Annotated in this window: 52 protein-coding genes (1 of these 52 running past the window's edge); 37 read left to right on the top strand and 15 right to left on the bottom strand. The window is 40.0% G+C overall.

Annotated features, from left to right (window positions below; genetic code table 11):
* On the top strand, positions 1-784 hold the 3' portion of the coding sequence (locus BFP71_RS03895) for a hypothetical protein (RefSeq protein WP_069834121.1). Its footprint begins 212 nt before the window's first position; only the last 784 of its 996 coding nucleotides appear in the window; the start codon falls outside the window, past its left edge; the stop codon is at positions 782-784.
* Here the strand turns inward: BFP71_RS03895 and rodA are convergent.
* The 15 genes from rodA to BFP71_RS03820 all read right to left on the bottom strand — a co-directional run bounded on the left by rodA (position 781) and on the right by BFP71_RS03820 (position 16,334).
* Positions 781-2,055 carry a rod shape-determining protein RodA gene (gene rodA / locus BFP71_RS03890; RefSeq protein WP_069834120.1) on the bottom strand — a complete coding sequence of 425 codons (1,275 nt, stop codon included), beginning with the start codon at positions 2,053-2,055 and terminating at the stop codon, positions 781-783. The genes BFP71_RS03895 and rodA overlap by 4 nt on opposite strands.
* Positions 2,056-2,063: 8 nt before the next feature.
* Positions 2,064-3,878 (bottom strand): penicillin-binding transpeptidase domain-containing protein, encoded by a 1,815-nt coding sequence (locus tag BFP71_RS03885; protein ID WP_069834119.1) that lies wholly within the window; start codon positions 3,876-3,878, stop codon positions 2,064-2,066.
* Positions 3,879-3,881: 3 nt separating this feature from the next.
* Positions 3,882-4,394 carry a hypothetical protein gene (locus BFP71_RS03880; RefSeq protein ID WP_069834118.1) on the bottom strand — a complete coding sequence of 171 codons (513 nt, stop codon included), beginning with the start codon at positions 4,392-4,394 and terminating at the stop codon, positions 3,882-3,884.
* Complete coding sequence (mreC, locus tag BFP71_RS03875) at positions 4,391-5,236, bottom strand: rod shape-determining protein MreC (RefSeq protein ID WP_069834117.1); 846 nt, start codon at positions 5,234-5,236, stop codon at positions 4,391-4,393. Before mreC ends, BFP71_RS03880 begins: the two co-directional genes overlap by 4 nt.
* A gap of 6 nt (positions 5,237-5,242) precedes the next feature.
* On the bottom strand, positions 5,243-6,271 hold the full coding sequence (locus BFP71_RS03870) for a rod shape-determining protein (protein WP_069834116.1): 1,029 nt from the start codon (positions 6,269-6,271) through the stop codon (positions 5,243-5,245).
* A 66-nt stretch (positions 6,272-6,337) separates the two neighbouring features.
* Positions 6,338-7,867 (bottom strand): bifunctional phosphoribosylaminoimidazolecarboxamide formyltransferase/IMP cyclohydrolase, encoded by a 1,530-nt coding sequence (purH, locus tag BFP71_RS03865; RefSeq protein ID WP_069834115.1) that lies wholly within the window; start codon positions 7,865-7,867, stop codon positions 6,338-6,340.
* A gap of 39 nt (positions 7,868-7,906) precedes the next feature.
* A complete protein-coding gene (purN, locus tag BFP71_RS03860; protein ID WP_069834114.1) occupies positions 7,907-8,485 on the bottom strand; it encodes a phosphoribosylglycinamide formyltransferase in 579 nt (192 codons plus the stop codon).
* Entirely contained in the window at positions 8,482-9,342 is an 861-nt protein-coding gene (locus tag BFP71_RS03855; RefSeq protein WP_088124863.1) for a geranylgeranylglycerol-phosphate geranylgeranyltransferase, read from the bottom strand. The genes purN and BFP71_RS03855 overlap by 4 nt, the downstream gene beginning before the upstream one ends.
* 88 nt (positions 9,343-9,430) lie before the next feature.
* A complete protein-coding gene (locus tag BFP71_RS03850; protein WP_069834112.1) occupies positions 9,431-10,213 on the bottom strand; it encodes a Rossmann-like and DUF2520 domain-containing protein in 783 nt (260 codons plus the stop codon).
* Positions 10,214-10,221: 8 nt separating this feature from the next.
* Complete coding sequence (locus tag BFP71_RS03845) at positions 10,222-11,511, bottom strand: aminotransferase class V-fold PLP-dependent enzyme (RefSeq protein ID WP_069834111.1); 1,290 nt, start codon at positions 11,509-11,511, stop codon at positions 10,222-10,224.
* A gap of 66 nt (positions 11,512-11,577) precedes the next feature.
* A complete protein-coding gene (gene ccsA, locus BFP71_RS03840; RefSeq protein ID WP_069834110.1) occupies positions 11,578-14,142 on the bottom strand; it encodes a cytochrome c biogenesis protein CcsA in 2,565 nt (854 codons plus the stop codon).
* A 61-nt stretch (positions 14,143-14,203) separates the two neighbouring features.
* Entirely contained in the window at positions 14,204-14,602 is a 399-nt protein-coding gene (locus tag BFP71_RS03835; RefSeq protein WP_069834109.1) for a cytochrome c maturation protein CcmE domain-containing protein, read from the bottom strand.
* A gap of 46 nt (positions 14,603-14,648) precedes the next feature.
* Positions 14,649-14,930: a CcmD family protein gene (locus tag BFP71_RS03830; RefSeq protein ID WP_141719666.1), complete on the bottom strand. Its 282-nt coding sequence runs from the start codon at positions 14,928-14,930 to the stop codon at positions 14,649-14,651.
* Between the two features lies 1 nt (position 14,931).
* Positions 14,932-15,597 (bottom strand): cytochrome c biogenesis protein CcsA, encoded by a 666-nt coding sequence (gene ccsA, locus BFP71_RS03825; protein ID WP_069834108.1) that lies wholly within the window; start codon positions 15,595-15,597, stop codon positions 14,932-14,934.
* A 68-nt stretch (positions 15,598-15,665) separates the two neighbouring features.
* Positions 15,666-16,334 carry a heme exporter protein CcmB gene (locus BFP71_RS03820; protein ID WP_069834107.1) on the bottom strand — a complete coding sequence of 223 codons (669 nt, stop codon included), beginning with the start codon at positions 16,332-16,334 and terminating at the stop codon, positions 15,666-15,668.
* A 53-nt stretch (positions 16,335-16,387) separates the two neighbouring features.
* Between BFP71_RS03820 and cysC the strand changes: the two genes are divergently transcribed.
* The 36 genes from cysC to BFP71_RS03640 all read left to right on the top strand — a co-directional run bounded on the left by cysC (position 16,388) and on the right by BFP71_RS03640 (position 57,669).
* The gene (gene cysC, locus BFP71_RS03815) at positions 16,388-17,242 is read left to right on the top strand and encodes an adenylyl-sulfate kinase (RefSeq protein ID WP_176723312.1); all 855 of its coding nucleotides are present in this window, start codon (positions 16,388-16,390) and stop codon (positions 17,240-17,242) included.
* Complete coding sequence (gene cysD / locus BFP71_RS03810; RefSeq protein ID WP_069834106.1) at positions 17,229-18,134, top strand: sulfate adenylyltransferase subunit CysD; 906 nt, start codon at positions 17,229-17,231, stop codon at positions 18,132-18,134. Before cysC ends, cysD begins: the two co-directional genes overlap by 14 nt.
* 20 nt (positions 18,135-18,154) lie before the next feature.
* A complete protein-coding gene (locus BFP71_RS03805; RefSeq protein WP_222843462.1) occupies positions 18,155-19,396 on the top strand; it encodes a sulfate adenylyltransferase subunit 1 in 1,242 nt (413 codons plus the stop codon).
* Between the two features lies 1 nt (position 19,397).
* Complete coding sequence (cysQ, locus tag BFP71_RS03800; RefSeq protein WP_069834104.1) at positions 19,398-20,165, top strand: 3'(2'),5'-bisphosphate nucleotidase CysQ; 768 nt, start codon at positions 19,398-19,400, stop codon at positions 20,163-20,165.
* A gap of 9 nt (positions 20,166-20,174) precedes the next feature.
* A complete protein-coding gene (locus BFP71_RS19340; RefSeq protein WP_069834103.1) occupies positions 20,175-21,455 on the top strand; it encodes a nucleotide sugar dehydrogenase in 1,281 nt (426 codons plus the stop codon).
* Positions 21,456-22,511 (top strand): NAD-dependent epimerase, encoded by a 1,056-nt coding sequence (locus BFP71_RS19335; protein WP_069834102.1) that lies wholly within the window; start codon positions 21,456-21,458, stop codon positions 22,509-22,511.
* A gap of 10 nt (positions 22,512-22,521) precedes the next feature.
* Complete coding sequence (locus BFP71_RS03785; RefSeq protein ID WP_245701811.1) at positions 22,522-23,658, top strand: DegT/DnrJ/EryC1/StrS family aminotransferase; 1,137 nt, start codon at positions 22,522-22,524, stop codon at positions 23,656-23,658.
* A gap of 142 nt (positions 23,659-23,800) precedes the next feature.
* Positions 23,801-24,328, top strand: a complete 528-nt coding sequence (locus BFP71_RS03780) for a winged helix-turn-helix domain-containing protein (protein ID WP_069834101.1) — start codon at positions 23,801-23,803, stop codon at positions 24,326-24,328.
* Positions 24,318-24,824 (top strand): UpxY family transcription antiterminator, encoded by a 507-nt coding sequence (locus tag BFP71_RS03775; protein WP_069834100.1) that lies wholly within the window; start codon positions 24,318-24,320, stop codon positions 24,822-24,824. The genes BFP71_RS03780 and BFP71_RS03775 overlap by 11 nt, the downstream gene beginning before the upstream one ends.
* A gap of 160 nt (positions 24,825-24,984) precedes the next feature.
* Positions 24,985-27,549 (top strand): SLBB domain-containing protein, encoded by a 2,565-nt coding sequence (locus BFP71_RS03770; protein ID WP_176723311.1) that lies wholly within the window; start codon positions 24,985-24,987, stop codon positions 27,547-27,549.
* Entirely contained in the window at positions 27,549-28,139 is a 591-nt protein-coding gene (locus BFP71_RS03765; protein WP_069834099.1) for an acyltransferase, read from the top strand. Before BFP71_RS03770 ends, BFP71_RS03765 begins: the two co-directional genes overlap by 1 nt.
* Positions 28,136-29,107: a Gfo/Idh/MocA family oxidoreductase gene (locus BFP71_RS03760; protein ID WP_069834098.1), complete on the top strand. Its 972-nt coding sequence runs from the start codon at positions 28,136-28,138 to the stop codon at positions 29,105-29,107. The genes BFP71_RS03765 and BFP71_RS03760 overlap by 4 nt, the downstream gene beginning before the upstream one ends.
* 76 nt (positions 29,108-29,183) lie before the next feature.
* On the top strand, positions 29,184-30,260 hold the full coding sequence (locus tag BFP71_RS03755; protein ID WP_069834097.1) for a Wzz/FepE/Etk N-terminal domain-containing protein: 1,077 nt from the start codon (positions 29,184-29,186) through the stop codon (positions 30,258-30,260).
* A gap of 7 nt (positions 30,261-30,267) precedes the next feature.
* Entirely contained in the window at positions 30,268-31,209 is a 942-nt protein-coding gene (locus BFP71_RS03750) for a GDP-L-fucose synthase family protein (RefSeq protein WP_069834096.1), read from the top strand.
* Positions 31,206-32,333: a GDP-mannose 4,6-dehydratase gene (gene gmd, locus BFP71_RS03745; RefSeq protein ID WP_069834095.1), complete on the top strand. Its 1,128-nt coding sequence runs from the start codon at positions 31,206-31,208 to the stop codon at positions 32,331-32,333. Before BFP71_RS03750 ends, gmd begins: the two co-directional genes overlap by 4 nt.
* A 13-nt stretch (positions 32,334-32,346) precedes the next feature.
* Positions 32,347-33,399: a dTDP-glucose 4,6-dehydratase gene (gene rfbB / locus BFP71_RS03740; protein WP_069834094.1), complete on the top strand. Its 1,053-nt coding sequence runs from the start codon at positions 32,347-32,349 to the stop codon at positions 33,397-33,399.
* A gap of 31 nt (positions 33,400-33,430) precedes the next feature.
* The gene (rfbA, locus tag BFP71_RS03735) at positions 33,431-34,306 is read left to right on the top strand and encodes a glucose-1-phosphate thymidylyltransferase RfbA (protein WP_069834093.1); all 876 of its coding nucleotides are present in this window, start codon (positions 33,431-33,433) and stop codon (positions 34,304-34,306) included.
* A 10-nt stretch (positions 34,307-34,316) separates the two neighbouring features.
* Complete coding sequence (locus BFP71_RS03730) at positions 34,317-35,681, top strand: lipopolysaccharide biosynthesis protein (protein WP_088124861.1); 1,365 nt, start codon at positions 34,317-34,319, stop codon at positions 35,679-35,681.
* Positions 35,678-36,961, top strand: coding sequence for a glycosyltransferase (locus tag BFP71_RS03725; RefSeq protein ID WP_069834092.1), 1,284 nt, complete (start codon positions 35,678-35,680; stop codon positions 36,959-36,961). The genes BFP71_RS03730 and BFP71_RS03725 overlap by 4 nt, the downstream gene beginning before the upstream one ends.
* A gap of 46 nt (positions 36,962-37,007) precedes the next feature.
* Positions 37,008-37,391 carry a GNAT family N-acetyltransferase gene (locus tag BFP71_RS03720; RefSeq protein ID WP_069834091.1) on the top strand — a complete coding sequence of 128 codons (384 nt, stop codon included), beginning with the start codon at positions 37,008-37,010 and terminating at the stop codon, positions 37,389-37,391.
* A 37-nt stretch (positions 37,392-37,428) separates the two neighbouring features.
* Positions 37,429-38,841 (top strand): NDP-hexose 2,3-dehydratase family protein, encoded by a 1,413-nt coding sequence (locus tag BFP71_RS03715; protein WP_069834090.1) that lies wholly within the window; start codon positions 37,429-37,431, stop codon positions 38,839-38,841.
* A gap of 1 nt (position 38,842) precedes the next feature.
* Positions 38,843-39,991, top strand: a complete 1,149-nt coding sequence (rffA, locus tag BFP71_RS03710; RefSeq protein ID WP_069834089.1) for a dTDP-4-amino-4,6-dideoxygalactose transaminase — start codon at positions 38,843-38,845, stop codon at positions 39,989-39,991.
* A gap of 5 nt (positions 39,992-39,996) precedes the next feature.
* Positions 39,997-40,983 (top strand): Gfo/Idh/MocA family protein, encoded by a 987-nt coding sequence (locus BFP71_RS03705; RefSeq protein ID WP_069834560.1) that lies wholly within the window; start codon positions 39,997-39,999, stop codon positions 40,981-40,983.
* Positions 40,984-40,992: 9 nt separating this feature from the next.
* Positions 40,993-41,706, top strand: a complete 714-nt coding sequence (locus BFP71_RS03700) for an FkbM family methyltransferase (RefSeq protein WP_141719665.1) — start codon at positions 40,993-40,995, stop codon at positions 41,704-41,706.
* 28 nt (positions 41,707-41,734) lie between these two features.
* Complete coding sequence (locus BFP71_RS03695) at positions 41,735-42,967, top strand: hypothetical protein (protein WP_141719664.1); 1,233 nt, start codon at positions 41,735-41,737, stop codon at positions 42,965-42,967.
* A gap of 15 nt (positions 42,968-42,982) precedes the next feature.
* Positions 42,983-43,861, top strand: coding sequence for a glycosyltransferase family 2 protein (locus tag BFP71_RS03690; RefSeq protein WP_069834086.1), 879 nt, complete (start codon positions 42,983-42,985; stop codon positions 43,859-43,861).
* Positions 43,854-44,753: a formyltransferase family protein gene (locus BFP71_RS03685; RefSeq protein WP_069834085.1), complete on the top strand. Its 900-nt coding sequence runs from the start codon at positions 43,854-43,856 to the stop codon at positions 44,751-44,753. Before BFP71_RS03690 ends, BFP71_RS03685 begins: the two co-directional genes overlap by 8 nt.
* A gap of 3 nt (positions 44,754-44,756) precedes the next feature.
* A complete protein-coding gene (locus BFP71_RS03680; RefSeq protein ID WP_069834084.1) occupies positions 44,757-45,668 on the top strand; it encodes a polysaccharide deacetylase family protein in 912 nt (303 codons plus the stop codon).
* The gene (locus tag BFP71_RS03675) at positions 45,665-46,522 is read left to right on the top strand and encodes a glycosyltransferase family 2 protein (protein WP_069834083.1); all 858 of its coding nucleotides are present in this window, start codon (positions 45,665-45,667) and stop codon (positions 46,520-46,522) included. The genes BFP71_RS03680 and BFP71_RS03675 overlap by 4 nt, the downstream gene beginning before the upstream one ends.
* A 5-nt stretch (positions 46,523-46,527) precedes the next feature.
* Complete coding sequence (locus BFP71_RS03670) at positions 46,528-47,637, top strand: hypothetical protein (RefSeq protein WP_069834082.1); 1,110 nt, start codon at positions 46,528-46,530, stop codon at positions 47,635-47,637.
* On the top strand, positions 47,634-49,058 hold the full coding sequence (locus BFP71_RS03665) for a sugar transferase (RefSeq protein WP_069834081.1): 1,425 nt from the start codon (positions 47,634-47,636) through the stop codon (positions 49,056-49,058). The genes BFP71_RS03670 and BFP71_RS03665 overlap by 4 nt, the downstream gene beginning before the upstream one ends.
* A 34-nt stretch (positions 49,059-49,092) precedes the next feature.
* Complete coding sequence (locus BFP71_RS03660) at positions 49,093-51,114, top strand: hypothetical protein (RefSeq protein WP_069834080.1); 2,022 nt, start codon at positions 49,093-49,095, stop codon at positions 51,112-51,114.
* 68 nt (positions 51,115-51,182) lie between these two features.
* Positions 51,183-52,649 carry a capsule assembly Wzi family protein gene (locus BFP71_RS03655; RefSeq protein WP_069834079.1) on the top strand — a complete coding sequence of 489 codons (1,467 nt, stop codon included), beginning with the start codon at positions 51,183-51,185 and terminating at the stop codon, positions 52,647-52,649.
* A gap of 194 nt (positions 52,650-52,843) precedes the next feature.
* Positions 52,844-53,914, top strand: a complete 1,071-nt coding sequence (locus BFP71_RS03650; RefSeq protein WP_069834078.1) for a sugar transferase — start codon at positions 52,844-52,846, stop codon at positions 53,912-53,914.
* 243 nt (positions 53,915-54,157) lie between these two features.
* On the top strand, positions 54,158-56,596 hold the full coding sequence (locus BFP71_RS03645) for an SLBB domain-containing protein (RefSeq protein ID WP_176723310.1): 2,439 nt from the start codon (positions 54,158-54,160) through the stop codon (positions 56,594-56,596).
* Positions 56,596-57,669 carry a GumC domain-containing protein gene (locus BFP71_RS03640; protein WP_069834076.1) on the top strand — a complete coding sequence of 358 codons (1,074 nt, stop codon included), beginning with the start codon at positions 56,596-56,598 and terminating at the stop codon, positions 57,667-57,669. The genes BFP71_RS03645 and BFP71_RS03640 overlap by 1 nt, the downstream gene beginning before the upstream one ends.
* Positions 57,670-57,671: the final 2 nt, after the last annotated feature.

Below are 57,671 nucleotides of genomic sequence, written 5' to 3'. Positions count from 1 at the left end.
TTTTAATCACGAACGTGTTAAAGAGGCGCTCAAAAGTTTTATGAACGTGCTCTCGAATCACATCAGCATAGATAAGGAGCATTTGGAGCCATTGCTCACTCAGGCGATTGAAGATGCCATTCTGATCTCTTTTGAACCAAAAGATTACTTAGAAAGCATTTTAAATAGAATTGAGCGACCGCAAGATTTTAAACTTCAGTTTAAATACATAAAAACCAATCGAGAACTGTTCAAAAGTCTTACGGATAGAATAGGCGATTTCGATACCAAGTCAAGCATACTGCAAGCCTATGAAACGATTGAAAATGGTGAAACGGAAGTGGTAGATGTACCTGAATTTCTGGATAAATTAAATGCCGCTAATAGAATAAGCGATCTATTCGATTCAATCGAAGAGGTTGTCGAAGTACCAATTGTGGAAGAACCAGCACCTCAGCCTCAACCCATTGAGGAAGAATTACCGAGTGAAAAAGTGGCTGATGGACCCGTGACAATTAATGATCAATTTGATCAACCTACAAAAGGGATGACATTGGCTGAGAAACTACAGCGAAAGGTTAATAAATCTATCGAGTCCTCGCTCACGCTGAATGAGAAGTTTATGTTCCAGAATAACCTTTTCGATGGAGATAATTCTAAAATGAAAGAAGCTTTTACCAGCATTGACCAAGCGATCGACTTACAGGATGCCTTGAATAGGGCTAATCAGTATAATACAGACTGGGATATGGATAGCGAAGAAGTGGAGGCTTTTATGAGTGTGCTCGAACGTCGATTTGCCTAACCTCTCATCAATACCTGCGTTCTGTGCATATCAATTTTCAAAAGCACGAACAGCATAATCGTAAATGACCAAAGTGAGGAACCCCCATAGCTGAAAAATGGCAGCGGAATTCCCACGACAGGGAATAATCCGATGGTCATGGCGATGTTGATGGTGAAGTGAAAAAATATTATTCCAGCAATACTGTACCCATAGACTCGCGCAAATTGCGATTTTTGCCGCTCTGCGATAAAGACTATTCTCATCATCAGCGCCACGAATAGTGCGATGATAAGCGCACAACCCAACCAACCGTGTTCTTCAGCCAATGTACTAAAGATAAAATCGGTACTTTGCGCTGGTACAAAGTCAAATTTAGTTTGGGTACCATCTAAAAAACCTTTCCCGGAAAAACCTCCCGAACCGATTGCAATTTTAGATTGGTTTAGATTATACCCCGCACCCTGCTCGTCTAAAGCGTTCGGGTAAAAGATGATCATTATTCTATCTCGCTGATATGTTGGTAGCACATTGTTAAAGGCATAATTGAAGCCCGAAGCAAAGCCTATGCTAGCACCGACAATTAATAAGGTCAGCAGAATGTTTTTGAGTGATTTTGAAGTAATTAAAATCCAAAGCAATCCGATGGAGCCGAGAATTATGGCAATAGTTTCAATACTTGTTACGATGGTCAGCGTACCGATAATCACGATAGAAAGCACAGTCGTTAGATATATTGATGGCAAGCCTTCCCTAAAGATTGGGATAAAGAATGAGAAGAAAATCAGTGCAGATCCCAAGTCTGGCTGTAGCATGATGAGTGCTACTGGAAATAACATGATGGTAAATGTGACCATCTGATTTTTGAAATTGGTCAGCTTTACGTTGTTCGTTGAGACGTATCGCGCTAATAAAAGTGCTGTAGCAAATTTGGCGAGTTCCGAGGGTTGAAATCTAAAGGCGCCAAATTGAAACCAGGCTTTAGCGCCATTGGTTTCCTTTCCCACAATAACCACGGCTATCAGAAGGAGTATAAATACACCATAAAGTAAGGGGGCAACTGATTCGTAGATTCTAAAATCTAGTAGCAGTACAAGAATAATTAAAATAGCAGAGGTACCGATCCAAATGAGCTGTTTTCCAGAATCGATGCTCATATCTAGGATACTTAAATCCTGCACGGGATCGTAAACAGAGGCATAGATATTGAACCAACCGAGGATCAGCAGGATCAAGTAAATAAAGACTGTTAACCAATCTAGGTTCGAAAAAAAACTGCCCTCTCTTCTCAACGATCCTCCTAGTCTATGAAATCACCCTTTAAGACATACTCTTCTCGTTTCCACCAATTCTTCTTAATGTATCCGCGAAGGTATTTTTCTATGATAAGACTTGCAGTCATACCTGCAGCACGGCCGCCCATTCCTGAATTTTCCACGTATACCGCAATAGCGATTTTAGGGTTTTCTCGTGGGGCGAATGCCATAAAAACGGAGTGATCTAACGTTTCATCTTTTTTACCATTTTCAGCCGTGCCCGTTTTTCCTATAATCTCAATGTCGTTGATGATTGCGCGAGGAGCAGTTTGCTTAGCCGCTTGAGCCATACCCTCTATAATTTCAGGGTAGTATTCTGTATGATCTCCTGTGTAGACTTTTTCGTACTCGAATTCTTCAATTTTGCCGTTCTCTTTGATGCCTTTTATTAAATGAGGCTTGATGTAGTGCCCTCTATTTGCGATGATGGCTCCAAGGTTAGCTACTTGAAGTGGTGTTACCAATAGTTCTCCCTGACCGATTGATAGTGATTTTACACCACTATAGGCCCACCTTCCTTTGCCGTGCATTTTGTCGTAAGTAGCTGTATTGGGTACGTTACCAGGTACTTCACCAGGAATATCAATTCCCAGAACATTACCAAAACCGAACTTTTTAACCGCTTCACTCCACTCGTCCATTCCTATGGCACTGTCGGTAAAAAGATTGGACCCTTTTCCACGAAGTACAACGCGTCTCATCACTTCATAGAAGTAATTGTTAGAGGAGTACCTAATACCTTTTTTAACATCATAAATGCCTGCCGGAGCATGGTCACCAATGTTAGTCAGGTTTACCTTTATTTTTTCGTCAACAGTCGTTACCCCTTTATCCAAAGCAATTAATGCTTGCACTGTCTTAAAAATAGATCCAGGAGGGTATCGGGCCATTATAGGTCGATTGAAAAGTGGAGCGGTGGTGTCGACTTTGATTTTATTGAAGTTGTCGCCTAGGTTCTTACCCGTTAGTAAATTCGGATCGTAGGTGGGTGCAGAGGCCATTACCAGAATTTCTCCTGAAGAAGGCTCTATCGCTACTACGCTCCCGCGTTTACCATCGAGCAGTTTTTCGGCATATTCTTGAAGCGGTAAATCAATTGTACTTATTAAGTTTTTGCCAGGTATGGATGCTGTATCATTTGATCCACCTTTATAGGCTCCTTTAACAATACCGCTGACGTTCACCAACTTATAACTGACTCCCCTTTTTCCTCTTAAAAGATCTTCATAAGATTCTTCTAGACCAGTTATTCCTAAGTAATCTCCGGGTTTATATGAATTCGTAGTGTCTTTATCTAAAAAGTCCTGATCTACTTCACCGATATAGCCCAACTCATTGGCAAGAAGAGGTTTCGAATATCTCCTGACTGTTCGTGGGTTCACATAAAAACCTCTGAACTTGTAGAGTTGGTCCTGAATCTGCGCATATTTTTCGTGAGAAATCTTCTTTAGAAAGGTGGAAGGCTTCACGTAGGAGTACTTCCGAGCATTTAATACATTCTTTTCAAAATCCTCTTTGGTAATTTCAAACAGGTTACAAAAAGATGTGGTATCGGTTACTTGAATATCTTTGGGTATCACCATCAGGTCATAGATGGGCTCATTATAAACGATCAGCTTATCGTTTCTATCATAAATCAACCCTCTGAACGGGTATTCGACGATTCGCTGTCTGGTGTTACTCTCTGCCTGTCTAGAATAAGTATCATTCACTATTTGTAGAGCAAAAAGCTTCACAAGAAAAACAAGTCCGATAAAAACGAAGAACCCTTGAATGATATACCTTCTATTTTCTAACATTTACTATTTCGATTTGGGGTAGAAAATATATTGTGTGACAATAACAAAAAGCAACGTAACTAATGTGGTTACCAGTGCTTTAGATAATATTAACCAAAACAGGCTAGAATTGCTAGCCTCAATAAAAAGAACGGATAATGTATAGATAAAGATTAGCGGTAAGGTGTAAACGATAAACCAGCTTAAACCGTATTCTCGAATCAATGGAAGTCGGCTGGCTTCGTAGCCACTCCTCGGTACATTCAGCTTCAACCAATAAGGCTTTAAAAACATCATTAACACCCCAGCAGCTGCGTGTATGCCTAAGGTTTGATAAAAGATATCTACTGTGAGTCCCGTAACAAGTGCCAGCAGCATACCCGTGATGATGCTTACCTCAAGTGGCAAACTCAATAGAAATAGCAGGTAAATAAAGCAAAAACCCAAGTTGAAGAATACAAAGTTTTGAAAGACAAGGATTTGTAGCGGAATCAAGACAATAAAGCTTGTGATCAATATGATGGTATTCCGATTCATTGAATGTCTTCTGGGTTTGCATTAATTAATGAATCCTGCTCCACTTTTTGGATGTTTTCAATCACTTGTACATACGATAGACGTCCGAAATCGACGCTCAAGGCCACTTTCACGTTGAGGTAAGTGCTATTTGCGTCTTTTTGGCTTGATTCTACTACCCCGATCATAAGGTCCTTCGGAAAGATTGAACTAAAGCCAGAGGTAACTATTGTATCGCCTTGTTGAACATCCACATCTGGCGTAATGTAGAGCAATTGAGCAAATTTGGGGTCAATACCGTCCCATTGGACAGTACCAATTCTATCCGATTTTTTATGCTTGACTGAAAATGAGTTACGGGTGTTTAGTAAAGAGATACCAACAGAGAAATTCTTTGAAACAGAGCGTATTTTTCCGATTACACCATATGGACTTGTCACGCCCATTTCTGGTTTGATACTGTCTCTATAACCCTTATCGATCATAAAGAAGTTACTCGTATTTCTAATATAGTTTTTGACTATTTCCGCTGAAATCAAACGGTAATTATAAGTGTTCGTCGAGTCGGTTTCAATGATAATTCTGTCTAAAGAGTCTATAGTTACACGTTTTGTGCTGAGGAGTTCCTCTCGAAGCCTGGCGTTTTCTTCGGCCAGTTCCTTATTCACTCTTTTTAAACTAAAATAATCACCTATGTTATCAGAAGTTGCCGTGATACCTCCTACAAAGTTAGAGGAGGAGTTAATATAGGCGCTTCTTTGGTAGTCGTTATTAGAAACAATGAGTGCTATGCACAGAAGTTCTAGGCATAGAAAAATGAAGAACGCTCGATATTTAAATAGAAATGCTAGAAGCTGACCCATCCATTATTAAGTCATTAGCACTGCTCGATACGAATCAATATTCTTTAAGGACTCTCCAGTTCCTCTAACTACAGCCCTTAATGGATCATCGGCAATGTGAATTGGAAGCTTTGTTTTAAGTGCCAAACGCTTGTCTAAACCTTTAAGCATGGCGCCACCGCCCGTTAAATAAATACCACGGTCGTAAATATCTGCCGAAAGTTCTGGTGGGGAAATCTCCAATGCCTTCAAAACAGCTTCTTCTATTTTAGAAACAGATTTATCCAGGGCGAAGGCAATCTCAGAGTATGAAATTTTAATAACCTTCGGAATTCCAGTCATTAAGTCTCTACCACGGATTTCATAATCCTCTGGGGCGTCTTCTAACTCAGTTAAAGCCGAACCGATGGCTATTTTTACTTTCTCTGCCGATCGCTCACCAATGAGTAGATTATGTTGCCTTCTCATGTAGTCTAGAATATCTTTCGTGAAAGTATCACCAGCCACTCTGATCGATTGATCGCAAACAATACCACTCAAAGCAATAACCGCAATTTCTGTAGTACCACCCCCAATATCGACAATCATAGAACCAACAGGTTCATCTATTTTAATTCCTGTACCAATAGCAGCAGCAATTGGCTCATAAATCATATAAACCTCTTTGGCGTTGGCATGCTCCGCAGAATCTCGAACCGCTCGTTTTTCTACTTCCGTAATACCAGATGGAATACAAATCACCATTCTGTGAGAAGAGGGGAGAAAGCTACGTTTCTTTAGATCGATCATTTTGATCATCCCCTTGATCATCATTTCGGCAGCCTCGAAATCTGCAATCACACCATCTTTAAGCGGCCTAATGGTTTTGATGTTGTCATGCGTTTTCTCATGCATGTTCATCGCTTCTCTACCAATGGCTAAAACCTTGTTGGTATTTTTATCTATCGCAATGATCGATGGTTCGTCTACAACGATTTTGTCTTTGTGGATGATTAATGTGTTTGCCGTTCCTAAGTCTATGGCAATGTCACTGGTTAAAAAGTCGAAAAAACCCATTTAAGTGGTCTCCTTGCGGTTTAAATTAGTTAACTAAGTTAATGAATTACTATTGTATTCTAGTGTTTAATGTTTGAAATGACGGGTACCGGTAAATACCATTGCCATATCATTGTTATCACAGAAATTAATCGACAATTCGTCTTTTATTGATCCTCCCGGTTGAATAACTGCGGTAATTCCTTCGCCACTTGCTATTTCAACACAGTCAGGGAACGGAAAAAACGCATCTGATGCCATAACAGCTCCTGTCAATTCAAATCCAAAGGATTTTGCCTTTTCAATTGCCTGTCTTAACGCATCTACTCTTGAAGTTTGTCCAACACCACTTGCCAAAAGCTGTCCTTCTTTTGCCAATATGATGGTATTTGATTTTGTATGCTTACAGATTTTCGAAGCAAATACGAGTGCACGTTTTTGTTCCTCAGTTACATCTTTTTTGGTAACAGTTTTAAAATCTTCTGCTTTATCAGTTACTAAATCTCTGTCCTGCACTATAACGCCATTCAAGAGATTTTTGTACTGTTTTTGAGTATTTAGTTTCTGCTTTTTCACTAAAAGTACTCTGTTCTTTTTAGCCTTGAGAATTTCTAAAGCATCCGCATCAAAACCAGGCGCTATTAGTACTTCAAAAAACAGTTTGTGTAATTCTTCAGCTGCAGCAGCATCTATGGTTTGGTTGCAGATAAGCACGCCACCAAATGCGCTAACGGTATCGGCTGCAAAAGCCTTGAGGTAAGCCTCTTTTACGTTTGCTCCTGTGGCCACTCCACAAGCATTAGTGTGTTTTAGTATTGCAAAAGCAGTTTCATCATCACCAAACTCTTCTAGCAATGAAACCGCCGCGTCAATGTCAACGAGATTATTGTAGGAAAGCTCTTTCCCATTCAGTTGATCGAAGAGCTCACCAAGCGGTCCATAGAAATGACCTTCTTGATGCGGGTTTTCACCATAGCGCAACTGCTTTCCTGTTCTTTCACTGACTTTAAATTTCTCTAAGCCCTCTTCTTCATTAAAGTAATTGAAAATGGCACTGTCATAATGTGATGAAATATCAAAAGCTTCGGCCGCAAATCTTCTTCTATCCGATAAGTCAGTACTTCCGTCTTTTTCTTTCAAGAGCGCCTCCAAGTTAGCGTATTGCTCTCGAGAAGATACGATTAGCACGTCTTTGTAATTTTTTGCTGCAGCCCTGATCAAGGAAATACCACCGATGTCGATTTTCTCTATAATATCCTGAGCTGGAGCGTCAGAAGCCACAGTTTCTTCGAAAGGGTATAGGTCAACAATCACAAGATCAATACTTGGGATTTCGAACTCTTCAGCTTGGCCTTGATCTCCTTCATGATCCCTTCGGTAAAGTATTCCTCCAAATATTTTCGGGTGGAGCGTTTTTACTCTACCACCGAAAATCGAAGGATAGCTTGTCAGGTCTTCTACTGGGATGACTTCGGCACCTTGATCTTCAATAAATTTTTGTGTTCCGCCTGTTGAATAAATGGTCACATTATTGGCTTTCAACAAGTCAATAATAGGCGCCAGATTATCCTTGTAAAACACTGATACTAAAGCGGATTTGATTCTAATTTGCGACATGTCGGAGGGGGTGATAATAAAAGCCCAAAACTAGGGATATTATATGGATTTCCGAACTACTTCTGCAATCACTTTTGGATAATTTTCATGTTCCACGCGTAGCACTTTCTGAGCAATTTCTTCTGGTGAATCTGATAGTGCGATCGGACATGATACTTGACTAATTATTTCGCCTTCATCGTAGTGTTCATTCACAAAATGAATCGTTATGCCTGATTCACTTTCTTTGGCTTCTTTCACTGCTCTATGCACATTCATGCCATACATACCTTTGCCCCCAAACTTGGGCAAAAGGGCAGGGTGTATGTTAAATATTCGGTTGCTGAAGGCTCTAATAAGTTCTGAGGGGATGAGTAGCATAAAACCCGCAAGTACAATGTAGTCTACCTTTTGGTCCTTTAAATGATCAATAATGACTTCACCCGTTTCCCAATAATTCCGATTATATACATTATGGGGGATTGAAAAACGTTCCGCTTTTTCTATGACACCAGCGGATTTATTATTCGTGAAAACTGAGACAATTTCTATGTCTTGGTCATTTTCAAAGTACTCGAAAAACTTTAATGCATTTGATCCTCCGCCCGATGCGAAGATTGAAATTCTCTTCTTTGTCATATCCAGATCATGCTGATCACCCCTAAAAGCATTATTAGCTTACACAAGTTGCTCAAGCGGTTATAGGCTTTGATGGTGTCTGCTTTAATAACCCCAAAGATCAGAAAAATAAGTGCAACGGACAGGGTGATGGGTAAAATCATGGAAATATGACTGATCATAAGAAAAACAGTCGTTAGGAAAATAGCAGCTATACCATAAATGATATTCTTTGTTTTTGATACTCCTAAGACTATTGGTAGTGTTTTACAACCATATCGTTCATCACCTTTCATGTCTTCCAAGTCTTTGATGATTTCTCGGATTAGGGTAATGAAGCCTGCAAAAATGGCATAGCACAAGATGAGATATTGTTTTTCACCATAGTATTCGCTCACCAGGAAAAGGGTAGTCCCCGTGAGTACAGCTACTACAAAATTGCCAATGAATGGATGCCGCTTCAATCGGTTTGAGTAAAGCCACAAGAGAAAGGCGGCCATGAAATTAATGATGCCAATGGTAATGGATAGGTAAAAACCGATCGCAATCGAGGCTAGGTTCAAAAAAGTATGCCCGACGATCACCCATCTTCTTTTTAGATTTTTACCAACGATCACACGACCCGGCTTATTAACTAGATCAATTTTAACATCGTAATAATCATTAATGAGATAGCCAGCCCCTGTGATCATAACGGTGCTTGATACAAGCAAAAAGAACCCCTTATTAGTTAATACTTGAAGCCACCCATCAGGATCTCCGATTAAGAAAATCGCTGTTAAATACTGCGTCAAAGCCACCATGAATAGGTTCAAACCCCTAACCAGTTTTAGGTAGTTGAAAATAAATGATCTTTTTTGGCGTGGCTGCGCTTGCATTGTCAGTGTGTACGATGCAAATCTACGCCTGTTTAGAATTATATTTAATTGGTTTGGACTATTGTTTGAATATTATTTGAAGACAACCTTAATCTGCGTAGGTATCCATAATATGCTGTGAGACCAATTTGTAGATTTCGGCAAGTTCTGCGTCGTTAGACAATGCGTTAAATTGCTGGTCTAGCGTTTCTAAGTCGCCTCGTTTAGCTGGTCCCGTTTGGGCATTTTCTGGTCCTATATCCAGCGATTTATTCAGCGTCTCTACTATTAGAGGTTGCAACAGTTCAAATGTCATTTGATTCGATTCCAATATCTTTTTGGAAATGCTAAACATGTGATTAGCGAAATTGCAGGCAAAAACTGCCGCCAAATGAATGACTTTTCTCTGATGACTGGACAAGGGGTAAACTGTTTCGCTCATACCACTGGCTATCTCCTCTAAGGTATTGAGCGTTTCCTGAGATTCTCCTTCTATACAAAGTGGGACTTTACTAAAATCAATTGGTTGACCTTTGCTCAAAGTTTGAACAGGATATAACACGCCGATATTCTGCGTTTGGGCATAGCCGAGGGCACTCAGTGGTATACTACCAGATGTGTGAATTAACATGCTTCCGTGGGGAAGTACCAATGTCTGAGCAATCTCTTCAATGGCATCGTCGCTAATGGCTAAAATGAAAAGTGAGGCATCCACTTGACTCATATCAGTGGAGTTGCCGGTGGATGCATTAAAAAAATCTAGGGCAAACTTTTCCGCTTTCTCTATTTCTCGGTTAAATACATGCGTAATCACATGACCCGCATTTTCTAAAACTCTGGCAAAATGCCAAGCGACATTTCCTGTTCCAAGAATGGCAATTTTATGTCCCATCAACTATTCTATTGCTTTGCAACTATATTAATGGCTTCCACCAACCTTTCCAAGTCATACTTTTTAGTATAGACATGTGGAGTAATTCTTGGGCCATTTACCTTTTCCCATTTTATAGGACTGGTATGTATTTTATGGGTTCTAAATAGTGAATTATGCACTGGGCTAGCATCCATGCCATCAATACCAAAGTTAAATAGTGCTCCGCTAAACTGGGGATTGGTACTGGTATAGAATTTAACTTTATCTACATCCTTAACCTGATCTACCCAGAATTGCTTTAGATACTTTAGTCGAGCCTCTTTTCTGGCTGGCCCAATAGCAAGATGGAAGTCTATAGCCGATCCAATTGCTTGTTCTATAGCAAACGATCGAGTACCGATATTTTCAAATTTTCTAATGTTTTCTTGCTGATCTTCTGGTGAAGCCAGTAGCGGCCATACCTCTTTGATCTTTTCCTTCCTTATATATAATAAGCCAGTACCAAAGGGAGCGCAGAGCCATTTGTGTAAACTGGTGCCAAAGAAGTCACAATTGAGGTCGGAAATTTTAAAATCTAAGTGACCAAAAGTATGAGCACCATCTACCACGGACAGAATTTCATTCTTCTTTGCTATGTCGCAGAGTTCCTTTACCGGCATAATGTGTCCAGTCCAATTGATCATGTGTGTGATATGAAATACTTTGGTCCTAGGACTTATGGCTGCGGTAAATTGTTGGATGACCTCTTCATCCGTATTAATAGGCATGTCAAAGTCCAACCATTTGAGTACAATACCGTCTCGTCGCTCCCGCTGCTTCCAAGCATTAATCATATTAGGATAATCGTATTTGGTTAGAACTACCTCATCACCAGCTTTTAAGTCCAAGCCGAAGATTACAGTATTAATAGCTTCAGTCGTATTTCTGTTGATGGCAATTTCATCTGGACTAACACCGCCTAGCGCAGCAAGTTTGGCGCGCAACGGTTCTCTACCTTGGTCTAGAATTCTCCACATATAATAGGACGGAGCTTCATTGGCATAGGTATAGTACCGATTAGCGGCATCTTGTACAACTTTAGGTTGAGGGCTCACACCGCCATTATTTAGGTTAATGATCGAAGTGGAAGTAGTGTAAGCTTGCTGTATTCTTGCCCATAAATCTTCGTCTTGTGCTGCGGCAGCAGGGTCTAGTTGTTGAAGACTTTGGAAGGCATCGGCAATATCCTCCGCAAGAGACTTTTTAAAAAGGGTGCTTAAAGAAAGCGTCCCTGCCGTCAGGAACGATTTACGAATAAAAGATCGTCGATTGTTCATTTGAGTCCATTTGAAGAATACTCAAATTAGGAAAAACAAAGGTCAGAATCTATTAAAAAGGATTTACTAGGCCATTCCTTTATCACGCATCTTTATAAACTCTACATAGCGTCGGCGAGTGGCGATGATAAAACCGATGATCATGATGATAGTACCTATCCACAATATATTGATATGTGGTTTTTCTACAATTTGAACGATAACCCAATCTTTCTGGGTGGTCTGAACAGCAATTTCAATGGTATCGTCATCTGGATTGATGTTTTCGAAGCGGACACGTGCTGCAATTTCTTGATTGAGCTCAAAAGGTCTACCTGGATCAATGTCGTAGTTTACAATAGCAAATATGGGCTGAATTAGGTGCTGGATTCCATTTTCGGCAAATACCACAATATTGGCTCTAACCGCAATATCGTTAGGCCCAAGGTCGGCAAACCTTATTCTTGGGATTCTTTCGAAACCTTGGTACTCTGCTACATAATCATTGATAAAAAAGCGCTGACCGATAGAGTCTAAACGAATAATTTCTTTTTCACTCCATTCTGTATATTCTTCTTCGAAATCATTTTGAAGTTGAACGAAAGTATATAAATCTCTATTCCATTGCTTTTCGATGGAAGGAGATTGCACTGGCCTTCCCATAGTCTCATTTTTTTGAATTCTCGGAAAACGCGTGAATTTCTTGCCAGATTCTAATGAAGTAAATTCTATTTCATGATAAGTGTTTTCTGGCGTTCTGAAGTATAAAGTGTCTTCAGGTTGAGCGTAAGTCTTTCCATCCACTACAATTGGCTTGACGGCTACTTTATAGTGTGGATCTTGAGTATCTCTAAGAAGAGATTTGTTGATATAACCTGGGACATCTTCTGAACGCATCCCTTCGTTCTTGTAGAGCAATTGATAACCAGCCCTCACTTTAGGATCGTTTAGAAAAAGGATGATGTTTTCGCTATTGTCTTTTTCCGTTAGGTCATCTGAAATCTGAGTGGTGTTTTGAGAAATAATTCTCGAATAACCTTCAGAAAACATAATGCCGATGAGCATCATTGCTATACCAATGTGTGCTACAGAACCCCCAGTTAGCTTATAGCTTTTACTTTTAAGTAGGCCAAGTAATATTTTACCGTTGGAAACAACCGAATAGGTACTTGCCACTAATAGTAAAATGTAAGTCGGTTCGAATATTTTTTGGATTGTAAAAATTGCCGCTGAAAGTATTAGTGATATCAGTATTGGCGCAGCCATAGCCGCTTTTAGCTTTTCTCGATCCATCTTCCTCCAATAGAAAAATTGACCCGTACCCGAAAGGATCGCTATACCCACTGCAAACCAAAGTTGCCATTGAGAATAAAACTCGATTTGATTGGCTGGTGGTGCTAATGAGGATATTCCCCCAAGGCCTTCAACGATTTTATTGATCACTGGGAACGACGTTGGTACAATAACCTGAAAAGACATCAAACAGAGTGTGAGTGCACCAATGAAAATCCAAAACTCTCTTGAGTAAGTGGTTGCTTCTTTTTCCGAAGTCGGAATCTCTTTCCATCTAATAATCGATAATGCTATACTCCCGATGATGAAGAAGAACATATAAATGAGTAACTGTCCAGACAAACCGAGATCGGTGAAGGAGTGAACTGAAGTATTGCCTAAGATACCACTTCGGGTGAGGAAGGTAGCATATAGAATCAACAAGAAAGTCGAAATTACCAGCACTATAGATGTCTTTAGTGCTGTTTCACTTTTCTTGTACACGATCATAGTGTGCATACTCGCAATTAAGACGAGCCATGGCACATAAACGGCATTTTCCACAGGGTCCCAGTTCCAATAACCGCCAAAATTTAGCGTTTCATAAGCCCAATAAGCACCCATGATTATTGCCGTACCGAGCACCACACCACCAAGGATTGTCCAAGGTAAAGCAGGCCTGATCCAATCAGTGAAATCCCTTCGCCAAAGGCCAGCCAAACAAAACGAGAATGGTACTAAGGTAAGCGCAAAGCCAAGGAATGTGAGTGGTGGATGGATAACCATCCAATAGTTCTGTAAAAGTGGATTTAGACCTGTGCCGTCTTCTGGTACGAAATTCGGGTTAATGAGAAACTCAATATCCGGCATTACATCTCTCATTAATATGAAAGGCGAACTACCCAGTTTAAAATCTCCAAAGACAACGCCTAAAATCATAGACGTTAGAAAGGCCTGAACTAACGAGAAAATCGTCATCACTGGTGCCTCCCATTTTTTATTCGTTCCGATTAGAACAAAGCCTAAAAGTGCATTCCAGAGTGTCCAAATCAAGAAACTTCCTTCCTGTCCTTCCCAAAAACACGCTATCATGTAATGAACCGCTAGGTTTACGGAAGAGTGACTCCAAGCGTAGTGGTACTCGAAATAGTGATTGTATATAATCAGAAACAGCACAACTACCGTAGCGATTACGGCCAACCCATGCGCTATAAATACTTTTCTACCGAAACTGACCCAAGGTGCTTTGCCGATTTCATTATTTACAGCGGCCTTGCCGTAGGCAAATGAGGCTAGGATTGAAGAGATAAAGGAAATAATCACAAAGAGGTGACCTGCGTTTCCTATTCCAAGATGTAAGGTTTGAGGTTCCGGATTCAATAGTTCTTTGTTTTATTTCAAGTAAAGAGCAATAGACTATCTGAAAATTTACTTCAGCGTTCTAGAGTGATGTTTCTTCGTATTTGGACGGGCATTTAAGCAATACCTTATCCGCCATGAATTGGTTGTTTCTATAAGCACCAATCACAACTACTTTATCAGATTCCAACAAGTCCGAAGGCATTGGGCTATTCAGGAATACGGATTGTTCTTTTTGATTGTCATCTACAAGAATAAACTCCACCGACAATCGGTCCTGGCTAGGTCTTACGCCAATAATTTCTCCCGCACTATTCTTTTTAAGTTCACCTACCACATGAATTGAGCTTGACTTTCCATTTTCAGAGAGTGCATAGGCCTCGTCGAAGGTCACATATGAACTTGCACTACTAGAGGTTGAGATGATTACCGCTATAGCAATGGCTATGACAACGATACCAATTAGACTAGACTTTTTCATGATCTTTCTCCTTTAGTTTACATGGGCAAAAGTAAGACACAAACGCCTAAGAATTAACCTTTTCCTTGAAAACCTCCTTCTCAATTTTGGATAGTTTTCGGTCTATTGAAATGGCATAAGCAGTAATGCCAATAAAGATGATCGTAATGACACCAACCACGACATAGATTTTTCCATTTTCGCGCATTTTGTCAGCCATATCTACATCCTTGTTCGTGTAGTCGTCATCCTTAATTTCATACTTCTCGCCTGTTTTCAGTTCACTGATGTCTTGAGCAAAAGCAGGCATGCTAAATGCCAAAAACAGCGCTAATATTACTTTCTTCATCTTAATCTTCTTCTGTTGCCTTTTCAATTCTTTTGTATCGTACTCTCAATTCAGCCAACCAAACGCCTATTAAAGTCCAACCGATTACGGCAGGGTACAAGACCATTTTTAACTTATCGTCTGAGTCGAAGAAATTTAGTGCGGGGTTACCACCATTACCAGGGTGTAGGGAGCTATCGGCCATTCTAGGTAGTATAAATAGTAGAGGGATCATGGCCGCAAAAGCAAAAATGCCCCAGATACTACTTATTCTAGCTCGCTGCTGTTCATCTTGAAGTGAGTTGCGAAGCACCAAATATGCCAGGTAAATCAATAAGCAGATAGCAGCACCATTTTGCTTAGGGTCACCGCTCCACCATTCAGACCAAGTAAATTTTGCCCACAACATGCCAGTTAACAGCCCTAGAATACAAAATAGTATACCTGCCTTGGCTAATTCTACTGATTTCATATCGAAGTCTATCTTGCCAGTACGGAGATATTTAACAGCGTAAACTACAGACCCGGTAAGCATTATGATCATGCCGAACCACATAGGTACGTGGAAATGTAGGTTACGAATGGTCTCATTCAAAATCGACAATCTTGGAACATCTAATAATAGCCCACTAATGATTGTGTACAAGACTAAGGCTACCGCTAATACTTTCCACCAGACTTTTTTCATAACAGACTTTTATGGCCCCTTTGATATGTAAAACGGGTTTCGCTGGACTATACCCAACCTGCCGTCATTTAGCTGCGCCAAAGATAAGGGAATAGCATATAAGATACAGCAATGATAATGGCATTTATGGCGACTAGTACCAACACTTGATTCATATATACCGATCTATCTATGCCATCCATAGCGCTTTTTGAGGTTTTTATAATCACCAAGAGCATGGGGATAATGGCTGGGAAACTCATAATAGCCATGAGCGATGTGCTATTAGGAGCCTTCGATGCAATACCCGATACCATGGTGAGTGCTGAGGCAAGCCCGATCGATCCAAGAACCATAATTAAGAGGTACATAGGCCAATCTTGAATAGGGTTGCCCATAACAATACTGTAAAAAAACAGGCCAATTATTGCCATTACGATCAATAGCAACGAATAATAGATCGTTTTAGAGATAATTATAGACTCTGCCTTGGCGATCGAATAGAAATACAATAGCCTTCCAGTTGATTCTTGAATGAAGCTCTTTGCTACAGCATTTGTTGCCGTAAACAAGAGGACTATCCAGAGCAAAGCGTTCCAAGTTGGTCCGTTTAAAGTCCCAGTTTTGAGACCAAAGCTCATGTAGCAAACAAAAATTGTTGAAGCTAAATAAAGGACAATGCCATTCAGCGCATACCGCTGCCTCCATTCCGATAAGAATTCTTTTTTAATGAGCGTGATTATTGCCGAGTCCTTCATTTTGGATGGTAAATATATTAGGTTTGATGATAACTTGATACCTAAATGATCGAATGGCAAATAGTAGATTAAGACACCTCGCTAAAGCAGTTACTTGGCGAATTGTCGGCACAATCGACACTATGCTCTTGGCATGGCTGATATCAGGTGACCCTGCAACCGGTTTGAAAATCGGCGCAGCAGAGATTGTTACCAAAATGATATTATACTATTTCCACGAAAGGATTTGGTATAAGGTCAACTTTGGAATTGATCGAATTCAAGAAAGAAGAAATAGACAGAGAGTTAAGCTCACGCCCTCTGAAAACATAGTCGAGCAGCACTTTAAAATTGATCAAACCCAAAGAGAGTCGTTAATGAAACAAAAACCTCTTTTGGTATGGTTTACAGGTCTTTCAGGTTCGGGTAAATCGACCATGGCTAATTTGCTTGAGGCGAAATTGTACTCAGAGAAAGTTAAAACTTACATTTTAGATGGCGACAACGTTAGAGGAGGTCTTTGTAAAGATTTGACTTTTACCGAAGAGGACCGTGTAGAAAATATCAGACGAATCGGGGAAGTGGCTAACTTATTTCTCGATGCTGGTGTAGTTGTACTATGTGCTTTTGTTTCTCCCTTTGCAAAGGATAGGGCATTGGTGAAGGAATTGGTAGGAGAAGATCGATTTGTTGAAGTTTTTGTGGATTGTCCGCTTGAAGTATGCGAACAACGTGACGTGAAAGGTTTGTATGAAAAGGCAAGGCAGGGCAAGATTAAAAACTTCACGGGAATAGATTCACCTTTTGAAAAGCCAACGAAACCTGATATTGTGTTAAAGACAAATGAAGTAGAAAGTGGTGAGCTCCTGAAAGAACTATTTGACTATGTTGAACCTAAAATTGTGTTAAAGGCGAATGTCGAGATATAATTTAACTCATTTAAAAGAGCTTGAATCAGAAGCAATTTATGTGATAAGAGAAGTCTTTGCACAGTTTGAGAAACCTGGTATTCTCTTTTCTGGTGGCAAAGATTCAATCGTAGTTACGCACCTTGCTAGAAAAGCTTTTTGGCCAGCTAGAGTGCCTTTTCCACTCGTACATATTGATACTGGGCATAATTTTCCAGAAACAATTGAGTTTAGAGATAATCTTGTCAATGAATTAAAAGTTGACCTTGTCGTCGCCTCAGTTCAGAAATCAATAGATCAAGGAAGAGTTCGAGAAGAATCAGGGAAAGATGCCTCTAGAAACTGGTTGCAGATTACCACCTTACTAGATGCGATAGAAGAAAATGGTTTTGATGCGTTGATGGGGGGTGCGCGTAGAGATGAAGAAAAGGCTCGTGCTAAAGAAAGGTTCTTTTCTCATCGCGATGATTTCGGTCAATGGGATCCCAAAAACCAACGACCTGAACTCTGGAACATATTCAATGGGAAGAAGAACTTCGGTGAGCATTTTCGAGTATTTCCAATCAGTAATTGGACTGAAATGGATGTTTGGCAGTATATTTTATCAGAGGGTATTGCCATACCGTCTCTCTATATTGCTCACCAGCGTGATGTTATCAGAAGAGGAGGTACTTGGCTACCAAATTCTGAGTTTATAACACTCAGAGAAGGTGAAGAAGTTGTAAATAAGAAGATCAGATTTAGAACTCTGGGTGACATAACCATTACAGGAGGCGATGAGTCGGATGCGGATACACTAGAGAAAATTGTAGCTGAAGTTGCTGCTGCCAGACAAACTGAAAGAGGAAACAGAGCGGACGATAAACGTTCAGAAACATCAATGGAAGACCGTAAAAAGGAGGGTTATTTTTAATGGATAATACTTATTTGAACATGGAACTTCTACGGTTTACAACTGCTGGAAGTGTAGATGACGGAAAAAGTACTTTGATTGGAAGGTTGCTTTATGATAGTAAGTCTATTTTCGAGGATCAATTAAGCCAAGTTGAGAACTCAAGTAAAAAACGGGGTTTAGATCATACGGATCTCGCATTATTGACTGATGGTCTACGCGATGAGCGAGAGCAAGGAATAACCATAGATGTAGCATATAGGTATTTTGCCACTCCTAAACGCAAGTTTATAATTGCCGATACACCAGGTCATATTCAGTATACCAGAAATATGGTTACTGGTGCATCTACTGCCAACCTAGCATTAATACTGATTGATGCACGCCGTGGAATTGTAGAACAGACTTGTCGACATAGTTTTATTGCTTCCCTACTTCAGATACCACATTTGATAGTCTGTATTAATAAGATGGACTTGGTTGATTATAGTGAGGAAGTATTTGAAAAAATAAAATCTGATTATGAATCATTTGCTTCAAAGCTCAATGTGCAAGACATTAAGTTTGTGCCTTTGAGCGCACTTCACGGTGATAATGTTGTCAATAAGTCCGAAAATATGGACTGGTATGAAGGAGCCACTTTACTCTTTAATTTAGAGAATACACATATTGCAAGTGATAGAAACCACATTGATTGTAGGTTCCCGATACAAACCGTAATCAGGCCAAAACAAGATGAATACCATGATTTTAGAGGATATGCAGGGCGTGTAGCTGGTGGTGTCTTGAAAAAAGGAGATGAAGTTGTGGCATTGCCCTCTGGCTTTTCCTCCAAAATTAAGGGTATCCATACGATGGACGGAGAGATAGATGAAGCCTTTTCACCAATGTCAGTAACGGTTACTTTAGAAGACGATATTGATTTGGGAAGGGGAGATATGATTGTTAGAAATAATAACAGGCCCGACACAAGTCAGGAAATTGATATTATGCTATGTTGGTTTAGCCAAGATAGCCCATTGCCAAGAACAAAGTTCACACTATTGCACGCCAACAATGAAGTGAAAGCAATGATTACTAAAATAGCTTATAAGCTTGATATCAATACTTTACATCGTAAAGTTGACGACCTTGAAATTGGAATGAATGATATCATGAGAGTGACTTTAAGAACAACAAAACCATTGTTAAAGGACGCTTATACAAAGAATAGGTTGACGGGTTCAGCTATTTTAGTCGATAATTCGACTAATGACACAGTTGGCGCTGGAATGATCATTTAATATGACAAAGGAGAAGTTAGATGAGTTATTGGAGACTGCTAAAGAAGCAAGTCTAATAGCAGGCAAAAAGATTCTAGAAATATATAATTCAGATGATTTTGAGGTTGAGCTCAAAGGGGATAATTCTCCTTTAACAAAAGCTGATATAGCGGCTCACGATATTATAGTTTCATTTTTAGAACCTACTAATCTGCCAATTTTAAGTGAAGAAGGTAGAGATATTCCTTACAATGAACGCAAGAACTGGAAGTACATTTGGATCGTCGATCCACTCGATGGTACCAAAGAGTTCATCAAGCGCAACGGCGAGTTTACTGTGAATATTGCTTTGATTCGTAATCAAGAGCCAATTTTAGGAGTGGTCTATGCACCCGTGCTTGATAAGTTGTATGCCGCTGCTGAAGGATTAGGTGGTACCTTAAAGACTAAGAAAGATATTAGCAGATTGAATCCAATCGATCAACTAGACTTAACGAAGCCCAAATTAAGGGTAGTAGCCTCCCGCTCACATTTGAATGAAGAAACACAAGCTTTTCTAGATAAATTGAATGAGCCTGAGATTGTAAGTATGGGTAGTTCATTAAAATTTATGGTAATTGCAGAAGGAAATGCGGATGTTTATCCGAGATTTGCCCCTACAATGGAATGGGATACTGCAGCAGCTCATGCTGTTTTAAATGAGCTAAATGGTAAAGTATTTGCTCAAGATGGAAAATCTTTAGAATACAATAAAAAAAACCTACTTAATCCTTATTTTCGCGCTGGATAATTTTTGAAAATGAATCAAGACAAAATTGCCATTATCGGCCTCGGCTATGTTGGACTACCTTTGGCGGTAGCTTTTGCTGAAAAATATGAAGTAATAGGGTTTGATATTAACAAGTCTAGAGTAGATGAGTTAAATGGCGGCCATGACCATACACTGGAGGTTGAAGATACTTTACTAAAAGCGGTTTTGGAGTCGAAAGGCACTGGATCCGGTTTAAAGAATAGCTCTGACGTAAGTGAAATTGAGAATTGCAATATCTTTATTGTTACAGTTCCGACTCCTGTTGATAAAGACAATAAACCCGATTTGACTCCGCTTATTGGTGCTAGCAAGATGATCGGCAAAATCCTGAAAAAGGATGATTTGGTTATTTACGAATCTACGGTTTACCCTGGTTGTACAGAGGAGGATTGTGTTCCCGAATTAGAATTGTCCTCAGGACTAAAATTTAACGAGGACTTCTATTGTGGATATTCTCCAGAAAGAATTAATCCTGGTGATAAGATTAATACCTTGGCTACAATCAAGAAGGTGACTTCTGGATCTACTCCAGAGATTGGCGAGCGGGTGGATGCACTTTACAGGACTATCATTACTGCGGGAACTCACCTTGCACCTTCCATGAAGGTTGCTGAAGCATCGAAAGCTATAGAAAACGCACAGAGAGACATCAATATATCTTTTGTCAATGAGTTAGCGTTGATGTTTGATAGAATGGGAATAGACACAACGGATGTTATTGAGGCTGCTGGGACCAAATGGAATTTTTTAAAATATAAGCCAGGACTCGTGGGTGGTCATTGTATTGGTGTTGATCCATATTACTTAAAGCAAAAATCTGAATCACTTGGTTACTTTCCGGCAGTTATTTCATCGGGAAGAAGAGTGAATGATGGTATGGGAGAATTCATTGGTACAAAAGTAATCAAACTGCTTATAGCTAAAGGCAAAAAAGTCAGTGGGAGCAAATGTCTAATGTTAGGTATTACGTTCAAGGAAAACTGTCCAGATATAAGAAATACCAGGGCGATTGATATTTATGGAGAATTAGTGCAATATGGTATTTCCGTTGACGTCTTTGACCCTTGGGCTAATGCTAAGGAAGTCGAGCACGAATTAGGAGTTTCTTTGACCAAAGAAATAGCGCTGTCTGATTATGATGCTATAATTCTTGCAGTAAGCCATAATGAATTTAGTGACTTGGATTATTCTTCTGTTCAAGGGAATGGTGGTGTCATATATGATGTCAAGGCGTTCTTGCCTAGAGAAATAGTTGACGGAAGACTTTAAATGAAAAAAATTCTTGTTACTGGAGCTGCGGGTTTTATTGGTTATCACCTCGTAAAAAATCTTTTGTCAAATGGCGAGACCGTGATTGGTCTAGATAGCCTCAATGACTATTATGATCCACACTTAAAATATGGAAGGCTTAGTGAATCTGGTATTCAAAAAGAGAATATAGTTTATAATGCATTAGTAAATAGCTCGAAACATACAAAATATTACTTTATTAAGCTGAAGTTAGAGGACCATGAGGGACTTAATAACTTGTTCAAGACACAATGTTTTACTCATGTTATCAATCTCGCAGCTCAAGCAGGAGTAAGGTATAGTATAGAAAACCCGAAGGCATATATAGACAGTAATATCGTTGGTTTTCTCAATGTTCTTGAGGCTTGTAGACAATTTAGTATAACACATCTTACTTATGCTAGTAGCTCCTCCGTTTATGGTTTAAACGAGCAGGTGCCTTTTCAGGTACAGCACAATGTCGATCACCCAATAAGTTTATACGCTGCGAGTAAAAAAAGTAATGAACTAATGGCTCACACCTATAGCCATTTGTTCAATCTTCCAACAACTGGTCTTAGGTTTTTCACTGTTTATGGTCCATGGGGGCGCCCTGATATGGCCTATTACTTGTTTACTGACGCGATTCTAAACGATAAGGCAATTAAGGTTTTCAACGATGGGCTTATGTCCAGGGATTTCACTTATATCGATGATATAGTTCATGGTATTGTAAGAGTTAATGATAATGCTCCGTTAGGCAACGAAAGTTGGACTGGAATGGCACCAAGCCCGGATAATTCTAAAGCGCCTTATCGCATTTATAATATCGGCAATAGTTCTCCAGTTAAACTGATGGATTTTATTGAAACGATAGAAACCCATCTTGGTAAAAAAGCAAAGAAGGATTTCATGCCAATGCAGCCAGGAGATGTTGTTTCAACTTATGCTGATACAAAAGAACTTGTAAATGACTTTGATTATAAACCCAATACGCCTTTGACTGATGGTATCAGAGAATTTGTCAATTGGTATAAAAAGTTTAATAATATCTAATTAGCAAGAAATGAAAGAAAAACTTCAAATGGTTGATTTAATCAGCCAATATGCTAAAATAAAGGATGAAATCCGAGTGGAGTTTGACAGGGTTCTGGATTCGGCCGCCTTTATCAATGGGCCATTAGTATATGAATTTCAATCAGCTTTAGAAGCTTATTTAGGTGTAAACCATGTGATTCCGTGCGCTAATGGCACGGATGCACTTCAGGTGATCATGATGGCTCATGATTTTCCAATAGGTTCTGAAGTAATAGTCCCATCTTATACTTATGTAGCTACGGTCGAAGTAATCGCACTTTTAGGGTTAAAACCAGTGTTTGTTGAGGTTTATCCCGATACTTTCAATATTGATATTGAGGATTTATCGTCAAAAATCTCCAATAAGACTGTTGCTATCGTTCCCGTACATCTTTATGGACAGTGTGCTAACATGGAGCCATTAATGGAATTGGCTAAGTTGAATAATCTCAAAGTGTTTGAGGATACAGCACAAGCCATAGGTGCAGACTATACTTTTAGAGATGGAAGAATTGCTAAGGCTGGAACAATTGGAGATGCAGGAGCTACTTCGTTCTTTCCTGCCAAAAACTTGGGCTGCTATGGTGACGGTGGTGCTATTTTCACAAATGATGATGTGCTAGCTGCTAGTATCAGAATGATTGTAAATCATGGCCAAAGTAAAAGATATTACCATGATTCGATTGGGGTAAATTCAAGGCTTGATTCATTACAGGCCGCTGTCCTTAAAGTAAAGCTTAAGTATTTAGACCAGTATAGTGATGCCAGGAGAGATGTGGCGAATAATTATGATAAAGCATTTGGTGAGTCAAATTTAATAGAAGTACCATTTCGGTCTGAATTTTCTACACATGTTTTTCACCAATATACTGTGAAACTTTCTAATAGTGTGGATAGAAAGGGCCTCAATACTTATTTAGCTCAGAACGGAATTCCTTCAATGATCTACTATCCAGTGCCAAATCATTTACAAAAGGCATATGGTTATTTTGGTTACAAAAAAGGAGATTTTCCAACAACTGAAGATCTCTGTTCTAAAGTGATTTCTTTCCCAATTCATACAGAAATGAGTAATGAACAGCAAGGCGTTATTATTAACGGAGTTCTTGAATACTTTAATAGATAGTTTAATTAAATAGTTGGCTACACATTCAGTCTTTATTTCAGTCAGATTTTTCCTTTATTAATTTGTAGTTAATAAATATCGAGTAATTTTGTTACTCGTTTGTAAGTCGCGTAGTATGTGACTGACCAGGCGAAGCTCCATCATGCTGGAAACGCTTATATCTTCCAAAACTCGAATTAAACTTTTATTAAGGTTGTTTTTGAACCCAGGTTCAAAAGCATATTTGAGAGGGCTTGCCGACGAATTCGGTGAAAGCACGAACGCAGTACGTTTAGAATTGAATCGTTTTGAAGAGGCAGGTATGCTTTCTTCAGAAAATATCGGAAATAAGAAATTCTTCAAGGCCAACGGTGAGTACCCACTTTTCGGAGAGATAAGAAAAATTTTACTGAAATATACAGGACTTCAAGATGTAATAGATGAAGTCATTGAAGAATTGGGGGATTTGAAAAAAGTTTATCTGACAGGCGACCTTGCAATGGGGAGAAATTCTGATGTTGTAAGTTTAATTTTGGTTGGTAATCCTGATAAAACCTATCTCTTACAGTTGATTAATAAAGTAGAGGAGCTAATACCTAAGAAGATACAATATTTGATTTATTCTAAGGATGAAGCTAAATCTTTGGATCTTGAAAATGAACGAACTCTAGTGTTGTGGAATGAACAATAACGCTCGATTATATTGGACTGCTTTCTACACGAAGCCAAGAAGCGAGAAAAAGACCACTGACCGTCTAGTTCAAGAAGGGTATGAAGTATACTGCCCTACTCGGACGGTTGTAAAGCAGTGGTCGGATAGGAAAAAAAAGATATCGGAACCAATTTTCACATCTTACATTTTCGCCAAGGTTAATGAGCAATTGAGGAATGAAATATTAGCTGACCAAGGAGTTATTTCGAGCGTTTTTTGGCTTGGAAAACCTGCTGTTATAAGAGATCAAGAGATTCTTGCTATCCAATCTTTTCTCAATGATTATCCATTGGCTAAAGTTAATTACGGAGATTTTGAATCTGGTAATAAGGTCGAAATTTCCTCTGGTCCTTTATCTGGCCAAAATGGTTTAGTACGTCGAATTAAAGGAGCCAAGGCGTATTTGACAATTGTAAGTCTTGGTATTGAAGTACAGGCCGAAATTAGTTTGGGGCATTTAAAAAAGGTTGGCTGACCAGCAATCAGATAAATACCGTAAACTCCTATATTTGTAAGTCACAAAAAAACGCTTTGCAATCAAGTTTAATATGAGAGTACCCCAACAACTTAATAGTCTTAACGGTCTCGTGAGAATTCTTTTGCTAACGACGTTTTTTTTAGTATCAACAGAAACTTTGTCAGCTCAAGGTCTTGGCGGAATAGATTTGAAATCAATACGTGTTGATGATTTGAGTGATGAGCAAATTCTTGGTTATATAAGACAAGCAGAAGAAAAAGGTTTAACTCAGTCTCAATTAGAAGACTTGGCTAGGCAGCGTGGAGTTTCTGAATCCGAAATTTCTAAATTGAGAAGAAGAATTGAGCGCCTCCGAGGAGGTTTGTCAATTGATCCTAGTACTTCGAGCAATAGTCGTAATCTAAGTAGAACGACTCAATTGGTTACTCAGGAAGATGTCTTTGGAGCACTTTCAGGGCAAGAATTGCCTGACCTAACTGAGAATCAAAAGAGAATTTTTGGGTTTGACTTGTTTCAGACTGAGAGCTTGACATTTGCACCAAATTTAAATTTGCCTACACCTGAAAATTATGTTCTAGGACCGCAAGATGTATTAATTGTTGATATGTGGGGAGCCACTCAACAATATTTAGAACTCGAATTGTCTTCAGAGGGAACCGTGAGACCTGAAAATTTGAGCCCGATTTATGTAAATGGCCTCACTATTGAGAAAGCATCAGAGAAAATAATTGCTAGGCTGAGTGAAGTCAATAGTGGATTGAAATCAGTAAATGGAGCACCTCCAAGTATTTTTTATCAAGTAAGTTTAGGAAATATTCGTACCATTAATGTAAACGTAGTTGGGGAGGTGGCTCGGCCAAGTCTTTATGCGCTTCCATCACTTGCTACTGTATATACGGCGCTTCATGCTGCTGGAGGACCCACTGAAAATGGTACTTTCCGTGATATTCGTTTAATCAGGGACAACAAGTTGGTGTCGAGTATAGATATCTATTCCTTTCTTACCGATGGTATCAGGTCGGGAGATCAGCATTTGAAAAATGGCGATGTAATCATCGTGAAGCCCTATAAAAGTAGAGTTGAAATGGAAGGTAAGATAAAACGGCCAGGACTATATGAGCTGAAGCAAGATGAACGGTTTGAAGATTTAATGAAATATACTGGAGGTTTTACCAGCGAGGCGTTCAAGGCCACTGTTACAGTAAAAAGAAACGGAGATAAAGAAAGGGAAATCATAGATGTAGATACCGAAGAATTTGAATCGTTTATGCCAAGAGATGGTGACTTGATTGAGGTTAGTGGGATCTTAGATCGTTTCTCAAATCGTGTTATTATTGACGGGGCTGTATTTAGGGAAGGTGAGTATCAGTTGACAGATGGTTTAACACTTAAACAATTGATTGATAAGGCTGGTGGTTTACGAGGTGATGCTTATTTACAAAGAGCTACTGTTTACAGAACAGGAGAGGATTTTTCTCAATCTACCTTGCCCTTCGATTTAGGCGCCCTTAATGATGGTAGTATACCTGATGTTCCACTGCTTCGAGAAGATGTAGTAAGGATAACCTCCATTTATGATCTCAGAGAGGAGTACTTAGTGCAAATTTCTGGAGAGGTTCAAGAGGAAGGAGTTTGGCCTTTCTTTAATCAAATGACGGTAAAGGATCTGATAGTTTTGGCTCAGGGTCTCAAGGAGTCAGCGTCTGGTGCATTAGTAGAAATATCAAGAAGAAATAAAAATAGTAGTTCTAATAGTACGGCAGAGATCATTCGCTTGTCAATTGACGAAGAGCTTTCAATTAAGGGAGAAGATGACGAAATGATTCTTGAACCTTTTGATCAAGTATATATAAGAAAATCTCCAGGATACACTGTTCAGCAGCAAGTAATGGTTGAGGGTGAGGTTGTGGCTCCTGGGTTATATACGATTAGTCGAAAGGATGAACGAATTTCGGATATTCTTGAACGAGCAGAAGGCCTAACGCAATACGGTGATGCCAAAGGAGCTATTTTGATAAGAAAAACTGAGTTTTCTGATGCTAAGTCAAACGACGAAATAAGCCAAGAATACCTTCAACAACTTAGACAAAAGGTACTTAATGACGAGACCGAATTAAAGAATATTAGTCAGGTACGACTAATCGAAAGACTTGACAAAATTGGTAATAAGGCAAGTGCAAATACAGACGATGATAGGGTAGGTAGCAAGTTTAAAAAGGAGTTAATTGAGGACATTACAGAACAAGACTCCTTAATTAAAAATATTGTTATTCAAGATAACGAGCCTGTTGCCATTGATTTGGATAGAATCCTACAGCAGCCAGGATCAAAGTTTGATCTAATTGTAAGGCCTGGTGATGTTATTTCAATCCCTGGAAAGCTAGAGACAGTCAGAGTGGCTGGCGAAGTTACCTCACCTCTTAATGTAAGGTTCGATAGCGAATACTCATTTAAAGATTACATTTTTCAGTCAGGTGGCTTTTTACAGACAGCTAAGAGAGGACGAAGTTATGTGCAATATCCTAATGGGGAACGCAAGGGTGTCAGAAGGTTCTTATTCTTCAAAAAATATCCTAAGATAGAGCCAGGATCCACAATCTTTGTCAGCAGAAAACCGGAGCGAAATGGAATGAGTGCACAAGCTTGGATTGGAATAGGTTCGGGCCTGGCAACAATTGGTTTAGTAGTAGTACAAGCAATTAGATTAACTAATAATAATTAATGGATCAAGGTAAGACAACCTCCTTCTTTGCGCATGAAACTACCGTAATTGATGACAATTGCAAGATTGGGTCTGGAACAAAAGTGTGGCATTTCTCTCACATCATGTCTGATTGTATTATTGGAGAGGCCTGTAATATAGGTCAGAACGTAGTAGTGAGTCCAAAGGTGACTCTAGGTCGGAATGTAAAAGTTCAGAACAATGTGAGCATTTACACGGGAGTCATTTGTGAAGATGATGTCTTTTTGGGCCCGTCTATGGTTTTTACCAATGTTGTGAATCCAAGGAGCGGAGTGAATCGGAGGGGTCAATATTCTAAGACTGTGGTAAAAAAGGGAGCAACTATTGGTGCAAATGCAACAATAGTATGCGGACACGACATAGGAGAATACGCATTTATAGGAGCAGGTACGGTAGTGACTAAGGAAGTACTTGCTTATGCCTTGATCGTGGGCAATCCAGGAAGACAAATTGGCTGGATGAGTGAATTTGGTCACCGCTTAGAGTTTGACGAAAATAACGTTGCCAAATGCCCGGAATCAGGTACAGAATACTTTTTAAAGGATAATCAAGTCACCAAAATTCAATGAAGAACTTTGCCCTTATAGGAGCCGCAGGTTATATAGCTCCTCGACATCTCAAGGCCATAAAAGACACAGGCAATAACCTGATAGCTGCCCTTGACAAGTTTGATAGTGTGGGAATTATGGACTCCTATTTTCCCAATGCTGATTTCTTTGTCGAATTTGAAAGATTTGATAGACACATAGAAAAGCTTCGGTACGAAAAGGGAATTGATCTGGATTACACCAGTATTTGTACACCCAATTATCTGCATGACGCACACATAAGACAGGCCCTTCGAGTAGGGTCAGATGCCATTTGTGAAAAACCTCTGGTTTTAAACCCCTGGAACATTGATGCACTGAGTAAAATAGAGGAAAATACAGGTAGAAGAATTTGGAATATCTTGCAGCTCAGGGTACACCCGAGTATTGTAGCCCTTAAGAAGAAAATTGATGAGGGCCCGAAGGACAAAATATATGATATTGACCTGACTTACCTTACTTCAAGAGGGCACTGGTATTACACCTCGTGGAAAGGTGATATAGAGAAGTCTGGAGGAATTGCGACTAACATAGGAGTGCATTTTTATGATATGCTTACCTGGATTTTTGGAGACGTGAAGTCAAATCAGGTCCATATCCATTCTCATGACAGAGCGGCCGGATTTTTACAATTGGAGAAAGCAAATGTCAGGTGGTTTTTATCGATCAACGAGAATATGCTCCCGGCAAAGATCGCAGAAAAAGGGCAAAGAACTTACAGGTCCATTGCTATTGAAGGAGAGGAGCTTGAATTTAGTGGAGGTTTTACAGATTTGCACTGTGTCTCCTATGAGAATATTCTCGCAGGAAATGGCTTTGGTATTGAAGAAACTCACAATGCGATTAGCATTGTACATGATATACGCCACATAAAACCAATTGGAATAAAGGGAGATTATCACCCTATGGCCAAGGAAATGTTGTCAAAACACCCTTTTTCAACGCGATAAGTCGCTCTAAAAATGAGTGTACTTATTAGCTCTGAAAACGGGTATTATTAAAATTTTAGGACGTAGGTAACAAAAAATGGCTAATCAAACAGAAAGTAAAGATAACGGCATCTTGTTCAAGGATGTCTTTACGCTAATATGGTCTGGCAGAATGCTTATAATCAAAGTATTAAGTGTATTTCTTGTCTTAGGAGTTGTTTTTGCACTGACGAATCCGAATGAGTGGAAGGCAAAGTCAGTAATTCTTCCAGAGGCCCAATCCCAATCGCTGTTTTCTGGATCTTTGGGAGGCCTAGCCGGCCTGACGGGCGTAAGTCTTCCAGATGGTCAGAGCCCTGGTGATGTACCTACGCAGATTTATCCAAACATAGCAACCAATACACCATTCTTATTGGAGTTGATGGAGAACGAGTACTTCTTTAAGCGACTGGGCGAGAAAGTGACACTAGCCGCATATATTACCGAACACTCCAAATCATCTTTATTGGGTAAAGCAGCCAACTTACCCTCTCAAATAATAAAACTAATTGCAGGAGAAAATGACTCTCCAACACTAGTTGAGGAAGAGAAAGAAGAGGTAAAAATTTACACACTGAATTCAAAACAATACACCGCCCTAAAAGAACTGAGAAAACGTATCTCCGTTGGTGTGGATAAGAAAAACAAGATTGTTACCGTCTCTTTCCAAATGCAAGATCCTGTGGTAGCCAGTATGGTTACACAGGATGTGATTGACTTTCTGGCAGAGTATCTCACCGATTACAAAACGGCCAAAGATCAAAGAAGGCTTGTCTTTATTGGAGGTCAGGTGGCCGAAAAAAAGGAAGAGTTACTGAAAGCCCAGGCAGCTCTGGCTTCATTTAAAGATCAAAATCAAGGAATTATTACCAATCAGGCAAGATCTGAACTAGACAATCTGGAGACTGAATTTGACCTTGTGTTCAATGTCTATTCAAACCTGCAACAGCAGTATGAGGATGCCCGAATTGAGGTCAATGCCAAAACACCACCCTTCGCCATTATCGAGCCAGTTGTAATTCCAAACTCTAAAAGCTCTTTAAGAAAGAGTGTTGTGATGATTCTATTCGGATTTCTGGGCTTCATTGGAAGCGTAGGCTTCATTTTACTAAAAAATTACGGACCTTTTTCCTGATTTAACCTTGGAGAAGCAAGCAAAAATATTTGTTGCCGGCCATCGCGGAATGGTGGGCGGTGCTATTGTTAATCGATTGTCTGAACTTGGCTACGAAAATCTGATTGTCAGAACACGCCAGGAACTTAACCTGTTAGATCAGCACAGTGTTGAGCAGTTCTTTCTCAAAGAGAAGCCTGATTATGTGTTTATGGCAGCAGCTAAAGTTGGGGGCATTATGGCCAATAACACCTTCAGGGCTGATTTTCTGTATGAAAATGTAACACTTACTACCAACGTCATTCACTCAGCCTATGAGGCGGGCTGCAAAAAGCTATTATTTCTGGGCTCATCATGCATCTACCCTAAGTTTGCAGCGCAACCCATTCAGGAAGACTCGCTGCTGACAGGGGAGTTGGAACCCACTAATGAACCATATGCACTGGCAAAAATCATGGGAATCAAGCTATGTGAGACCTATCGTGATCAGTATGGTTGTGATTTCATCTCTGTAATGCCAACAAATCTTTATGGTAAAGGAGACAACTACAACTTGAAGACCTCGCACGTATTACCGGCCCTGATTCGTAAATTTCATGAAGCCAGAGCTGAAGGAAAGCCTCAGGTGGAGTTATGGGGCAGTGGATCACCTAAAAGAGAGTTTTTAAATGCGCAAGACCTAGCCGACGCCTGTATTTATATTATGAATAATTACAGTGACAGGGCCCGAGTAAATGTCGGAGTAGGAGAAGACCTTAGCATTAAAGAGCTGGCGGAAATGGTCAGGGATATTGTTGGTTACGAAGGCAATATTGTTTGGGACATAAGCAAGCCGGACGGTACGCCACGCAAGGTTTTGGATGTGAAAAGACTACATGCCATGGGTTGGAAAAATAAAATCGGATTGAGGGAAGGTATTCAGATGACATATGAGGACTTCCTTGAAAATATTGATAGTTACAGCATATGAAAAAAGCCTTAATTACAGGCATTACCGGTCAGGACGGTGCTTATTTGGCAGAATTCCTCCTTGAAAAAGGGTATGAAGTTCATGGTATAAAACGAAGATCTTCACTCTTCAATACCGACAGGATAGATCATCTTTATCAAGATCCGCATGACGAAGATCAGCGACTTTTTCTCCATTATGGTGATCTGACAGATTCAATGAATCTCACCAGAATCATTCAGGAGGTTCAGCCAGATGAGATATACAACCTTGCCGCTATGAGTCATGTCAAAGTAAGCTTTGATACTCCAGAATATACTGCCAATGCGGATGGCCTCGGTACTTTACGTATTCTCGAGGCGGTAAGACTGTTAGGCTTGGTAGAAAAAACCAAGATATATCAGGCATCTACTTCAGAATTATACGGCTTGGTTCAGGAGGTACCTCAGAGTGAAACCACGCCTTTTTACCCCAGGTCTCCATATGCAGTGGCTAAACTTTACGCCTACTGGATCACAGTAAACTATAGAGAAGCCTATCATATTCATGCTAGCAATGGTATTCTGTTCAACCACGAATCACCACTAAGAGGGGAGACCTTTGTGACCCGTAAAATTACTCGGGCTGTGGCCAAGATTGCATTAGGGCTTCAAAATCAGTTTTTCATAGGCAATCTTGATGCTCAAAGAGACTGGGGGCACGCAAAAGACTATGTTGAGGCTATGTGGCTCATTCTACAACAGGATACTCCTGACGACTACGTCATTGCTACGGGCATTACTACAAGAGTGCGTGACTTCATCATCAAGGCATTCGCCAGAGTGGGAATCCAACTGACCTTCGAGGGAACGGGTGTGGAAGAAAAAGCATATGTGGCAGCCATCGACACTGACGTATTTCCTGGTGATCCTAAAACGGTATCAGTTGGACAACTAGTGGTTTCTGTCGATCCCAAGTATTTCCGCCCTACAGAAGTGGAGTTGTTGATAGGAGATCCTTCAAAATCCAAAAAGGTATTGGGTTGGGAACCTAAATATGATCTTGAGGCGCTGATAAATGAAATGGTAGAGGCAGATCTTATGCTTTTCAGAAAAAACCTTGACCTTATCAAAGCAGGTCATGAGGTGCTGAATCAGGCCGAGTAAACAAGAAGAATCTATGAAAGTCTTGGTAACCGGAGGAGCCGGCTTTATAGGCTCTGCGCTGGTCAGATATCTAATTCAACATTCGGAACATACAGTGGTGAATGTAGATGCTTTGACCTATGCCGGTCACCTTGAATCACTGTCAGAAGTCAGTGATTCTGAAAGATATATTTTTGAAAAAGTAGATATCCGTGATGAAGTGGCGGTCAATGCAGTTTTCAACACGCATCGGCCTGATGCAGTGATGCACCTGGCGGCCGAATCTCACGTAGACCGTTCTATTGACAACTCTTCCGATTTTATCACCACCAATGTGGTAGGTACACATTGCTTACTTAAAGTGGCACAGGTCTACTTTAGCAACTTGTCAGGTGTTGCGAAAGAGAATTTTAGATTTCTTCATGTTTCTACTGACGAGGTTTTTGGCTCCCTAGGTACCACAGGCTTTTTTACAGAAGAAACACCTTACCACCCAAGATCTCCCTATTCATCTTCTAAAGCTTCTTCTGACCATCTGGCAAGAGCATGGTACTATACCTATGGATTACCTGTTGTCGTCTCCAATTGCTCCAATAACTATGGTCCGTATCAGTTTCCGGAAAAGCTAATACCAGTAGTGATTCTGAAGTCTTTGGGAGAAGAGTCTATTCCCGTATATGGGCAGGGTGATAACATAAGAGATTGGCTTTTTGTGAATGATCACGTCAAAGCTCTTTGGAAAATACTCTGTGAGGGAAGGCCTGGTGAAACCTATAACATCGGAGGTAATAACGAGAAAACCAATCTGGAGGTAGTGCTTAGTATCTGCGCTATCCTGGATGAGTTAAGACCTAAGCCAGAAGGTATCTTTTCTGATCAGATCTCCTTTGTGAAAGACCGACCGGGGCATGATTTTAGATATGCCATTGATTCAGCCAAGCTACAAAATGAATTAAACTGGAATCCTGATGAGACCTTTGAGTCAGGTATTAGGAAGACAGTGGAGTGGTATCTCTCAAATGAGGATTGGTGCCAGGCCGTAAGTCAGGGTAGTTATGACTTACAAAGACTAGGTCAGAAAGTATGATAGAGACTCTTCGACTAAAGACAGATATTCAATGAAAGGAATTATTCTTGCGGGAGGATCAGGCACCCGATTATATCCAGCTACAAAAGTGATATCAAAGCAGTTGTTGCCGATTTATGATAAACCCATGATTTATTATCCACTATCGGTTTTAATGCTTGCTGGCATCCGCGATATCCTGCTTATTTCTACACCGCATGACCTACCTCATTTTGAAAGAATGCTTGGAGACGGGAGTGGCCTGGGCATTTCTTTATCTTATGCTGAACAACCCAGTCCTGATGGTCTGGCCCAGGCATTTTTGATAGGAGAAGAGTTTATTGGCGATGATGACGTGTGTCTTGTGCTAGGAGACAATATTTTTTACGGAGCTGGTTTTCAGGAACTCCTTGCTTCTTCAGTCCAGCGAGTGGCTGAGCGGAAAGAGGCCGTTATTTTTGGTTATATAGTGGAAGATCCGGAAAGGTATGGTATCGCAGAAATTGATAGTAATGGAAGGGTCCTAAGCATAGAGGAAAAGCCCGAGAAGCCTAAATCCAACTATGGAGTTGTGGGACTTTATTTTTACCCAAATAGTGTGGTTCAGATTGCCAAAGGAGTAAAACCTTCGGATAGAGGAGAACTTGAAATTACTTCTGTCAATCAGGAGTACCTCAAGATGAATGCATTGACTATCCAAAAGATGAGCCGGGGAAATGCCTGGTTAGATACCGGTACACACGAATCTATGTCTGAAGCAATAGAATTTGTTAAAACTATTGAAAAAAGAACAAGTTTGAAGATAGCATGTATTGAAGAGGTAGCCTACCGCATGAAATACATTGATCTGGAACAGTTGAAAGAACTGGCCAATGAGCATGGTAAGAGCAGCTATGCGGTTTATCTCAATCGACTGATCAGCTCCTGATTTTGTTCATATGTCTTTTTTAAGACGCATCCCCATTCTTAATACACTCTTCTTTAACGCTGATCAGAGATCAGCCAAAGCGAGAATCAATATAGTTGGGTTGTTTGGCCTTCAGGGTCTCAATTCTCTCATTTCCTTCATACAAGTTCCGCTTGTACTAAACTATCTGGACGATGAGCGCTATGGAATTTGGATTACCTTATCAGTGATTCTCGGATGGTTCTCACTGTTCAATGTTGGTTTGGGCAATGGCCTAAGAAACCGATTAACTGAAGCCATTGCCAGAAACGATATTCAAAAAGCACGGATTTATGTGAGCACAACATATGTCACTTTGGGGCTTATATTTGCTGGTGTATTCCTGCTTTTTCTTGGGGCTAATTTTTTTCTGGACTGGGCCTCGATTTTGAATGCCTCAAGCTTTTTGAGCGAAGAATTGGGCAAACTGGCACTGACAGTTTTTTTCTTTCTGTGCGCCAAGTTTGTAGTTGGCCTTATTGAATCCATAGCTTACGCCAAACAAGAACCAGCCTTGGCCCAAGGCTTGAGTGTTACAGGTAGACTGTTGGCACTTTTGGGGATTTATTTACTACTCAATTTTGCAGAAAGTCGCTTGCTTTATCTGGGGGCAATTCTAGCGGGAGTTCCCGTTTTTATAAGCCTGACACTTTCTATCATAATATTCCGGACAAGGTATAAGCAACTTAGGCCTACGTTCATGCTTGTTCGTTTTTCGGAACTTGGGTTCTTAATGAATCTGGGGATCAAATTTTTTGTTGTTCAGATTGCTGCAATTGTTTTCTATCAGACCAATAACTTCATACTCACCCGTCTTTTTGGGCCAACTGAAGTAACCCCGTACAGTGTTGCTTTCCAGTATTTCAGCATTGCCACCTTGGGCTTTGCTATTATACTCTCACCTTATTGGAGCGCCATTACTGAGGCCTTTGTTAAAAATGAACTGGGATGGATTAAGAAGACCATCTCCAAGCTTAAGCTTACCTGGCTTTTGCTACTTCTGCTGATTGCCGGACTCTTTGTGTTCTCTGATCGGCTTATCCCACTATGGGTAGGAAAAGAACTGTTTATAGAAAAAGGACTGATCATCTCATTGGCGGTCTATGTTTCGCTAAACACTTTCAATAATATTTTCAATGCGTTCTTAAATGGTGTCGGCAAATTGGTGGTGCAGATGTATCGACTGACAATTATGACCATCCTATACATACCCTTGACATTGTTTTTCTGCGATAGATTTGGAATCTCAGGTATTATGTACTCCATGGTTATTTTTGAAATTGTGGGTGTGGTTGTCTATCAGATCCAGTACCAAAAAATCATGAATAGTACCGCCAAAGGTATTTGGAACAGATGAGAAATGTTCTAATCCTTAGTTCGCCTAATCCAACCAGGTCTGCCGGAATTGTTGCGCTAGACATAAAAAAGGCACTTGAGTCTAAGAATGATTTCAAAGTTGAGGTTATTGTTAAAGATACATATGACTCTGAAACACCAGGGGTAAAATCTTTCTACTCAAAGCTTTACGGACTAAATAAGAGAGTACAGAATAAGATCAAGAGAGAATTGGGCGTGGCGAATTCAATCAAAACGGATCCAGATTATTACGTATTGACTCCAGATGCCTCTAAACTCTCGTTAAAGACGAAGAAGATTCTCAAGTTAGGCAGCTTTCAGCCAGATATTATTGTAGCGACTTTCATTTACAATTTCATCTCTTTCAGGCATTTGTATGAGCTTCAGCAGAAGACTGGTGCATTGGTTATCCTATACATGATGGACATGGCAGCAGTCACCGGAGGTTGTCATTTTGCCTGGAATTGTGATGGTTACCTGAAGGCTTGCGGTAAATGCCCAGCTTATTACTCAGATACCGGCAATGATCTGTCAAGGGTAAACTGGGAATTCAAGAAGAAATATATCGACCAGATGAACATAGCGCTGGTGGCTGGTTCTGATGGCCTTGATCAGCAGACTCATCAGAGCAGTCTTTTCAAAGCAGTACCCAAATCGAAACTTCTATTGCCAATCGATGATGATGTGTTTAGGAAGAAGGATCATGGAGTTGCCAGAAAAGCATTAGGGCTTCCTGAAGAGAAGAAGCTGATACTTTTTGGAGCAGTTTCTACCTGGGAAAAACGAAAAGGACTCAAGGAGCTTGTTGATTGTCTTCATAAGCTCAAGGCAATGTTGACAAAGGATTCTCCTGAAGTCGAACTTTTGGTGGCAGGTAAGTCGCAGGAGGACTTCCTTAATAGTCTTCCCTTTAAATGCCATGCATTAGGTTTTATGAATCATCAAGGTCTGTCTCAGGCTTACAATGCCGCTGACGTATTGGTGAGTCCATCTATTGAAGATTCCGGTCCTATGATGATCAATCAGTCATTGATGACAGGAACACCTGTAGTTTCTTTTAATATAGGAGTAGGTCCGGATCTTATTGAAAACGGATCCACTGGATATATGGCGGATCTGCCAAACACCGATCAGATGGCCGAGGGAATCTTCAGAATTTTGCATAAAAGCGAAGCTGAATATGCTCAAATGTCTGAAGCCTGTAACAAGATGGCCTCTGAAAAAACCAATATGAATATTTTCCTAAAGAATTTTAAGGAGCTACTTTCAGCTCTTGAGTGACACTGGCAACCGCTTAAGACCAAGAAAACTATTTGCGATAATGAGTATGGAATTGGTTAAATGTACCGAGCAGTACTGGGAGTTTGTAAGGATTCTTAGGCAGGATCAGCGTGTTAAAGAAGGTTTTCTAGATGATATTACCATTACACCTGATATGCAAAAGGCTTATATGGCTGATCATTCCAAATTTTACAGAATTCTGCTTTTCGAGGGCCAGCCGGCCGGATATGTTGGTGTGATTGATAATGATATCAGGGTATGCACACATCCTGATTTTCAGGGAAAAGGTTGTGGAAAATTTATGATAGATGAAATCATGAAGATATTTCCCAAAGCCTATGCCAGAGTGAAAATTAGCAACGAGGCCAGTATAAGACTCTTTAAATCTGTGGGCTTTACAGAAAAGCTTATCGTGCTTGAAAGAAATTGATCCCATTCCGGGATTGCGCTAAAGGTTAATATTCCTAATGGACCGTACAGTTCTTAACACAGACCTACTTCTTGGCTCAGCCATTACTGAAGAGAATCCTTTCATTAGTACTGAAGAGACCCTTCATTGGTTACGAAAGCGGAATGCAGCCACTAAGGTCAATGTAAATAAAATCCCTTTCAGGGAAATGAAAGATTGGCATTTAGACGAGAAACAAGGTGCGCTGAGGCATTCCAGCGGCAGGTTCTTTTCAATAAGCGGTATTAATGTCAAGACCAATTGGGGTAAAGTAGAGGAATGGGAACAACCCGTAATTGATCAGCCCGAAGTAGGGTACTTGGGCATCATAACCAAAGAGATCAATGGAATACTTTATTTTCTTTTACAAGCTAAGATAGAGCCCGGCAATGTAAATAATGTTCAACTCTCTCCTACGCTACAGGCCACGAGAAGTAATTATTCTCAAGTGCATAAGGGTAGAAAGCCATTATACCTTGAATATTTTCAGCAGGTCAAGCGAGATCAGGTTATCCTTGATCAGCTTCAATCGGAACAAGGTGCCAGATTTTACAAAAAGAGAAATAGGAATATGATCATCAAGGCAGATGAGGATATCCCTGTAGAGGAAGATTTTATCTGGCTTACTTTAGGGCAAATCAAACGACTGCTGTGTTATGATAACGTGGTGAACATGGATACCCGTACCGTGATTTCAGCCATTTCATTTAGTGGTCATTTAAAGCCCGTATCAGAAATGAGAGTAGCTGCGGCTGGACAGATCGACTATGCTATGCTGGAAAGCCAGATCAATGGAGATGTAGCTCTCTATAAGGTCGATGAAATTATTACATGGTTGACTCAACTCAAATGCAATTTTGACCTCAATGTAAGGCCAATTTCACTTTTTGATATTAAGGGCTGGATTATAGAAGAGGATGTCATCCGGCAAGAGAACAATCTTTATTTCAATGTAATAGCCGCTCAGGTAGAAATCTCAAACCGGGAGGTCAGGTCTTGGCACCAGCCTTTGGTGGGGCCTATAGAACCAGGCATCATTGCATTTATTCATAAGCGAATCAACGGAGTATCACACTTTTTGGTGCAGGCCAAACTGGAGTGTGGAAACTTTGATATACTGGAAATGGCACCGACCGTTCAGTGTATTACAGGCAGTTATGCCAATTCAAAAGATGTGCCCTTTCTGGATTATATTCTCAATGCAGATAGTAGTCAGATACGTTATGATACGCTACAATCTGAAGAGGGGGGTCGATTTTACAGGGAACAGAATCGCAACCTGATCATAGAGGCCGATGATAATATGTCAGAAGAAGTCCCGGACAATTATATCTGGATGACTCTTCACCAAATGAGTATCTTCTTAAAATTTAACAATTATCTCAATATTCAGGCGAGGAGCCTGATTTCAACAATTCAATTTCTAAAGTGAGATGAGAATTCCATTCAATAAAGTATACGCAGCTAACAAAGAAGAGCAGTACGTATTAGAGGCACTTCGATCCGGAGCGCATTGTGGTAACCACTCTTTCTGTAATAGGGTCATTGACCTCATAAAAAATAAATATCAAGACCTGGGAGAGATTTACCTCACTCCTTCTTGTACTGCGGCACTTGAAATGGGAGCCGTGCTGGCCGATATTAGTCCAGGAGATGAGGTAATTTTACCCTCCTACACTTTCAGCTCTACTGTAAATGCGGTAATTCTATTTGGTGCAAAACCAGTGTTTTGTGAGGTAGATCCTGAGACAATGAACATTGATCCCAATAGGATTGAGGAGCTGATCACTGAAAAAACAAAGATGATCTTGCCAATCGATTATGCAGGGCTTTCTTGTGAGATTGACAAAATTATGGACATAGCCAATCGACATAACTTGATTGTTATGCAGGATTGTGCCCAGTCTTTTGGCTCTACCTACAAAGGTAAATCTTGTGGAAGTCAGGCTCATTTGGCAGCCTATAGTTTTCATGAAACCAAGAATTATAATGCCGGAGAAGGTGGTGGGCTTGTGGTCAATGTGAAAGAATGGGAAGAGCGGGCCTATTTTCTTCAAGAAAAAGGAACTGACCGCAGGTTAGTGTTGAATGGAGTGAAGAATAAGTACAGCTGGGTGGACAAAGGATCAAGCTATCTCTTATCAGATATTTTGGCAGCCGTACTCCTCGCACAATTGGAAAGTGAGGACGAGATCAGGGCTAAGCGGAGCAAATTAACAGAAGCCTATTTCAAGCTCTTTGATCAATACGTAAAAAGAGGAAAGGTCAGAGTCTTTCAACCAACAGCTGACCATGAACTTAATCATCACGCCTTCTGGGCAGTTTTTGATTCTGTGGAGAATAAGAATCATTTCATGCTCACCCTCAAAGAGAAAGGTATTTCTGCCTACATTGGCTATTTGCCACTTCACTCTTCACCCATGGGTATGAAGCTGGGCTACAGACCTGAGGATCTCCCCTTAACCGAAGAACTTGGAGACTTGATTTTAAGAATGCCATTTTATACTGATCTGGCTGAAAGCGGACTAGAGCAGTGTATGGCAGAAATGGAGAAGGTATTAACAGAGATGTATCCAAATTAAGAGATATGGGTTCTAGAATAAACTTTGGGATAATTGGAGGTTCTAGTTTTGCACAACGCTCAATGATTCCCGCAATTCAGGGTTTGAAGAACCACTTCAATCTCATCGGAATTGCGAGTAGGAGTGGACAGAAGGCAGAAGAGCTGAGCGAGAAGTTCAATGTTCCAGGCTTTGCTTCTTATGAGACCCTCTTGGAAACAGAAGGTCTCCAGGCCGTATATATTCCCCTTCCCAACTCACTGCATTTTGAATGGATTGAAAAGTGTCTGTTGAAAGGGTTACATGTTTTGGTTGAAAAATCACTTGCATGTTCGCCACAGGAAGTTGAAAGCTTAATAACCATCGCTGGTGAAAGGGGCTTGGCCCTAATGGAAAATTTCCAATTCAGGTTTCACAGTCAACTGGCCTATATCAAGAGTCTGGTGGCAGATGGCACCATTGGAGAGCTAAGATGTTTAAGAAGTTCTTTTGGTTTTCCACCCTTTAAAGATAAAGACAATATCAGATACAATGCCAGCCTTGGTGGAGGTGCATTGTTAGATGCAGGAGCCTACCCAATCAGAATTACTCAAGAGTTTTTGGGAACAGACTTGTTAGTAGAGGCTTCAAATATGAGTTTCGATGACGAACTCAAGGTAGATATCTGGGGAGGTGGCTATCTGAAACAGCGTTCGGGATCCCTATTCTCTGAAATAGCTTTTGGTTTTGATAATTACTACCAATGTAACATTGAGTTATGGGGAAGCAAAGGAAAGGTTTCTACGAATAGAATATTTACAGCCCCTATCGATTTTAAGCCGACAATCGTGCTTGAAACCAGTGATGGAACCAAAAGCATTATTTGGGAATCAGATAATGCCTATCAAAACATGTTGCAGTATTTTTACACGCTTGTAGCCGAAGAAGAGAAGAGGGAACGGGAAAATCTATCTAATAAAGTGCAGGCAAACCTAATTCAACAGCTTAGAGAAAAGGCTACATTAACAACTTAACGTAAGATATTGAGAGATTTTGTAAAAAAGTGGTCCAGAAAGTTAGGGTTTGAGATAGTACGCTATCCAAACGATCATTTATTAAGAAGGGTAAAGCTCTATAATCATTTCATGGTGGATTGCCTTATTGATATAGGTGCAAATCAAGGCCAGTTTGCTTCTTTGTCCCGTAAATTGGGTTTTAATGGACGTATTATTTCATTTGAACCAACCTCTTTTGCTTATCAGAGATTGAAAGCCAATAGTCAAAATGATCCCTCATGGGAATGTCTTAACCTGGGCGTTGGGGATAAAAATGAGAAGGCCTTCATCAATGTTTCGCAGAACTCAGTGAGTAGCTCCCTTCTTGATTTAGAAGACAGCCACAAAGAAGCAGCTCCTGCATCGACCTTTGAGTCAAGAGAGGAGATCGAGGTAAAGACTATTGACAGCCTTTTTCCTGAACTTGGACTGCAACAGCATAGGTCAATCATGTTGAAGCTTGATGTTCAGGGATTTGAAATGATGGTGCTAAAAGGTGCTGAGAACTCCTTGAAAGACATTGTGGGAATACAGCTTGAAATGTCATTGACAGAACTATACAAGGGTGAAAGCCTTTTTGATGATATGAATGCCTATATTGTTTCCAAAGGCTTTGACCTTTACTCTCTTGAACCAGGCTTTTATGACCCGGAGAGTGGAAGACTACTTCAGGTAGATGGTGTTTATTTCAAGAATCGGTGAGTATTCTAAAACCGATAATCTCGATTGAGTGAAGCTACGCGATGTCATATCGTCCATTTTGATCTTAGGCCTATTGGCCGTTACGGGATTTCCATTTTTCTATAGGTCATTAGAGTGGGTTATAGCTCTTTTTGCCATTTCTCTATTCTTCTTCATCTTGTTTAACGGAAAGGTCTATTGGAGTTTCCTCATCTTCTGTGTTTTAATGCTAGTGGTGGAGTTCCTTCAGGTTTTCCTGCATGGCGGAGGTGGAATTACCCTATTGGCAGGTACTCAACTGAGACTCTTTACAGCCTACTTTTGCATTTTCATTATTGGCGATCGTTTTGTCAAACAGTACGTCCGTTTGATGGCTTTTTTCACTTATGTGAGCTTCTTCTTTCTGATACTTTGGTTTTTTCCAGGAATACTAGAGGCAATCAGAGATGTAGCCTCAACTTACCTGCTTGATCCTTTCGATCCGGGGACTGGTTTTTATGCTGAAATCCCTTCTGTTTTCGTATTTGCCTTAGAAAAAACATTGTTCACTGATTTTCGGAACCCAGGACCATTTTGGGAACCTGGTGCCTTCTCGTTCTTTCTGAATATTGCCATTGCCCTTAATACACTTTGGAAAGGGAAATTTTTCTCAAGGCTCAATTGGGTCTTTATGATAGCCATCGTTACTACTCAGTCGACTGCAGGTCTGATAGCACTCTTTGTGCTCATACTTATTTATTACACCAGGAGCTTTCAACTATCCAATGCTTTTTTCCTGATACTCTTTGCCATAGCTGGTTTTTATGCGTATATGAACGTCAGTTTCATCGGTGAAAAGCTGGTAGAAGATATTGTTTTAGCTGAGGAAACCACTACCTCAAGATTTGGAAGTGCTTTGGCAGACATCAACGACTTTTCGAATAGTCCATGGATAGGATGGGGTAGAGGGGAGAGCCGATATGGCGGTGAACTCGTCTTGTCTTTTACAAAAGAGAATCATAGGAATAATGGGATTACGGGTTTTTTGGCCACTTATGGGATTCCTATGTTTCTGATTTACTTTTTTTATCTATTCAAGTCTATGCGCAAGGTCTGCGATTACTTTAAGGTGAAATCAAGGCATCTGGTATGGTTACCCTTTCTGGGGATTTTTGTCATGGGTTTTAGTCAGGGTGTGTTTACACGTCCGTTTTTCTATGCCTTGATTTTTATTTTCCCGATTCTACAATTGAATCAATTGTCTAAGGACGACAAAGAAGTTTCCTCAATTCCTAATTTATAATTCAGTTTGTCTGATATGATGAAAATCGCTGTTGTAATTCCTTCTTTTAACAGATGTGAATTGTTGCAACGACTGCTCTACCAGATTTATGAACAGTTGCCAGAAAAAGACTTTATAGTAGTGGTAAATGATGGAAGTAGTGATGGAACCTCATCCATGTTGGCCGAAACATTCCCACAAGCCATTGAAGTAATCGGGGACGGCAATTGGTGGTATACCAGATCTATTAACGAAGGAATAAAAAGAGCACTTGAAGAGGGCCCCAGTCATATACTAATGCTTAATGACGATATAGAGCTGGATGCACAATACTTTGAAAAGATGATTGATGGAGCTCAGAAACAGGACAAAGATACCATTATCGGCTCTTTGTCGGTTACCTATGAAGAGCCACATTTGTTGACTTTCTCAGGTGTCAAGGACTTTCAATGGTGGAGATACAGGTCGGTTGACTACCACCCTATTTTTCAACCAATTGACCTTGTAGACTTCAAAGGCCTGGTACCAAGTGTGATATTACCTGGAAGGGGTATGTTGATCCCGGTTTCAATTTTAGAGGAGATAGGGTTATTGAATGAGGATTATATTCAATATGGTTCTGATGACGAAATTTGTCTTAGGGCTCGTAAAAAAGGACATCCAGTCATGGTCAACTGGGAGGCGGTAGTCTACAGTCATCATCGTCTCACAGGATCAGGTTCTTCTTTTGTAAAAGAATCTCTTGGGAGTCATTTACGAAGTTATCTTAGCCCATACTCCCGTAATTATTGGCGTAAGTATGTTAAAAACATATTCACCTATGGAAACAAGCTGCTCTTTCCTTTAACGATGGCTATTGTGGTTTTAGGTAACCTGAAATCTTTTCTCAACTTTAGACTTAAAGACCATGAGTAATCTGGTTTTGGTTACGAATTCTAGCCCCAGACATATTTATTGGGCTAAAGCCTTGGCCTCAACTTTTTCTGGTGTCAGCATATGTATTGTCCGCCCTGAGAGGGTATCAAACAAGAAGAGGTTAAAGGATGGAATTAAGAAATTTGGATACTTATGGTTGATGCTCAAACTGATGAGCTCTTTTTATCATAAGTTTACCCGACATGGTTTTGCGAAGAGGCTGGCATATGTAGAGTCAGAGTCTTTCAAGAACCAATCGCTAGATACATTGCCCGATACCAGTGAAGTGTTTCATTCAACAGATGTTAATTCAGATGTGACCATTTCCTGGATTAATAATCGGAAACCCAAAGTAGTGTGTTTTCTAGGGGGAGATATCGCGAGAAAGAAATTCTTTGACAACGTTACGGCATTAGTGCTTAACTATCACAGTGGTTTGTCTCCACTTTTCAATGGTTCAAGTATTGCATTTCATTGTGTGGCGAAAGGCAGACCAAATCTATCTGGCGGAACACTTATGGTGATGAATGAGAGGATCGATGGGGGAAATATTTTGGCATATTACCTCCCTGAAATCTCGGAATCGGATAATGCAAGTACGCTTTTTTTGAAAGGTATACAGGGGAGTGTGGAGCTTTATATCGACTTTTTAAATTACTACTTGAAAAATTCCGAATATCATTCGCTTAAGCAAGAAAGAAGTTTAAACTATTTTGGATCCAATGATTGGACAATTTGGGAAGATATTCGACTAAAATGGTTTGAGGGTTCAAATAGAATGAGGATATATAAAAGACCAAAGAACATAATCAATGTATACGACAGGGCAATGAAACCAGATTTAAAAACTGTTTATGGCGAGCTTTTGTCCAATACTTTGTCGAGAATTTAGATTATGAGGATCATATATTTACACTTAGTAAGTGATTCTACTAGGCAGCATTTTCCTTCCGATAAAACATTAGACATTAAGGCTTTCAGGAAGACTCTAAAATTCTTAATGAAGGGGAATCAGTTTATTTCTATATCAGAAGCTCTAGAATGCCATAAATCGGGTACATCAACCAAAGGCAAAATAGTCTTAACTACAGATGATGGCTTTGTAGAGAATTATACTGTAATTGCGCCAATTGCAGAGGAGTTTGGAATCAAACCAACCCTGTTTTTAATTGAAGACTGTATAGATAATAAAAAGTTAATGTGGAGACATGGATTGTTTGTTTTGACGCAACATTTTGACAAACAGGTACTCAAGAACAAGGCTGAAAGTGTCCTACCTCATTTGAATAAATTCAATGATGCTGATGACTTGATGTCTTGGAGTCTTCGTGAATGGCAAATGAAGGAAAAAGATCTGAATATGGCCATTCTTTGGAATTCATTAATGCCGTGTAGTTTAGATGAATATCTTAGCGAAAACAAGCCATATTTGTCTACCAAGCAAGTGAATAAGTTAATTAATAAAGGATTTGATGTTGGGTGTCATACTCGAAGCCACCCTAGTTGTTCTAAACTAAACGAGGAAGAGATAGTCACAGAAATTCAAAAATCAGCTGTTTCATTGAAGGAAAAGTTCTCACTTAGTAATTCGTACTTTTCATTTCCGTTTCAAAGGGCCGAAAACGTCATGGATATTGTTTCAGATTTTTCGCCTAAAGTAGATGTAGCATTGGGAACCAAAGAATTACTCAACGCCTCAAAGCTAAATCCACTATTTTGGGAAAGAACAAGTATAGAATTTCGATATCCAAAATCTGTTCTGAATTTCTATTTGAATCCGCTTTTCTTGAGCGTTAAAAATTTATGAAATATTCGATTGTTTCTCCTGTTAAAAATGAGGAGTTATACGTAGAAAAGACAATTCTCTCAGTAGTTGCACAGACTCTTACTCCTACAGAATGGTTAATCGTTGATGATGGTTCAACCGATGATACCCTTGTAATTCTAAGGAAATATGAGGAAAAGTATGATTGGATAAGAGTTATCAGCAACCCTTCTCATGATGAGCAAAGGGCAGGTGGATCAAAAGTAATGAGGGCCTTTTACATTGGTTATGAGGCCCTGGCTAGCAGAGAAATTGATTTTATCGTAAAACTAGATGGTGATTTAGAATTACCTAAGGAGTATTTTCAGACTGTTGCAAACACATTCGATCAAAACCCTAAGGTTGGAATTTGTGGAGGTTACATTAAAAACAAAATTGGAGACAAACTCATTCAAGAGGGCGAGCTAGACTACCATGTTCGGGGTGCTTTTAAATCTGTTAGAATGAAATGTTTTCAGGAGATTGGCGGGTTTAAGGTAATTTGGAATTGGGATGGATTAGATTCTATGCAAGCAATGATGAATGGTTGGGAAACCAAAGTTTTTGATTTACCCGTGATCCACTATAGACCTACCAGTTCGGCATATAATCCTGTGAAATTTCATTTCAAAGATGGAAGGTATGCATACAGATTAAGAACTAGTTTTTTTTTAGCTTTCTTGCGCTTTATAGGAAGGTTAAAAAAAAGACCAATATTAGTACCTTCAATATTCTATATCCTCGGATATCATTATGCCTTATTGTCCAATGACAAGTATATTATTGATAAGGAACTAGGAGCATTTACAAATAAATTTCATACCAAACGGATATTGGATATCCTTTTTAGAAGATAATAAGTATGAGAGTCCTTTTTTACTTCGTTCACCCAGCGAAATTTCACCTTTTCAAAGCCACGGTTAACCATTTGAAGGCCGAAGGTCATCAGGTGGATATTCTGATCACAGGGAGAGATATACTGGAAGAACTTGTACAGAAAGAAGGTTGGGAGTACACTAAGATTTTTCCTAATGGAAGAAAAATGAAAGGCGTGCACATTTGGATCAGTGCCGGTGTGTATATGCTATTGACCATTTGGAAGCTTTTCTGGTTTACCTGGGGTAAGAAGTATAACCTCTTCGTAAGTGATGACCTTGTTACCTTTGTGGGGAGAATGAAAGGAATACCCTCATTTTTTGTTACAGATGATGATTTAAAGGGTGTTCCTGAGTCTGTTATTCTGGTAGCTTCAGCTAAATATGTATTCGCTCCGAATGTGTGCGATATGGGCAAGTACAACAGCAAGAAATTGGGTTATGACGGCTACAAATCTCTGGCCCATCTACACCCCAACCGATTTACTCCTGATTACACTAAAGTTCCTGATGAACTTAAGTCTACAGGAGAAGATTACTTTTTCATCAGAACTGTTTCGGCCACATCAACCCACGATGTGGGTAAAAGGGGGATCGGTGACGATTTGCTGAGAAAGATTGTGAAGGTTTTAGAACCACATGGTAGAGTGGTGTTGAATTCAGAGCGGGAAGTAGCACCTGATATGAAGAAGTATTTGCTCGATTTTGACAAAATGGATGTCGCACACATTTTTGCGTATGCCAAGGTTTTTATTTCAGACAGTACTACCATGTGTGCAGAGGCGGCAGTGCTCGGAGTACCAGCCTTAGAGTGTGATGATTGGTTCAATGATTTTAAACAATATGAGGAACTCTCAGGCAGATATAAACTCCTTCAGGGCTTTAGTCCGGATGACTTTGATGGTATCAAAGCAAAACTCGATGAGTTATTGAGTATGGAAGATCTTTCTTCAGAGTTTCAAAAGCGAAGAGAGCATCTTTTGAGTGAGAAAGATGATGTTTCAGCCTTTATTATCTGGCTTATAGAAAACTACCCGAATTGCATAAAAGAGTATTTTGATGACTCAGTTAAGGTATTAAAGCAGTTTAAGCAATGACCGACAAAACTTCGAGGATTTTACTGCTGGTTTATGTACTGGTGCAACTATTGATCTTTTATGCACTGTGGCCGACTCTTTCAGAATGGGAAAGCCATTGGTCTGATATTCTCATTTTTGAAGCCCTCTTTCTTCTCTCGACATGGCTGACTCAACCTTATAGAAAAGTAGCAGAACCTGATGCTATCTTGGATATTGGAGTGATTATCAGACATGCCGTGATCTGGGGAGGTCTTTTTATGTTAATAGAATTCTGGTTTTTGGCAAATAAGGTATATTTTCCTTACCTCGAAATCATAGGCCTTCTGAGTGGAAGCACAACTGTACTACTCATTGCAGTAAAACTGGTGAAGAAAACAGAACTCAAAGAAGCCATTAAGCCAGTAAAAAGGGCAAGGGTCAAATTGGAGTTTCAACTGACTCAGCAGATCAACCTGACAGATGTCGTGAAAGACCTGTCTATAGGAAAAAAAGATATAAAAAAGTCCCTTTCGGGTCGGGTAGTCAAGTTACCTGAAAATGGGTCAGAGGTGAAGGTGCTCCCTAAACCTGTGAAACATTATCTGAATATAAATGCCAAGCTTAAAGAACTGCATGAGCGGCTACCAGCTGGAGGCGTGGCCTTAATCAGCTATACCCCTGAAGATATCAGGGAGCAGAAGATTCTATCCATCAAACCTGGACTGCTATCAAAGTTACTATACATATTCTATCTGTTTTGGTTTCGGGCGCTGCCGAAAGTACCCTATTTGAGTCAGGTGTTGTTGTATGCTTCGGCAGGTCGCTGGAGAGCCATCTCAAGGACTGAAACTTGGGGCAGAATACTCTATACTGGTTTTGACATGGAGGAAGAACTAGACCTTGGCGATGGTAGATTCCTGATAGTAGCCAGAAAGCAGTTTGAGCCTATGACGGGAGTGAAACCATCTTTCTATCCCATTATACAGCTCAACCGGGTGGGTTTTCATGGCAAAACCATTAAGATTTTCAAGTTCAGGTCTATGTATCCTTATAGTGAGTTTCTACAGGAAAAGGTTTACGAAATGAATTCTCTGGATAACTCGGGAAAGTTTAAAGATGATTTCAGAATCACCCAGTATGGCAAGTATATCCGTAAATTCTGGTTAGACGAACTTCCCCAGATGGTGAACTGGCTTCGGGGTGATATTAAGATTGTGGGCATCAGAGCAATGAGTTTTCATTATTTCAGCTTGTACCCACAATGGTATAAGGATATTTACTACACGGTAAAACCAGGTTTTGTTTCTCCAATATTTGATGAAAATACAGCGAGCTTTGATGAGATTGTGAACATTGAAGGCGACTACTTAAAAAAATATAGAAAGAACGGTTTAAAGGCTGACGTGACCTTTTTCTTTGAGACCTTTTTTCAGATTATTGGAGGGGTCAGAAGCAAATAACATAACGCTAAACTCTTGATAAAATAAATAAGTCATGTGTGGAATTTTTGGGGTAATTGTAAGTGAAAAGGCTACCTACAGCAGTGATTTCCTAATTAAATCAGTGAAATCGCTGGCTAAGCTTTCGCAAAGAAGAGGTAAAGACTCTTCGGGTCTTTGCGCTTTCAATCAGCAAAATCACAAAATAGATGTACTGAAAGGGCCGGTGAGGATCAATGAGCTCCTGAAAAGACCGGAGGCCTCTCAACTGATTCAAAATGCCCTCGGCTCTAAGACGAGTGCTTGTAAATATGTTTATGGGCATTCCCGACTTGTGACCAACGGTACACAGCTGAATGACAATAACAATCAACCAGTGGCAAAAGATGGTGTTGTTGGGGTTCACAACGGTATTGTTACTAATGTGGACCAGCTATGGGAGAAGCATACTGATCTCACCAGAGAAAACGAGATCGATACGGAGGTAATGCTGGCATTGGTCAGAAAGTTTGCTGCGGAAGGTTCATTAGAAGAAGGTATTGTAAAGGCGGTGGGAGATGAAGTGTTTGGTACTGTAGCCACTGCTTTGGTCTTCGAAGATTACGATCGTTTCGTTTTGGCAACAAACAATGGATCACTTTATGTCATTACAAATAACAAGGACATCGTCTTTTTCGCTTCAGAAATTTACATTCTTAATGAATTTGAGAAAAAAGCTGATCTGTCGGTAATCTCTACACTCGAGAAAAAGCAAATACCAGCCAATACAGGAATGAGTGTGGCATTGGATACGTTTGGTATTACAGAATTTGATTTTGCATCCACTCCAAAGGAAAAAACGCCAAAGACTCAGGAAAAACGGGAGATTAATATTGCCACGGTTGCTTCCAATAAGGAGCAAATATCAACAGTGATGGACCTGAACCTGATTCACCTCAACCCTGAGGCTGAGGCACAAAAGGGGCTACTTATTTATCCGAGTGATAAGATAAAAGGGCTTAAGCGGTGTACTAAGTGCCTGTTGCCTGAAACATTTCCATACATCCTTTACGATCATGACGGAGTTTGTAATTATTGCAATAATTACGAAAATAAGAACCAACCGAGGCCCCTATCCGAGCTGATGACTTTGGTAGAGCCTTACAGAAGAACTGATGGTAAATCTGACGTTCTTTTACCATTCAGTGGAGGTAGAGATAGTACTTACGTACTGCATGTGGTCAAAGAAGAATTGGGGCTAAACCCTATCACTTATACCTATGACTGGGGAATGGTGACAGACCTTGCCCGCAGAAACGTAGCCAGAATATGCGGTAAGCTGGGTGTGGAGAATATCATTGTTGCTGCAGACATGCACTGGAAGCGAGAGAATATCAGAAAGAATATTGTGGCCTGGTTGAAAAAGCCGGCTCTTGGTATGATTCCACTGTTTATGGCTGGCGATAAGTTCTTCTTTTACTATGCTCATAAGATCAAGAAGCAACTGGGTATAGATCTTGAGATCTGGGGAGTTAATCATCTGGAGAATACCAATTTTAAGACGGGTTTTGCTGGACTCAGGCCTGAGTTTGACAAAAAGAGAATTTACTCGATTTCAATACAGAATCAGATGAAGCTATTTGGTTTTGTAGGAGCCAATATGTTAAAGAGCCCAGGATATTTCAATCAGTCCATACTTGATTCATTAGGTTCTTTTGCCTCGAGGTATATTACACCTAAGGCAGACTACTATCACTTGTTTGATTACGCTCAGTGGGATGAAAAGCACATCGAGGATACCATTATTAACAACTATGATTGGGAGAAGGCTGTAGATACTGATTCTACCTGGAGAATTGGAGACGGAACCGCTAGTTTTTACAATTATATCTACACACTAGTAGCCGGATTTAGTGAGAATGATACTTTCAGAAGTAATCAAATTAGAGAAGGTATGATTACCAGAGAAGAGGCCCTCGAAAAGATTTATGAAGAAAACAGGCCACGATATAATTCGATAAAGTGGTACCTGGATATAGTAGGTCTGGACTACGAATCTACGATCAAGACGATTAATCAAATCCCTAGGATGTTTTGACAGATTATCTGAGCTTCAATGTTGCGACCCTGAAACGACTACTCTTTTGTAGTCTGATTTTCTGTTTGATGGGCACAGAGCTTAGGGCTCAGGACGATAGTCCGTACTATCTCAATGGTGCTTTTGATGAATACATAGAGTATCTGATACACATGGAGAGAATTCAAATCACTCATCATTTAAATCAGCCTTTTACGGCCAAGGTACTCTATGATGCCATAAGTAAGGATAGCCTTTTAAAAGAAGAGTATATGGCAGGTTTGCTTCTCAAAGATCTTAAGAGATACTTGCCGGAAGAGACCACAAAAGGCAAGCTAATACTAGGGCTCGATGCTTCACCCAAGTTTCAGAACATTCGTGATAAAGCCAGTGGCGAGTTCAGCGCTACTCCCTCTGTGAGCTATAGTTACAAAAACATTCTGGCCTACAGTGCCTATACTGCCAACACGGAATACCTTAATGATACACTACTTTTTGGGTCTGTAGGAAAGCTGCTTAATGAAAATTTCGGACGCACATCCACCAGTTATCTCAGGTACGACAGCGATCATTTAAGGGTTTTTTACGGTCGACTTGATAGGAATTATGGTTTGATCAATACCTCCAGCCTCATTCGCTCAGATAATCCTTTCTCTTACGATCACTTTAGTTTTAGCTGGTTCAATAAACATTTCAAATACAGTTTCTCAGCAGCCAGACTAGATGATGTATTTGGCTTTGATTCTAGAGAAGAATCCCCTGTTTCGGACTGGAATAGAAGATTTTATAGTTTTCATAGGCTGGATTTATCCCTGTCTAACAGGTTTAAAATTGCCCTTACAGAGACTATCTTATATGGCGGAGAGAGACAACAAGTGGTACCGGCCTTCTTCAATCCTATGAATATCTTTTTTCTTTCTAAGGCCAGCGACCGTAGGGGTTTGGAAGAAGGAAACGCCAACGCTTTTGGATCAATAGAACTGTATTACAAGACAAAGAGAACCGCATTTTTTGCTCAGTTTCTTATCGATGATATGGATTTTACAAAGGCACTGCGCGAACAGTTTCCGGATAGAGTTGGGTTTTTATCCAGAGTCATATTTACCGATTTGGTTCCTAAATCTCAATTCAAAATCGGCTATGAGATCTTGAGTAATTGGACGTATAACTCCTTTTATACTTATGGTAACTATACTTTCAATGGAAGTAGCTTAGGATTTCCTGTCAACGGCTTTGAGGGGTTGACGGTGAATTTTGACTATTTCGGTTTAGATAAACTCTATTTATCGTTTGACCTATTTTTAAATCAACGCAGAGACCAGGACCTCGGAGTAGCATTTACAGGAGAGAAGTCAGAATTTCCTATTGGCATCGCACAAAAACTTAAAGAGCTTAGATTTAGAGCCAGATATCTTCCAAAAGTTAATCTTTCTTTTGACCTGCAGGTAGGGTATGAGTCGATAAGCAACTATCTTAATCAGGATAATAACAACGAGAATTTTTTCAATTTGACCCTTTCCGCTTCGTATAGTGGACTTTTAAGCGGACTATTGTGATAAAATGATCCTACAGAAAGTTATTTTTCTAATCAATAAGTGATGAGATTTGCCCGAAATTCAAATGGAATTGGACAGTATTATTGATTATGTCAATGGTCAAAACTTGTTCATAGAATGAACCTTATAAGTCTTTGAATTTTAGTGTGGTATAATTTTTTTTCATATTTGTGTCAAACATCAAACACAAAACTATGTCTGTAGACAACATTTATGGAGATGTAAAGTACGATCTTTTATTAGAGTCTTTGCCAAAGTGTGCCTTTGAACTCGTCAATGATTATATCCTGACTGAGGGCTCAAAAGACTACTATGCATTTGAAACCTCTTCAACCTTCAACATTAGAAATACTTTAAACAATAGAAAATGTGATGCTATTGTTAACCTTAAGCCTACGAATGATCTAGGTTATATTAATAAGTTCTTTGAATGTGTTAATACATCGCTGAAAACTGGGGGGCGTTTCTTTATCGTTGCTGAAATGGCACTTCAAAGAAAGCGAAGGATTCTCAAGAAGTACCCTTTTGGATTGAATTGGATGCTGTACTTCATGGACTTCGTATTTCATAGGGTGTTCCCGAAACTCGAACCAACGAGAAGGTTTTACTTTTTTATTAAGGGAAGCAGAAGTAGGGTCTTACATGAAATTGAAGTGTTAGGCAGGTTGTATTCTTGTGGTTTCGAGTTAGTAAAGAAAAGAAAAGCTAACGGCCTGACTTATATGGTATTGGAGAAGGTGAGTGAACCTACATATTCTATGGAGCCCACTTATGGTTTATTCATAAGACTTAATAGAGTTGGTAAAGGAGGAAAGAAAATCAAAGTAAGAAAGCTTCGTTCAATGTATGCTTATTCGGAGTTTATCCAGGAATACATATATCAAAACTATAGTTTGGCCGAGGGTGGTAAGCTTAAAAGAGACCCTAGGGTCTCCAAGGCGGGTAAGATTTTTCGAAAGTACTGGATTGATGAGTTGCCAATGATTTGGAACTTATTAAATGGTGATTTAAAGTTAGTGGGGGTAAGACCTTTAAGTCCACACTACTTGAGTCTTTATCCAGAAACAGCAGTAGAGGCACGGTTAAAGACAAAGCCGGGATTAGTTCCACCATTTTATTGTGACATGCCAAAGACTTTTGATGAGATTGTCGCATCAGAAATGAAGTATTTAGAAGCTTATAGAAAGAACCCTCTTGGTACGGATATCAGATACTTCTTTTTGGCAGTAAAAAATATTCTTTTCAAAGGAGCTCGAAGTCAATAAACTGATCTAGCGCTTTAAAGTCTCATCAATTTCGTGAAAAGGCGGCTACCCATTTTGTTGGTCTTTTCTTTTATCTTGCGTCTTATTCAAAAATTTACATTATAAATGGTGAGTCGTTTTCTGGTATTTGTTTTTCTGCAGCTCTTTCTGGTAGGTTTCAGTGACAATCTCCAAAGTCAAACATTACTTGATTTTACTGGGGTCAAATTGGAGAAACTCTCTGATCAGCGAATTCAGTCATTAATGAGACAAGCGACTGCCTTAGGCTATTCGGAGTCTGATCTTTTGGAATTGGCGCGACAGCAAGGATGGTCAAGTTCAGAGATAGATCAGTTTAGGCAGAGAATTGACAATGTCAAGACCTCAAGAATTTCAGAGGCATCATCTGATATTATTTCTGACTCTCGCCTAAGAGGAGCTTATTTTGACTCGCTCAACTCAAAGAGCAGGGTTATTTCCGATGTTTTTGGACTTGACTTTTTTGGAAACAAAAGCCCTTTTTTAAGCTTTGGTTCCTCTCAGAATTTACCAACGCCTGCCAATTATATTCTAGGTCCCGGAGACGAGCTTTTTATTGATATTTATGGTTCTTCAGAGCAGTACTATCAAGCCGAAATTAGCCCTGATGGGATAGTGCTTTTAGAGAATATTGGCCCTATTCATGTCTCCGGTTTAAGGATTGAAGAGGCAAAAAGGGTGCTCAAACAAAAACTATCAGGATTCTATAAGGAGTTGGTGGGCTCAAACCCAAAAAGTAGTTTGGGTGTAAGTCTTGGCTCAGCCCGATCAATATCGGTAAGCATAGCAGGTGAAGTTGAGGTACCCGGCACCTATAATTTGAGTGCTTTCTCTACAGTATTGAATGCCTTATACCTATCGGGTGGTGTAAGAGAGAATGGAACACTAAGAGAGATAAAGATTGTCAGAGGAGGAAAACTAACATCCACTATAGATCTATACCCATACCTTGTCGATGGCATGCTCTCTGATGAGGGTTGGCTGAAAGATGGTGATGTAGTGATCGTAGGTGTTTATACAAATAGGGTGAGTTTGGCAGGTGAAGTCAAACGAGCAGGGAGATTTGAATTGAAGGAGGGGGAAAATCTAGAAGACCTAATAAGATTTGGGGGAGGGTTCTCTGAATTCGCTTTGACGAAGCAAATATCGCTGACACGCAATCTAGAAGGAGAGAAGTTTGTTTCAGACATTTTCGCACAGCAGTTTCCTTTATTTGAGCCCAAACCAGGTGACATTTACAATATACCGAGGGTTTTAGACAGGTTTAGGAATAGGGTTCAAGTAAAAGGCGCAGTTTTCAGACCTGGTGACTATGCCATTGAAGATGGTTTGACAGTTACTCAACTTATTGATAAGGCTGCTGGTTTGAAAGGGGATGCCGTCTTTCAGCGCGCCTTGATTGTAAGAACTAAACCAGACCTGAGTACGGAGAACATTTCTTTTGATCTAGGTCAATTGATTGAAGGTAAGACCAGTGATATTACCTTGGAAAGAGAGGATGTGCTTCAGATATTCTCCATACACGATCTGGGTGAAGAGCAATATGTCGAAGTATCCGGAGAGGTGAACAACGGAGGAATTTTTGGGTTTTCGGATAATATGACCATAGAAGATTTGATTGCCCTGGCTGGTGGATTAAAATCTTCGGCCTCTTCTTCTCGCATAGAGATAACGCGAAGATTGGGAGATTCAGAAAGTGGAGCTATTTCTGAAGTGCTTGTCCGAGACATTCAAAATGACCTGAAGTTATCTGACTCCTCATTTGTTTTAATGCCTTATGATCATGTATTGGTCAGAAAAAACCCAAACTTCTTCACCCAACGATTTGTGGTTGTTGAAGGACAGGTGGAGTTCCCAGGGGATTATGCAATCAAAGACCAAAATGAGAGAATATCGAGTCTCTTGGAGAGGTCTGGAGGGGTTAATCAGTTTGCATTTGTGGAGGGCGCCAGCTTGTTGCGAAAAACAGAGTTTTATTCTGAGTCCTCGGACATTGAACTTCAGATTAATGACCTGCAAATGCTTCTAGAGAGGTTTGACGAAAACCCAGAATCGCTGACGGAATCTCAGTTGGCACAACTTGAGCGTATTAACGGAGAACTCGAAAAATTGAGTAACTCTGCCGAAGAGAATCAAAACCTTTCTTCATTTGCTAAACGCGAAAGGTTAAAGGAAATAGTAAAAAGGAATACTCTCTATGGCGAAGTAGAGCTGAAAGAATCTGAGGCAATAGGGATTGATCTCGAGAAAATTTTGGCTAACCCAGGGTCAAAGCATGACCTGATTCTTCAGGAGGGTGATGTATTGGTAATTCCAAAAGAAGCAGAAACGGTCAGGCTCAGAGGTAGAGTACTTTATCCGACAACAGTTCTTTTCGAAAAGGAAAGATCCTTGAGACACTTCATTGATAAGGCAGGAGGGTTTGACAACAGGGCTAAAAGACGAGGGACCTATGTGATTTATCCTAATGGAAGTGTTGCTCGAACCAAGGGATTCTTGTTCTTCAGAAATTATCCAAAAGTGACAGCCGGATCAGAAATTATAGTTCCAGCAAAGCCTCCGAAGATTCCAGTGACTCCTGGAGAGATCATTGGTATTACTAGCGGTTTGGCCACACTGGCTTTATTAGTCAGTCAAATAGATTTCTCCTCCTCAGGAAATTAATGGAAAAGAAAGATCAATATATAGATGAGAACAAAGTTTCTCCCCAGCAGGCCATTGAGAATATCTCAATGTGGCTATCAATGATATTGAGGAAGAAATGGTGGATTGTCATGGCCGCGGTGTTTTTGGCGGCATTATTATTTGGATATAATCAGCTCAAAAAGCTTAAATATTCGGCTTCAACGAGCTTTGTTTTGGAAACAGGTGCTTCTGACGGACTAGGACAGTTTTCGTCATTGGCAAATTTGGCCGGTATTAATTTGAATAGTACAGGTTCAGGGGCTGCCTTTCAAATAGACAATATTATAAAGTTGTATACTTCCTATCGAATGTTGTCAGAGACTTTGCTGACCGAGGCAGAGTTTAATGGGAAATCGACACTACTGATAGATCGGTATGCCGAAAATAAGGGACTTAGAAAGCGTTGGAATAAAGTAGAGGAATTGACAAGTATCGATTTCCATTTGCCAAGAGAGCAATTTACAATTGCTCATGATAGTTTGATTAAGGAGGTAATCAAGGAGCTGAATGAGGGTGGTTTGTCTGTGGATAAGCCCGATCGAAAAATGAGCATTTTGGTGGTGAATGTGGTCGATCATGATGAGCTCTTTGCAAAAGCATTTAATGAGGCTCTAGTACATAATGTCAACGAGTTTTATGCAAAGACAACTACCTCAAATTCGGGTGAAAATCTGCGCATTCTTCAATCACAGGCAGACAGTCTTAAACTACTTCTCGACAAGCTGATACTTGATTTTGCAAGACTTTCCGAAGAGAACCCCAACTTAAATCCACTGAGATTAAGTGAACAGGTGCCACTTCAGAAGACACAAGTGGATATTCAAATTACCACAGCCTCATACACAGAAATTATAAAAAACTTAGAAATTGCCAAGATTACACACAGAAACAATCAGCCTCTAGTCCAAATTATTGACTCGCCAATCCTGCCTCTGGATAACAACAAATGGACAACGTTCAGAACCTTGTTAGGAGGATTGTTTTTTGGTGGTCTTTTGATGATTCTTTATTTGTCTATTAAGCAGATAATAATGACGGCTCTCAAGGAATGAGA

Source organism: Roseivirga misakiensis (assembly GCF_001747105.1).
GTDB lineage: Bacteria > Bacteroidota > Bacteroidia > Cytophagales > Cyclobacteriaceae > Roseivirga > Roseivirga misakiensis.
The sequence above is the reverse complement of the archived record's forward strand: the minus strand, read 5'-3'. Positions and strand labels throughout refer to the sequence as shown.

What these genes read in the sequence shown, in the direction of transcription:
- BFP71_RS03715 (WP_069834090.1), top strand. Translation starts at nt 37,429, where the DNA reads ATGGACCGTACAGTTCTTAACACAGACCTACTTCTTGGCTCAGCCATT.
- BFP71_RS03720 (WP_069834091.1), top strand. Translation starts at nt 37,008, where the DNA reads ATGGAATTGGTTAAATGTACCGAGCAGTACTGGGAGTTTGTAAGGATT.
- BFP71_RS03645 (WP_176723310.1), top strand. Translation starts at nt 54,158, where the DNA reads ATGAGACAAGCGACTGCCTTAGGCTATTCGGAGTCTGATCTTTTGGAA.
- BFP71_RS03755 (WP_069834097.1), top strand. Translation starts at nt 29,184, where the DNA reads ATGGCTAATCAAACAGAAAGTAAAGATAACGGCATCTTGTTCAAGGAT.
- BFP71_RS03705 (WP_069834560.1), top strand. Translation starts at nt 39,997, where the DNA reads ATGGGTTCTAGAATAAACTTTGGGATAATTGGAGGTTCTAGTTTTGCA.
- cysQ (WP_069834104.1), top strand. Translation starts at nt 19,398, where the DNA reads ATGACAAAGGAGAAGTTAGATGAGTTATTGGAGACTGCTAAAGAAGCA.
- BFP71_RS03660 (WP_069834080.1), top strand. Translation starts at nt 49,093, where the DNA reads ATGTGTGGAATTTTTGGGGTAATTGTAAGTGAAAAGGCTACCTACAGC.
- BFP71_RS03850 (WP_069834112.1), bottom strand. Translation starts at nt 10,213, where the DNA reads ATGGGACATAAAATTGCCATTCTTGGAACAGGAAATGTCGCTTGGCAT.
- rfbA (WP_069834093.1), top strand. Translation starts at nt 33,431, where the DNA reads ATGAAAGGAATTATTCTTGCGGGAGGATCAGGCACCCGATTATATCCA.
- BFP71_RS03730 (WP_088124861.1), top strand. Translation starts at nt 34,317, where the DNA reads ATGTCTTTTTTAAGACGCATCCCCATTCTTAATACACTCTTCTTTAAC.
- purN (WP_069834114.1), bottom strand. Translation starts at nt 8,485, where the DNA reads ATGACAAAGAAGAGAATTTCAATCTTCGCATCGGGCGGAGGATCAAAT.
- BFP71_RS03845 (WP_069834111.1), bottom strand. Translation starts at nt 11,511, where the DNA reads ATGAACAATCGACGATCTTTTATTCGTAAATCGTTCCTGACGGCAGGG.
- BFP71_RS03655 (WP_069834079.1), top strand. Translation starts at nt 51,183, where the DNA reads ATGGGCACAGAGCTTAGGGCTCAGGACGATAGTCCGTACTATCTCAAT.
- BFP71_RS03870 (WP_069834116.1), bottom strand. Translation starts at nt 6,271, where the DNA reads ATGGGTTTTTTCGACTTTTTAACCAGTGACATTGCCATAGACTTAGGA.
- BFP71_RS03820 (WP_069834107.1), bottom strand. Translation starts at nt 16,334, where the DNA reads ATGAAGGACTCGGCAATAATCACGCTCATTAAAAAAGAATTCTTATCG.
- BFP71_RS03775 (WP_069834100.1), top strand. Translation starts at nt 24,318, where the DNA reads ATGAACAATAACGCTCGATTATATTGGACTGCTTTCTACACGAAGCCA.
- BFP71_RS03760 (WP_069834098.1), top strand. Translation starts at nt 28,136, where the DNA reads ATGAAGAACTTTGCCCTTATAGGAGCCGCAGGTTATATAGCTCCTCGA.
- BFP71_RS03830 (WP_141719666.1), bottom strand. Translation starts at nt 14,930, where the DNA reads ATGAAGAAAGTAATATTAGCGCTGTTTTTGGCATTTAGCATGCCTGCT.
- rfbB (WP_069834094.1), top strand. Translation starts at nt 32,347, where the DNA reads ATGAAAGTCTTGGTAACCGGAGGAGCCGGCTTTATAGGCTCTGCGCTG.
- BFP71_RS03855 (WP_088124863.1), bottom strand. Translation starts at nt 9,342, where the DNA reads ATGCAAGCGCAGCCACGCCAAAAAAGATCATTTATTTTCAACTACCTA.
- gmd (WP_069834095.1), top strand. Translation starts at nt 31,206, where the DNA reads ATGAAAAAAGCCTTAATTACAGGCATTACCGGTCAGGACGGTGCTTAT.
- BFP71_RS03640 (WP_069834076.1), top strand. Translation starts at nt 56,596, where the DNA reads ATGGAAAAGAAAGATCAATATATAGATGAGAACAAAGTTTCTCCCCAG.
- BFP71_RS03765 (WP_069834099.1), top strand. Translation starts at nt 27,549, where the DNA reads ATGGATCAAGGTAAGACAACCTCCTTCTTTGCGCATGAAACTACCGTA.
- ccsA (WP_069834108.1), bottom strand. Translation starts at nt 15,597, where the DNA reads ATGAAAAAAGTCTGGTGGAAAGTATTAGCGGTAGCCTTAGTCTTGTAC.
- BFP71_RS03835 (WP_069834109.1), bottom strand. Translation starts at nt 14,602, where the DNA reads ATGAAAAAGTCTAGTCTAATTGGTATCGTTGTCATAGCCATTGCTATA.
- BFP71_RS03725 (WP_069834092.1), top strand. Translation starts at nt 35,678, where the DNA reads ATGAGAAATGTTCTAATCCTTAGTTCGCCTAATCCAACCAGGTCTGCC.
- BFP71_RS03785 (WP_245701811.1), top strand. Translation starts at nt 22,522, where the DNA reads ATGAAAGAAAAACTTCAAATGGTTGATTTAATCAGCCAATATGCTAAA.
- BFP71_RS03805 (WP_222843462.1), top strand. Translation starts at nt 18,155, where the DNA reads ATGGAACTTCTACGGTTTACAACTGCTGGAAGTGTAGATGACGGAAAA.
- cysD (WP_069834106.1), top strand. Translation starts at nt 17,229, where the DNA reads ATGTCGAGATATAATTTAACTCATTTAAAAGAGCTTGAATCAGAAGCA.
- BFP71_RS03650 (WP_069834078.1), top strand. Translation starts at nt 52,844, where the DNA reads ATGTCTGTAGACAACATTTATGGAGATGTAAAGTACGATCTTTTATTA.
- BFP71_RS03690 (WP_069834086.1), top strand. Translation starts at nt 42,983, where the DNA reads ATGATGAAAATCGCTGTTGTAATTCCTTCTTTTAACAGATGTGAATTG.
- BFP71_RS03680 (WP_069834084.1), top strand. Translation starts at nt 44,757, where the DNA reads ATGAGGATCATATATTTACACTTAGTAAGTGATTCTACTAGGCAGCAT.
- BFP71_RS03665 (WP_069834081.1), top strand. Translation starts at nt 47,634, where the DNA reads ATGACCGACAAAACTTCGAGGATTTTACTGCTGGTTTATGTACTGGTG.
- BFP71_RS03675 (WP_069834083.1), top strand. Translation starts at nt 45,665, where the DNA reads ATGAAATATTCGATTGTTTCTCCTGTTAAAAATGAGGAGTTATACGTA.
- BFP71_RS03670 (WP_069834082.1), top strand. Translation starts at nt 46,528, where the DNA reads ATGAGAGTCCTTTTTTACTTCGTTCACCCAGCGAAATTTCACCTTTTC.
- BFP71_RS19335 (WP_069834102.1), top strand. Translation starts at nt 21,456, where the DNA reads ATGAAAAAAATTCTTGTTACTGGAGCTGCGGGTTTTATTGGTTATCAC.
- cysC (WP_176723312.1), top strand. Translation starts at nt 16,388, where the DNA reads ATGGCAAATAGTAGATTAAGACACCTCGCTAAAGCAGTTACTTGGCGA.
- mreC (WP_069834117.1), bottom strand. Translation starts at nt 5,236, where the DNA reads ATGGGTCAGCTTCTAGCATTTCTATTTAAATATCGAGCGTTCTTCATT.
- purH (WP_069834115.1), bottom strand. Translation starts at nt 7,867, where the DNA reads ATGTCGCAAATTAGAATCAAATCCGCTTTAGTATCAGTGTTTTACAAG.
- BFP71_RS03780 (WP_069834101.1), top strand. Translation starts at nt 23,801, where the DNA reads ATGCTGGAAACGCTTATATCTTCCAAAACTCGAATTAAACTTTTATTA.
- BFP71_RS03885 (WP_069834119.1), bottom strand. Translation starts at nt 3,878, where the DNA reads ATGTTAGAAAATAGAAGGTATATCATTCAAGGGTTCTTCGTTTTTATC.
- BFP71_RS03685 (WP_069834085.1), top strand. Translation starts at nt 43,854, where the DNA reads ATGAGTAATCTGGTTTTGGTTACGAATTCTAGCCCCAGACATATTTAT.
- BFP71_RS03880 (WP_069834118.1), bottom strand. Translation starts at nt 4,394, where the DNA reads ATGAATCGGAATACCATCATATTGATCACAAGCTTTATTGTCTTGATT.
- rffA (WP_069834089.1), top strand. Translation starts at nt 38,843, where the DNA reads ATGAGAATTCCATTCAATAAAGTATACGCAGCTAACAAAGAAGAGCAG.
- BFP71_RS19340 (WP_069834103.1), top strand. Translation starts at nt 20,175, where the DNA reads ATGAATCAAGACAAAATTGCCATTATCGGCCTCGGCTATGTTGGACTA.